The sequence below is a fragment of the Selenomonas sp. WCT3 genome (assembly GCA_900100835.1).
GTDB classification, from domain to species: domain Bacteria; phylum Bacillota; class Negativicutes; order Selenomonadales; family Selenomonadaceae; genus Selenomonas_A; species Selenomonas_A ruminantium_E.
Window position 1 is genome coordinate 115,343 of record FNCM01000003.1, and the last position, 57,671, is coordinate 173,013.

General features: G+C 50.4%; 46 protein-coding genes and 2 riboswitches (1 of these 48 cut by a window edge). Of the genes, 39 read left to right on the forward strand and 7 right to left on the reverse strand.

Translation table 11 applies throughout. From position 1 onward, the window contains the following. The 11 genes from pflA to BLQ36_RS03805 all read left to right on the forward strand — a co-directional run. On the forward strand, nt 1-461 hold the 3' portion of the coding sequence (gene pflA / locus BLQ36_RS03755) for a pyruvate formate-lyase-activating protein (protein ID WP_074514047.1). 295 nt of this gene lie to the left of the window's left edge; the window shows 461 of its 756 coding nt (coding positions 296-756); its start codon lies beyond the left edge, outside the window; the stop codon is at nt 459-461. 182 nt (nt 462-643) lie between these two features. Beyond that, complete coding sequence (locus BLQ36_RS03760; RefSeq protein ID WP_074514048.1) at nt 644-1,783, forward strand: cation diffusion facilitator family transporter; 1,140 nt, start codon at nt 644-646, stop codon at nt 1,781-1,783. Nucleotides 1,784-1,968: 185 nt separating this feature from the next. Then, nucleotides 1,969-2,511, forward strand: coding sequence for a rubrerythrin family protein (locus BLQ36_RS03765; protein ID WP_074514049.1), 543 nt, complete (start codon nt 1,969-1,971; stop codon nt 2,509-2,511). Nucleotides 2,512-2,553: 42 nt separating this feature from the next. Beyond that, nucleotides 2,554-3,501 carry an NAD(P)/FAD-dependent oxidoreductase gene (locus BLQ36_RS03770; protein WP_074514050.1) on the forward strand — a complete coding sequence of 316 codons (948 nt, stop codon included), beginning with the start codon at nt 2,554-2,556 and terminating at the stop codon, nt 3,499-3,501. Beyond that, the gene (locus tag BLQ36_RS03775) at nt 3,495-3,725 is read left to right on the forward strand and encodes a glutaredoxin family protein (protein WP_074514051.1); all 231 of its coding nucleotides are present in this window, start codon (nt 3,495-3,497) and stop codon (nt 3,723-3,725) included. The genes BLQ36_RS03770 and BLQ36_RS03775 overlap by 7 nt, the downstream gene beginning before the upstream one ends. A gap of 35 nt (nt 3,726-3,760) precedes the next feature. Continuing rightward, nucleotides 3,761-4,306 carry a glutathione peroxidase gene (locus BLQ36_RS03780; RefSeq protein WP_074514052.1) on the forward strand — a complete coding sequence of 182 codons (546 nt, stop codon included), beginning with the start codon at nt 3,761-3,763 and terminating at the stop codon, nt 4,304-4,306. A 210-nt stretch (nt 4,307-4,516) separates the two neighbouring features. After that, nucleotides 4,517-5,785 carry an SLC13 family permease gene (locus tag BLQ36_RS03785; RefSeq protein WP_074514053.1) on the forward strand — a complete coding sequence of 423 codons (1,269 nt, stop codon included), beginning with the start codon at nt 4,517-4,519 and terminating at the stop codon, nt 5,783-5,785. Between the two features lie 39 nt (nt 5,786-5,824). Next, entirely contained in the window at nt 5,825-7,156 is a 1,332-nt protein-coding gene (locus tag BLQ36_RS03790) for a hypothetical protein (RefSeq protein ID WP_074514054.1), read from the forward strand. Between the two features lie 63 nt (nt 7,157-7,219). Then, nucleotides 7,220-7,398, forward strand: a riboswitch (cobalamin riboswitch). Nucleotides 7,399-7,547: 149 nt separating this feature from the next. Beyond that, on the forward strand, nt 7,548-8,546 hold the full coding sequence (locus BLQ36_RS03795) for a sirohydrochlorin cobaltochelatase (RefSeq protein ID WP_074514055.1): 999 nt from the start codon (nt 7,548-7,550) through the stop codon (nt 8,544-8,546). Between the two features lie 143 nt (nt 8,547-8,689). Beyond that, nucleotides 8,690-8,772: riboswitch (ZMP/ZTP riboswitch) on the forward strand. Between the two features lie 49 nt (nt 8,773-8,821). After that, nucleotides 8,822-9,397, forward strand: a complete 576-nt coding sequence (locus tag BLQ36_RS03800) for a xanthine phosphoribosyltransferase (RefSeq protein ID WP_074514056.1) — start codon at nt 8,822-8,824, stop codon at nt 9,395-9,397. Between the two features lie 16 nt (nt 9,398-9,413). Then, nucleotides 9,414-10,769, forward strand: coding sequence for a nucleobase:cation symporter-2 family protein (locus tag BLQ36_RS03805; protein ID WP_412582322.1), 1,356 nt, complete (start codon nt 9,414-9,416; stop codon nt 10,767-10,769). A gap of 30 nt (nt 10,770-10,799) precedes the next feature. Here the strand turns inward: BLQ36_RS03805 and BLQ36_RS03810 are convergent, their stop codons facing one another. Further along, nucleotides 10,800-12,050: a histidine-type phosphatase gene (locus BLQ36_RS03810; RefSeq protein ID WP_074514058.1), complete on the reverse strand. Its 1,251-nt coding sequence runs from the start codon at nt 12,048-12,050 to the stop codon at nt 10,800-10,802. A gap of 227 nt (nt 12,051-12,277) precedes the next feature. Here BLQ36_RS03810 and BLQ36_RS03815 point away from each other — a divergent pair, with 227 nt between their 5' ends. Next, nucleotides 12,278-12,763, forward strand: coding sequence for a hypothetical protein (locus tag BLQ36_RS03815; RefSeq protein WP_074514059.1), 486 nt, complete (start codon nt 12,278-12,280; stop codon nt 12,761-12,763). Nucleotides 12,764-12,840: 77 nt separating this feature from the next. Here the strand turns inward: BLQ36_RS03815 and BLQ36_RS03820 are convergent, their stop codons facing one another. Both BLQ36_RS03820 and BLQ36_RS03825 read right to left on the reverse strand, forming a co-directional pair. Beyond that, on the reverse strand, nt 12,841-13,704 hold the full coding sequence (locus BLQ36_RS03820; RefSeq protein ID WP_081342220.1) for a metal ABC transporter substrate-binding protein: 864 nt from the start codon (nt 13,702-13,704) through the stop codon (nt 12,841-12,843). Between the two features lie 167 nt (nt 13,705-13,871). Next, a complete protein-coding gene (locus tag BLQ36_RS03825) occupies nt 13,872-14,309 on the reverse strand; it encodes a Fur family transcriptional regulator (protein WP_074514061.1) in 438 nt (145 codons plus the stop codon). 187 nt (nt 14,310-14,496) lie between these two features. On the opposite strand from BLQ36_RS03825, the gene BLQ36_RS03830 reads away from it, so the two are divergent. From BLQ36_RS03830 to BLQ36_RS03900, 15 genes are all read left to right on the forward strand, one after another. Beyond that, a complete protein-coding gene (locus tag BLQ36_RS03830) occupies nt 14,497-14,994 on the forward strand; it encodes a methylated-DNA--[protein]-cysteine S-methyltransferase (protein ID WP_074514062.1) in 498 nt (165 codons plus the stop codon). A gap of 69 nt (nt 14,995-15,063) precedes the next feature. Continuing rightward, on the forward strand, nt 15,064-15,486 hold the full coding sequence (locus BLQ36_RS03835; RefSeq protein ID WP_074514063.1) for a PPC domain-containing DNA-binding protein: 423 nt from the start codon (nt 15,064-15,066) through the stop codon (nt 15,484-15,486). A 95-nt stretch (nt 15,487-15,581) separates the two neighbouring features. Further along, nucleotides 15,582-16,313, forward strand: a complete 732-nt coding sequence (locus BLQ36_RS03840) for a L,D-transpeptidase family protein (RefSeq protein ID WP_074514064.1) — start codon at nt 15,582-15,584, stop codon at nt 16,311-16,313. Nucleotides 16,314-16,348: 35 nt separating this feature from the next. Further along, nucleotides 16,349-17,269, forward strand: a complete 921-nt coding sequence (locus tag BLQ36_RS03845) for an alpha/beta hydrolase (protein ID WP_180364826.1) — start codon at nt 16,349-16,351, stop codon at nt 17,267-17,269. 115 nt (nt 17,270-17,384) lie between these two features. Further along, the gene (locus tag BLQ36_RS03850; RefSeq protein ID WP_074514066.1) at nt 17,385-18,206 is read left to right on the forward strand and encodes a M15 family metallopeptidase; all 822 of its coding nucleotides are present in this window, start codon (nt 17,385-17,387) and stop codon (nt 18,204-18,206) included. A gap of 299 nt (nt 18,207-18,505) precedes the next feature. Continuing rightward, the gene (locus BLQ36_RS03855; RefSeq protein ID WP_074514067.1) at nt 18,506-19,168 is read left to right on the forward strand and encodes a YSC84-related protein; all 663 of its coding nucleotides are present in this window, start codon (nt 18,506-18,508) and stop codon (nt 19,166-19,168) included. A gap of 63 nt (nt 19,169-19,231) precedes the next feature. Next, a complete protein-coding gene (locus BLQ36_RS03860; RefSeq protein WP_074514068.1) occupies nt 19,232-20,890 on the forward strand; it encodes a ShlB/FhaC/HecB family hemolysin secretion/activation protein in 1,659 nt (552 codons plus the stop codon). 75 nt (nt 20,891-20,965) lie between these two features. Continuing rightward, nucleotides 20,966-39,946, forward strand: coding sequence for a leukotoxin LktA family filamentous adhesin (locus BLQ36_RS03865; RefSeq protein ID WP_074514069.1), 18,981 nt, complete (start codon nt 20,966-20,968; stop codon nt 39,944-39,946). Nucleotides 39,947-39,969: 23 nt separating this feature from the next. Beyond that, nucleotides 39,970-40,404, forward strand: coding sequence for a hypothetical protein (locus BLQ36_RS03870; protein WP_074514070.1), 435 nt, complete (start codon nt 39,970-39,972; stop codon nt 40,402-40,404). 196 nt (nt 40,405-40,600) lie between these two features. Beyond that, nucleotides 40,601-41,422, forward strand: coding sequence for an acetolactate decarboxylase (gene budA / locus BLQ36_RS03875; RefSeq protein WP_318260906.1), 822 nt, complete (start codon nt 40,601-40,603; stop codon nt 41,420-41,422). Between the two features lie 112 nt (nt 41,423-41,534). After that, nucleotides 41,535-42,776, forward strand: a complete 1,242-nt coding sequence (locus BLQ36_RS03880) for an STAS domain-containing protein (protein WP_074514072.1) — start codon at nt 41,535-41,537, stop codon at nt 42,774-42,776. Between the two features lie 23 nt (nt 42,777-42,799). Further along, the gene (locus tag BLQ36_RS03885) at nt 42,800-43,594 is read left to right on the forward strand and encodes a transporter substrate-binding domain-containing protein (RefSeq protein WP_074514073.1); all 795 of its coding nucleotides are present in this window, start codon (nt 42,800-42,802) and stop codon (nt 43,592-43,594) included. 160 nt (nt 43,595-43,754) lie between these two features. Further along, nucleotides 43,755-45,260 (forward strand): NAD-dependent dihydropyrimidine dehydrogenase subunit PreA, encoded by a 1,506-nt coding sequence (preA, locus tag BLQ36_RS03890; protein ID WP_074514074.1) that lies wholly within the window; start codon nt 43,755-43,757, stop codon nt 45,258-45,260. Nucleotides 45,261-45,341: 81 nt separating this feature from the next. Then, nucleotides 45,342-45,935, forward strand: a complete 594-nt coding sequence (locus BLQ36_RS03895; RefSeq protein WP_074514168.1) for a DUF5662 family protein — start codon at nt 45,342-45,344, stop codon at nt 45,933-45,935. Next, the gene (locus tag BLQ36_RS03900) at nt 45,901-46,248 is read left to right on the forward strand and encodes an arsenate reductase family protein (RefSeq protein WP_074514075.1); all 348 of its coding nucleotides are present in this window, start codon (nt 45,901-45,903) and stop codon (nt 46,246-46,248) included. The genes BLQ36_RS03895 and BLQ36_RS03900 overlap by 35 nt, the downstream gene beginning before the upstream one ends. Here BLQ36_RS03900 and BLQ36_RS13635 read toward each other — a convergent pair. The 3 genes from BLQ36_RS13635 to BLQ36_RS03915 form a co-directional block, all read right to left on the reverse strand. Continuing rightward, nucleotides 46,157-46,579: an EamA family transporter gene (locus BLQ36_RS13635; protein WP_412582399.1), complete on the reverse strand. Its 423-nt coding sequence runs from the start codon at nt 46,577-46,579 to the stop codon at nt 46,157-46,159. The two genes, BLQ36_RS03900 and BLQ36_RS13635, sit on opposite strands and share 92 nt — an antisense overlap. Before the next feature lie 189 nt (nt 46,580-46,768). Next, nucleotides 46,769-47,098 (reverse strand): branched-chain amino acid transporter permease, encoded by a 330-nt coding sequence (locus tag BLQ36_RS03910; protein WP_074514077.1) that lies wholly within the window; start codon nt 47,096-47,098, stop codon nt 46,769-46,771. After that, on the reverse strand, nt 47,085-47,837 hold the full coding sequence (locus tag BLQ36_RS03915; protein ID WP_081342207.1) for an AzlC family ABC transporter permease: 753 nt from the start codon (nt 47,835-47,837) through the stop codon (nt 47,085-47,087). Before BLQ36_RS03915 ends, BLQ36_RS03910 begins: the two co-directional genes overlap by 14 nt. 130 nt (nt 47,838-47,967) lie before the next feature. Between BLQ36_RS03915 and BLQ36_RS03920 the strand changes: the two genes are divergently transcribed. The 7 genes from BLQ36_RS03920 to BLQ36_RS03950 all read left to right on the forward strand — a co-directional run bounded on the left by BLQ36_RS03920 (nt 47,968) and on the right by BLQ36_RS03950 (nt 53,838). Further along, nucleotides 47,968-48,843 carry a LysR family transcriptional regulator gene (locus BLQ36_RS03920; protein ID WP_074514078.1) on the forward strand — a complete coding sequence of 292 codons (876 nt, stop codon included), beginning with the start codon at nt 47,968-47,970 and terminating at the stop codon, nt 48,841-48,843. Nucleotides 48,844-49,024: 181 nt separating this feature from the next. Then, nucleotides 49,025-49,408 (forward strand): DUF488 domain-containing protein, encoded by a 384-nt coding sequence (locus BLQ36_RS03925; RefSeq protein ID WP_318260907.1) that lies wholly within the window; start codon nt 49,025-49,027, stop codon nt 49,406-49,408. Nucleotides 49,409-49,565: 157 nt separating this feature from the next. Then, nucleotides 49,566-50,282, forward strand: a complete 717-nt coding sequence (locus BLQ36_RS03930) for a hypothetical protein (RefSeq protein WP_074514079.1) — start codon at nt 49,566-49,568, stop codon at nt 50,280-50,282. Nucleotides 50,283-50,517: 235 nt separating this feature from the next. Then, on the forward strand, nt 50,518-51,348 hold the full coding sequence (locus BLQ36_RS03935) for an MBL fold metallo-hydrolase (RefSeq protein ID WP_218970064.1): 831 nt from the start codon (nt 50,518-50,520) through the stop codon (nt 51,346-51,348). 22 nt (nt 51,349-51,370) lie between these two features. Further along, a complete protein-coding gene (locus tag BLQ36_RS03940) occupies nt 51,371-51,823 on the forward strand; it encodes a GNAT family N-acetyltransferase (protein WP_074514080.1) in 453 nt (150 codons plus the stop codon). Between the two features lie 52 nt (nt 51,824-51,875). Next, nucleotides 51,876-52,274 (forward strand): hypothetical protein, encoded by a 399-nt coding sequence (locus BLQ36_RS03945; protein WP_180364827.1) that lies wholly within the window; start codon nt 51,876-51,878, stop codon nt 52,272-52,274. Nucleotides 52,275-52,545: 271 nt separating this feature from the next. Continuing rightward, nucleotides 52,546-53,838, forward strand: coding sequence for a hypothetical protein (locus BLQ36_RS03950; protein WP_074514081.1), 1,293 nt, complete (start codon nt 52,546-52,548; stop codon nt 53,836-53,838). 77 nt (nt 53,839-53,915) lie between these two features. Here the strand turns inward: BLQ36_RS03950 and BLQ36_RS03955 are convergent, their stop codons facing one another. After that, a complete protein-coding gene (locus BLQ36_RS03955; RefSeq protein ID WP_074514082.1) occupies nt 53,916-54,374 on the reverse strand; it encodes a lecithin retinol acyltransferase family protein in 459 nt (152 codons plus the stop codon). A 124-nt stretch (nt 54,375-54,498) separates the two neighbouring features. On the opposite strand from BLQ36_RS03955, the gene BLQ36_RS03960 reads away from it, so the two are divergent. From BLQ36_RS03960 to BLQ36_RS03980, 5 genes are read left to right on the forward strand one after another with little or no spacing between them, the layout of a single operon-like run. Then, on the forward strand, nt 54,499-55,140 hold the full coding sequence (locus tag BLQ36_RS03960) for a DUF2284 domain-containing protein (protein WP_081342209.1): 642 nt from the start codon (nt 54,499-54,501) through the stop codon (nt 55,138-55,140). A 48-nt stretch (nt 55,141-55,188) separates the two neighbouring features. Further along, nucleotides 55,189-55,812 (forward strand): TetR/AcrR family transcriptional regulator, encoded by a 624-nt coding sequence (locus tag BLQ36_RS03965; protein ID WP_074514084.1) that lies wholly within the window; start codon nt 55,189-55,191, stop codon nt 55,810-55,812. Between the two features lie 20 nt (nt 55,813-55,832). Then, nucleotides 55,833-56,429: an alpha/beta hydrolase gene (locus BLQ36_RS03970; RefSeq protein ID WP_074514085.1), complete on the forward strand. Its 597-nt coding sequence runs from the start codon at nt 55,833-55,835 to the stop codon at nt 56,427-56,429. Between the two features lie 26 nt (nt 56,430-56,455). Beyond that, nucleotides 56,456-56,938: a GNAT family N-acetyltransferase gene (locus BLQ36_RS03975; RefSeq protein WP_081342210.1), complete on the forward strand. Its 483-nt coding sequence runs from the start codon at nt 56,456-56,458 to the stop codon at nt 56,936-56,938. Beyond that, the gene (locus BLQ36_RS03980) at nt 56,935-57,630 is read left to right on the forward strand and encodes a flavodoxin family protein (RefSeq protein WP_081342211.1); all 696 of its coding nucleotides are present in this window, start codon (nt 56,935-56,937) and stop codon (nt 57,628-57,630) included. The genes BLQ36_RS03975 and BLQ36_RS03980 overlap by 4 nt, the downstream gene beginning before the upstream one ends. The last annotated feature ends 41 nt before the right edge of the window (nt 57,631-57,671 follow it).

The window sequence follows — 57,671 nt, forward strand, 5'->3', positions numbered from 1 at the left end:
GCGTTTCGACCTGCATCGATACCTCAGGCGCTGTCTTTTCCCGGGAAGAGCCGGTGCTTTCAAAGCTTACCTCACTGCTGGCCGTAACGGATACGGTGCTCCTGGATATCAAGCATATTGACATGTCAAAACATCGGGACTTGACCGGTCAAGATAACACACAGATTCTTGATTTTGCCAAATACCTGGCTGAAATCGGGAAACCAGTCTGGATTCGCCATGTCCTTGTACCGGGCATTACCGATGATGCGGAAAGCCTTGCTCAATTGTCCAGCTTTGTGGCGGGACTTGGCAATGTCCAGCGCTTTGAAGTACTGCCTTATCATCGCCTGGCCATCCATAAATACGAAGAACTGGGGCTGGATTACCCTTTGTCCGATGTGCCAGAGCCAACAAAGAAAATGGTAGCAAGGGCAGAAGAAATCCTGCGCACAAGTGAATATCAGGGATATAAACGCTGAATAACAAAGTACGTTTGTCATATCCCATAAATCAGCGGTCCGAAAGGGCCGCTTTTTCTATGCGCAAAAAGCGTGAGAAGGTAGACTTACGCAATAATATTTGCTGAGAAAAAGGGAAATGATTGTTGGTTCGCGAATTTCAAGGCATCAGCAATTGTCAATCATAAAGGAGTAGTGGCTATATGGACAATCAAAATCCTGTTATGGCGGCCGACAAAGCCGACCGCAACGATATTATCATCAAGACTAGCGTCATAGGTATCCTGACCAATGTGCTACTAGCCGCCTTTAAGGCGGCTATCGGCCTGGCGGCCAATTCCATCGCCGTGACCTTGGATGCGGTGAATAATCTTTCCGATGCCCTTTCTTCTGTTATCACCATTGCCGGGACGAAACTGGCGGGGAAACTTCCGGATAAAGAGCATCCCTTCGGCTATGGCCGGATTGAGTACCTCAGCGCTTTGGTGGTGGCAGGCATCGTGCTTTATGCAGGTATCACCGCCGCCGTGGAATCCGTGAAGAAAATGATTTCGCCGGAGGTGCCGGATTACAGCGTGACGGCACTGATCATCATCGGTGCAGCAGTGGTCGTAAAGATAATATTGGGAAGATTCGTCAAGGCGCAGGGGGAAAGAGTAAACTCCGGTTCCTTGGTTGCCTCGGGGTCTGATGCTTTGTTTGATGCTGTGCTTTCGCTATCGGTGCTTATATCGGCTATCCTCTTTATTGCTACCGGCATATCGCTGGAGGCTTATGTCGGTGCCGTGATTTCTGGTTTCATCATCAAATCGGGTATCGACATGATACGGGACACTTTGGATGAAATACTGGGGAAACGTATGGATAAAGAAACATCCCGGCAATTGAAATCGTTGTTGTCCGATGAACCGGAAGTGCGGGGGGCCCATGACCTGGTTATTTATAATTACGGGCCGGACAAGGACTTGGCCTCGGTTCACTTGGAACTTCCGGATACCATGAGCGTAAAAGAAGTAGATAGTCTGACTAGGCGGTTGGAAATGAAGGTGTTCAAGGCGACGGGCATTATTCTTGCCGCGGTAGGGGTCTATTCTTACAACACGGAGGACAGTGTGGCGGCAAGGGTGCGGGTTGATGTGACGAAACTGGTGCTGGCCCATGAATGGGCTTTGCAGCTTCACGGTTTTTACTTGGATGAAACAGCTAAGATTATGCGGTTTGACGTAGTCATGAGTTTTGATATACCGCATAAAGAAGGTGTGCGGATCCTTCAAGAGGAGATGCGGGCCGCTTATCCGCAGTACGATATTCAGATTGTGCCAGATGTAGACTTATCCGACTGACCGGCAGCAGCTTTTTATGACACCAGCAGGTTGAAGGAGCAGGCATAGGTTAATGTGAGTTTTACTACGGAGAAATGAGATTTTTATAAATTCCATTTGACAAAATGGAATTTTACTGTATAATAAGGCGTGTAAGATGAAATGAAGGATTTAGAGACCAGCGTTGTATTTTAGGAGGAAAACTTATGAGCATTTACGGACTGACGAAGGGGACGGAGCTGGAGAACATGGTAAAGAGCATCATGCAGGCTGAGGCCAATGGCACCATGATGTATTATGCGCTGGCTCGTTTGGCCAAAGAGCAGGGCTACGAGGATGTTGCATCTGAGCTCATTGAATCTGCCAATCAAGAAGCGGTTCATGCCGGGTTCTACGCCGTACTCAACGGTAAGTATCCTCAGGATTTCTGGAATCTTCTGCGTACGGTGCAGAAGGCGGAAATCAATGGCGAGGTACAGGTTAAGGCCATGGCCGATAAAGTACGGGCCGCAGGCTTTGCTGAGGCTGCTGATGAGATGGAAATCTTTGCGAAGCAGGAAGGCCATCATGGTGTGGTTATCGGCAAGATCCTGGAGAAGTATCAGCCAGAGAAGAAGGCTCCGGCAGGGAAAGTCTATATCTGTCCGGTCTGTGGCTTTGAGCACGAAGGGGATATAAACGATGAGCCAGACGATTACGTCTGCCCTCTTTGTGGTCAGCCCAGGAGTGTTTTCCAGGAAGCTAATTAAATCATTTTGTTGTCCTTTTTTTAGAGATAAGGAGCTGATGGCATGGAGAAAAAACGTATCCACAAGGATATCATCATCATTGGTGCAGGCATGGCGGGGCTCACAGCGGCCCTTTATGCCGGCCGTATGAACCTTGATGTGCTGGTGCTGGAAAATGGTATCATCGGCGGACAGATTGCCAATGCAACCGGCATTGAGAACTATCCGGGCTTTGCCAAGGTTTCTGGCAAGGAACTTATGGGCACTCTGCAACAGCAGGCGGAAAGTTTTGGGGCGGTCATTGATGAGTTTGACTCCATTGTGAAGGTGAGCCTTAAAGGGCAGCCTAAACTGGTGGAGACGGAGGAGCATTTCTATGAGGCCGATGTCATCATCATTGCCTCGGGCATGAACCGTCGCAAGTTGCCTCTGCCGGAGGAGAAAAAATTCGCTGGCAAGGGCGTGCATTACTGTGAACTCTGTGACGGGCACATGTATCAGGATAAGGTGATTGCCGTCATGGGCGGTGGCAATGCTGCCGTGGATGCCGCTAATTTCCTCACTAAGTATGCCAGTAAGCTCTATCTGATACATCGCTCGGATTTCCGGGCCGATGAAGTCTCCCAAAAGCGATTAAAGGAAAATCCCAAGGCAGAAATCTTCTTGCAGACGGAAATCAAGAGCCTGCAGGGTGATGGGCGGTTAGAGAGCATAGAGGTGCTGGACAAAATCTCAGGCGAGACCCGCAGCCTGCCGGTAGATGGAATTTTCGTCAATATCGGTGTGGTGCCCAATACGGCGCTTTTCCAGGAGGAACTGCCGCTGACTGATAGCGGCCGCATTGAAGCCGGAGAAGACTGCCGTACCGCTATTCCTGGCGTATTTGCCGCCGGGGATGTGCGGGAAAAGGAAATCCGCCAGCTGACCACCGCTGCTGCTGATGGCACAGCGGCAGCTCTGCTGGCTGAGAAATATTTGGTAAAACTGAAGGAGGGTAATGAAGTATGGTAAAAGTATACTCAATCAATGATTGTCCTTGGTGCGAAAAGGTCAAGAAGTATCTGAAGAGCAAGAATGTGGAATTTGAAGAGCACAATATCGAGGAAAACGACGCGGACCGTGATGCTTGCTATGAGCTGACGGGAGACACCATGGTTCCCATTACCACGGCCAATGACAAGGATTATGTGCTGAGTTTTGACAAGGCTAAGTTGGACGAATTGTTGGGCCTTTGATTGATAATAATTAGCGGTAAGAGAGGAGAATGATTATGGGGATTTATGATTTTGTGGTAAAGACCAATAAGGGTGTGGAAAAATCCCTGGCTGATTATAAGGGCAAAGTGCTGATAATCGTCAATACGGCCTCTAAGTGTGGTTTCACGCCCCAGTTCAAAGAATTGCAGGATCTCTATATGAAGTACAAGAGCCAGGGACTGGAAATCCTGGGCTTCCCCTGCAATCAGTTCGCGGAGCAGGAGCCGGGCAGTAACAGTGAAGTACAGGAGTTTTGCCGCCTTAACTATGGTGTGACCTTCCAGATTTTTGAAAAGGGTGATGTGCGCGGTGAAACGGCTCAGCCACTCTTTCAATACTTAATCGAGCAGCAGGGCTTCCAGGGTTTTGATGAATCTCATCCTATTGCCGCCAAGCTGATGGAAGCCCTTCAGCAGAATTTCCCGGAATATCTGGAAGGCGATTCCATCAAATGGAATTTCACCAAGTTCCTGGTAGATAGAGAGGGAAACGTGGTGGCCCGTTTTGAGCCAACCTTCGCTCCTGCAGACATGGCTAAAGAAGTTGAAAAATTACTATAATCCTATACAAGGCAGCCTTCTTCACGATTTCGGTGAGGAAGGCTGCTTTTGTTTGTAATAAAATCGATTCCGTAAACACGTCTTTTTGATAACTAAAAAATAAGAGGAATGATAAGTTTTGGTATAGAATGGAAAAGATAACAGAAAAATGCTATGAGTACTGACTCCCAGACGACATAGTGACAATTGAATAAGTGAGGAGTGAAATGTATGGATTCTGCGGTAATTACCTTATGTGTGCTTTGCGTAGCGGGGTTCTTCTTTGCTACGGAACTTATTCCTTTGGCTGTTACGGCCATGGGATCGGCTATCTTGCTGGGCCTGTTTGGGGTGTTGACGCCCGCACAGGTTTATTCTGGCCTGTCCAATTCAACGGTGGTTTTATTTGCGGGCATGTTTGTCATCGGGGCGGCGATGTTTCAGACGGGATTGGCGCAAAAAATTGGCGTAACCGTCGTAAAGAAAGCTGGTACCGATGAAAAGAAACTGATGCTGGCCTTGATGGTCATCACCATTGTCCTGTCCGGTGTTTCGTCAAATACGGCGACGGTGGCCTGCCTGATGCCGGTGGTGGTGCAGATTTGTATTGCCGCCCACATTCCCGTGTCGTCACAGCTCATGGGAATGGCATTGGCGGCAAATGTCGGTGGTACCCTTACCCTTATCGGTACGCCGCCGAATATCCTCATGAGTGCAACCCTCGAAACCTCTGGGTACAGTCCCTTTGGTTTCTTTGAATTTGCCCTTATCGGTATCCCGCTGTCACTGGCTGGTGTCCTTTACATGATGACCGCTGGGCGGCGTCTGTGCCCGCATAATTATGCCGATAATAACTTGTTCGATCAGGAGTCAGCGGAACCGGAAAATCCGCGCAAGATGCTCATTTGTGCTATTATTTTGATTTGTGTAGTTGTGGCGATGGTCTTGGAGAAGGATATTGGTGTGCCCATGCAGACTTCGGCTATTATCGGTGCTTTGGCCTGCGTGCTCACGGGATGCGTGACAGAAAAGCAAGCCTATCAGGGGATTGACTGGGTTACGATTTTTCTGTTCGCCGGCATGCTGCCGCTGGCCAGTGCTATGGACAAGAGCGGTGCAGGCAAGATGATTGCCGATTTTGTCATTGGCCTTATCGGCTCAGAACCTTCGCCCATGGTCATCGTCGTGGCGATGTTCATCCTGTCCTGCGGCCTTACCCAGTTCATGAGCAATACAGCGTCGGCCGCCCTTTTGGCACCGATTGGCATTTCGATTGCCCAGTCCATCGGGGCGTCGCCTTATCCCGTGCTTATGACCATCGGCATTGCCGCTTCCTGCGCCTTTACGACACCGGTGGCAACGCCGCCGAATACGTTGGTGCTGGGGCCTGGTAAATTCCGGTTTATCGATTATGTCAAGGTCGGTATTCCGATGGTTATCGTGGCCCTGCTGGTATGCGTGGTGGTCATTCCGATATTCTGGCCCTTCTTCCCAGGATGAGGATAGCAAAATATTAGCCTGAATCGAGGAGGAATACCTATGGAACGCGAAAAAATCATTCGGGGGATTGAAGCCTTTGACCCCGAACTGTTTGACTTTATACAGATGGAATTGAAGACCCAGCGCTATACGTTGTCGCTTTTACCCAACGAGAATTATGCCTCGCCCTTTTGCTCTTATCTGAAGGGGAGCCTCTTAAGCAATACCTATATGGACTATCACGATGTATTGACCTGCAGCCGCCTGGAGACGCTGGCCATTGAGCGGGCCAAAAAGCTTTTCGGCAGTGAGGCCGCCATCGTGCGCATCAGCAACCTGGTGGCAGCATCCCAGATTGTCTTTCACAGCTTTGTGAAAACTGGGGATACCATTATGTCCTTTAACCTGCGCAAGCAGGAGTATTGCTATACCGATGACATGAAATATGATTTCGTGAAGTACAGCATCGAGCCGGAGACTCAGCATCTCGATTACCGCCATATCGAAGCGCTGGCGCAGGAATGCCGGCCGAAGATGATAATCTTCTCGCCCATAAACTATCCAAAAGATGTCAATTACCGGAAGCTGGCCCAGATTGCCCATGGGGTGGGAGCCGTGCTCTGGGTGGATATGAGTGCGGTGGTGGGCATGGTGGCGGCAAAACTCATGCATTCGCCGGTACCCCATGCAGATGTGGTTACCTTTTATACGCACGACACGCTGCGGGGGCCGCAAAGCGCGGTTATCTTGACCAACAGCGAAAATGTCGACCGGCTAAATGAAATCGCCATCAATACCGGGCATGTATACCTGCAGGAAAATATTTTGGCGGCCCTGTGCATTGCTTTCCGGGAGGCTGAAACCAAAGAATTTGGCAATTACTGTCAGCAGTGTCTAGACAATGCCAACGCCTTGATGAATTCCCTCAAGGAGAATGGGCTCAATATCGTTTATCATGGCACCAACAGCCAATATGTAGCCCCCGAAGTTCATTGTAAGGATCGCGGCGCTTTTTTAGCCCAGGTTAAGCAAGCGGGCTTTATCGTCAAATGTGACAACATCATGACCTTTGATGATAACAAGACGATTCCCGCCCTGCGGCTTTCTAGTCTGATTCCGACGACCCGTGGCATCAAGGAAGAGGAAATGGTGGAAGTGGGACGGTTGCTGACCAAGGCTATTGTTCCGGATATCGACTCCAAACAGATTGCCAAAATCCGTCAGTCCTTGGCGGAAATCGTCTTTACAAAACCCCTTTTCTCAGAGGAATGGTTACCGCGGAAGAATATTGTCAATCCGCTCTACAGTTCCCAGAATATCAACTATTCCCGAGAACTATATGCCGCTAACAAGAAGAGCTTTCTGCGGCATCTCTTTGGTTTTGATGATTAATATCATTGACAGTGTTTTAGGGAAGTAATATAATGTCTATTGTGATATAAATCACAGTAATAATTTCATATTCAGGGAACAGGTGCCATATGATGGCCGAAGAGAAAAGCCGGTAAAAGCCGGCGCGGTCCCGCCGCTGTGAGGGGAGCAAACTTGCAAATAGGTCACTGGATGAAAATCTGGGAAGGCGCAGGTTGGCGATGAACCGAGCCAGAAGAACTGCCTGTCCGAAAAGTCACCGTTTTGACTGGTCGGTTGACATTTGACCGGTCAAGTTACCTGCGAGCGATGGGGAGGGACTTCTGAGTATCTGATTTGGGAAAAAAGAGGTCTTTTGGCGTGTGCCAAAGACCTCTTTTCTAATATATCCAAACAATAGGGGGATTTCATTATGAAAAATTGGAAAAAAGCATTAGCAGTATCGCTGGCTTGCACGGCCGCTTGGGGAATGGCTGCTCCACAGACTGAGGCTGCCTATCAGCTGAATCCGGAGGTCAAGAAACCGACGATGGCGCTGAAGACTGCATCGGAAATCGGTGTGCTCAAAAATGAAAATCCAGAACTCAAAAATCTTGCGGATAAAGATGCGATTGTTGTCATGACCTTTGGTACGACGTTTAAAGATACGCGAGCTAAGACCATCGATGCTACGGTGGATGCCATCAAAGCCGCTCATCCGAACACGAAAGTGGTAACGGCTTACACCTCCCATATCATCATCAACCGTGTCCAGAAAAACGAGGGCATCAAGTTCCCAACGCCGGAAGAGGCTCTGGACCAGCTCAAGGCTGATGGTTACAGCCGTGTAGCGCTGGTTTCTCTCGATGTTATTCCGGGGATGGAATACAATTACGACATGGGCGTATACCAGAACTACAAGAAGGACTTTAAGAAGATGACGCTGGCTACGCCGCTGATGTACTGGCAGGGCCAGGAAGAGCAGGCCGATGATGTAACGGAGACCCTCAAGGCTATGTCTTCCCAGTTCCCGAAACAGGGCAAAAAAGATGCCATCCTGATTATGGCTCATGGTACGCCGAACATCTCCAATGCTTATTATTCCGTTATGCAGGCAAAGCTCGATGAGATGGGCTACAAAAATGTCTATGTTTACACGGTAGAGGGCTGGCCGTCTCTGGAAACGGTTATGCCGAAGCTCAAGAAAAATGGCATCAAACACGTTACGCTGATGCCGATGATGATGGTTGCTGGCGACCATGCCAACAACGATATGGCTGGCGCCGAAGAAGATTCCCATAAATCCATTCTGGAAAAAGCTGGCTACAAAGTCGATGCATATATCCATGGCCTCGGGGAAAACAAAAACATCCGTGACCTTTATGTCGCTCGGGCAAACGAAGCTTGGGATGTACTCGAAGCCAATAAATAATTATTTGGCCGAATATATGACGCGTGCGGTTCTCGCACGCGTTTTTCTTATGTGGAGGGTATCGGAGAAAATCCGCGATTTGCGGACATTTTTCTTGACGATGGGGCATTAAGTCCTTATAATGAATATATAATTTTAATAGCAACGAGCAGCATGGCTGACGGATTCGTGGAATTGACCACAGGCCGTGCTGTTCGGGAAAAAGCCGACCGTCTGGGCACCTTTTTATGGGCTCAGGCTGTCGGCTTTTTTGGTAGGCTGAAGGAGCGATTATTTTGGAGCTGTTGGAGAGAAAAATACAGGAAGAAGGCATTGCTTTGCCGGGCAATGTGCTCAAGGTGGATTCTTTTTTGAATCACCAGATTGACCCGGAACTGTCGCTGGCGATGGGCAGGGAATTTGCCCGTCTGTTCCGCGATGCGGGCATTGACCGGGTGCTTACCGTGGAGGCCTCGGGCATTGCCATCGGGGTCATGGCGGCCCTAGAGCTTGGTGTGCCGCTAGTCTTTGCCCGCAAGAAGAAATCAGTACTCATAAATGAGCCAGTTTATTCTCATGAGGTATTCTCTTTTACGAAAAAGGAAACCTCAGAAATCATCGTATTGCAGAAATATTTGCCTGCTGGTGAAAAAGTGCTCATCATTGATGATTTTCTTGCCAATGGTGAGGCGGCCTTGGGGCTGGCTCAGATTGTGGAGGAGGCTGGTTCGAAGGTTGCCGGCATCGGCATCGCCATTGAAAAGGCATTCCAGCCGGGCCATCAGCGTATACTCGACAAGGGCTATCATTTGGAGGCTCTGGCGAGCATTGCTTCTCTTGACGATGGCAAGATTACCTTTGTGGAAAAGTGAGAATGGAGGACTAATTGTGACGAAGGCGATTCATCCTGTTGACCAGAAACTTCCTTGGGAGCGCACCCTTATCTATGCCGCCCAGCACGTGCTGGCTATGTATGCCGGTGCGGTGGCCGTACCGCTCGTGCTCGCTGGTGCTATCGGGCTTTCGACGGAGCAGCTTATTTATTTAATCAACGCCGACCTCTTTACCTGTGGCATTGCCACGTTGGTGCAGGCCCTTAGCATCAAGGATTTTATCGGCTCCAAACTGCCCATTGTCCAGGGCTGTACCTTCACTGCTGTTACGCCGATGATTATCATCGCCAACACCCATGGGGGTGGCGCCGCTGGTTTGCAGGTGGTTTATGGTTCGGCTATCTTTGCCGGTATTGCCTGCTTTATCATCAGCAATTATTTCAGCAAGATGTTGCGGTTTTTTCCCCCGGTGGTCACGGGCTCGGTCATCACGATTATCGGCCTGTCCCTGCTGCCGGTAGCCGTTAACTGGATTACGGGGCCGAATCCGGCGGCTGCGGATTACTGCAGTCCTGCCAACATCGCCCTGTCGCTGGCGGTGCTCGCCATCATCCTGTTCATCTACCGTACCTGCAAAGGGTTCCTTGGTCATATTTCCGTTCTGCTTGGTCTTGTGATTGGCACGGGCATTGCGGCAGCTTTCGGCATGGTGGATTTTCATGCCGTCAGCGAGGCGGCTATGCTCGGTGTCACGACGCCCTTTGCCTTTGGACTGCCGGTGTTTGAGCCGGTATCCTGCCTCATTATGACGCTGGTCATGCTGGTGACCATGGCCGAGACTACGGGGGATGTCATGGCGGTAAGCTCCATCGTCAAAAAGCCCATGACGGAGAACATGCTCACGAAAGCCCTGCGGGCCGATGGTTTTTCCACGGCTCTGGGAGGGGTGTTTAATACTTTCCCGTATACGGCCTTTGCTCAGAATATCGGCCTTATCAGCATGACGGGCATCCGCAGCCGCTACATTGTGGCCACAAGCGGTGTATTGCTGATGATTCTAGGGCTCTTTCCGAAACTGGCCGCTGTCGTTGCTTGTATCCCGACCATGGTACTTGGTGGTGCTGGTCTTGCTATGTTTGGTATGGTGGCATCGAGTGGTATGCAGGCCCTTTCCCAGGCAGATCTGCAGAAGAAGGGCAACTCCATGGTGGTTGCTATCAGTGTAGCGGTGGCCCTTATCCCCATTGGTGTGCCGTCTTTTTACAGCCACTTTCCTCAGTGGGTACAGCTCATCGGTAACAGTGGCATCACCATTGGCAGCATTATGGCTATCGTGCTCAATGTACTGCTTTGCGAACATAAACCAAAGCAGCAGGAAGAACTGCAGCGGGCAAAACTCAGCCTGCAATAAATCCATGCTGCTTTAGGAGTAGATATTTTGTTACTTCCAATGCGTCCCGTCCGCAGTGGCGCTTTCGATGCGCTGCTTTAGGTCGGCGAAGCGGTAGAAACCGTCGCCATTAGCCTTTAATCCTTTTAATTGCAGGTAAACCCGCTCTGGTGGATGGTTGAGGCTAAGAGCCGTGCGATGGCGAAGCTGTTGGGCGTTGGCATAAACTAGGGACAGGGTGGCGTATTCTTCGCCGTCTTGTCCCTGTCTTTTTTCGATGACGAGTTTGGCACCGATGGGAGTTTTTTCTTCGATGCTGTTGGGCAGTGTATAATCTTCAACGCCCAGTGCTGGCAGGACTTCGGCTAGGTTGACGTCGTGACCGCCAAGGAAGGTGATTTTTCGCTGGTCCTTGGTGAGTTCCTGCTCTATAACCGTGAGCAGCGGAGCGGCCAGGGCTTTGGCGGCGGTTGGGGTCTGAAACAGCGAATTGATGCCAAGTTCCTTCAGGGCGGCGGCGTCTTTCCAATCCTGTTCCGTCAGCCGGTGGCCGAAAGCGGCACGCCAATCGTTTTCTTCTTCGTAGTATTGTAGTGTTATGGCGTCGCTGGCTGGTACAAGTGCGCTCCAAGGCGTGGTAAGGCCGATGCCGCCGTCTTTTAGCGGGGTAATAGTGCCCGTTAGCGGAAGTGGGCCGTGCTTAGCCGCATAGGCTGACCGATCAAAATCCAATAGTTTCATCAGTACTTTGCAGGAACGCTGGCCGCGCTCCTGCAATTTTTTTTCGAGCCCGGCATCCTGAAATTCTTGCCGCACTTGTTGGCGGAAGGCTTCGTTATCGGGCAGGTCTGGCAGAAATACTGGGTCGGCTTCATTTAGCTTTTGATGGTGTTCAACCGTTACGTTTGCCACGGGCAGCAGACCGGTGGCAAAATAATGGGCCGTGGCGATGGTGCGTTGGAAGGAGTTGGCATAGAAGCGTACTTCCTGGGGCTGTGGCTGGGCATTGGGGGGAAGCAGCTGCTCCTGCTCCAGCCATTGCCGGAAATACTGGCCCATCAGCACTTCCAGCTCGCCGCCCCGGGGAGAAAGCTCCCCCGGTTTACACTGCCAGGCAAACCAGTCATGAGGCGTGAGTTTTGCCAGGGCAGAATCGCGGCCGGCAAGTGGGGCCCGGATGTTGTGGCGGCTGAGAATCAGCACTTGTTTTAGCGGATAGTTTTTAACGGCAGCGGCCTGAACCGAAGCTGGCAGCAACAGCAGAAGAAAACCAAGCAGGAGAACGAGAATTTTTTTATGCATAAGTATCGGCGCCTTTCTGAATCGCAATGTCATTTCTGCTTAAATTGTAGCATGGATGGCGCGGTTCGTTCAATTTATCGATGGACAGGATTTTCTTGGATTATGGCGAAATAAAAAGTATATGAGAATATCGATACGACGGCTGGATTTTATCGAATTATAAGGAACGGCATTTATCATAGTCTGTGTTAAAGGTTAATGGATAGATGAGGAGTCTGAAATTGGCGATGAAATGGTTACAGCGTTTTTTACTGTTAGTCGGTGGGACCGCTGGTCTCATCCTGGTCGTATCGGTTATGTACTTTTTGTTGTTCATCTTTGGAAATGTGGATTTTTCCCAGTCCTATCGGAACATAAAGAATTACGAGGGAATTACCTTTACCAATACTTATAAGCATAAAGCCTATAAGCGAACTTTTTGGGGGCTGCAGGAGGTGGCCTATCAGGGAGTATCGGTTGACCGGAGCGAAATCGACCAATCCAGTAGTGCCTATGAATTAGTAAGGCAAAAGGCGGGAGAACACGCCCGGATTACCTGCTGCACCCCTTCGCCGGATGGCAATTATGTCTTGTATGCGGAGGCGATTTCCATAAGCAATGGAGCCTCGACGGATGATGACCATATTTATTACCGGGTGTTAAACCTTCAGGACGGTTCGGTTACGACGATTTACGATGGGGCCTACAAATGTTTCTGGGTGACTTGGCAGTGACAATACATTAAAAATGACCGGTCAACTTGACAGTTCGAATTGTCAAGCTGACCGGTCATTTTGTTAGGCCCGCGTGATTACTGCAGGGCTTCTTTTAAGGTGTTCATGTTTTTGCGCATGGTGGTAAGGTAAGCATCCATAGCGGATTCGTTAGCCTCGCCCGTTACCACTGGGTCAAGGGTGTAGATTTTGGCGCCGGTTTCCCGGGCTATGGTCTTGGCCGCTTCAGGGGAATACTGCGGTTCGGTGAACAGGACTTTTGCGGTAAGCGGTTTTACCTGTTCGATGACTGCCTGCAGTTCCGCCGGCGTCGGTTCCGTGCCCGGTTCCCGTTCGATGACCGTCAGGATGTTCAGGCCGAATTCCTTGGCAAAATAGGGGAAGGCTTCGTGGAAGGTCACGATGTCCTTATGGGGGACGTTGTCGAGGGTTTCATGCATTTCCTTTTTCAGGGCCTCGAGCTTTTGGATGTAGGCATCGGCATTAGCCTGATAAGCGTCAGCATGCTGGGGATCAGCAGCTTTCAGCTGTTCGGCGATGTTTTTGACCTGTTCAATGTTGGCTGTAATGCTAAGCCAGACATGTGGGTTTTCCTCATCACCGTCTTTAAGCAGTTCGATGCCTTTTGACGCGTCAATGACCTTGAGTTTTTTTTGTTCCTTGATGACTTTGTCCAGGAAGTTTTCCATGCCGGCCCCGTTGGCGATGAGGGCATCGGCTTTTTCGAGGGTCTTCATGTCTTCCGTGGTCAGCTGATAATCATGCAGGCAGCCAGTTTGGGGCTTGGTCATATTGGTGACGGTGATTCCGTCAATTCCCTTGGTGATGTTGATGGCGTCGATGTACATAGGATAGAACGTAGTGACAATATGGAAGGTGCCGTCTTTGCCCGTGGTATTTGACGACGATTGATTGCTCCCCGCGCCACAGCCGGTGAGCATCAGGCAGAAGGCGACGAGCAGGCAGAGAAATGAAGTTTTGCATTTCAAAATAAGGACCTCCTAAAGAAAAAAGTAAATAGGAATATTACTATTTACGATTATAACACGTAAATAAAAAATGACAAGAGCTTTTGATAATTTTTATCATTGCTCTTGTCGTTGACTTGTCAATTTTTCGGTTTTTTTTGTTGACACTTTTGACAGAGTCCGTAGAACTCAAAGATGTGTCCGGTAATCTGAAACCCCTTTTTCGCGGCTTCCTGCTCGTAGGCTTCCGTCATCGGGCAGACGTCAATGCATTCGGTATGGCCACACTCGGTGCAGACCAGGTGATGATGGTGATGGGCATCACTAGTCAGTTCATAGACGTTGCCGGAGCTGCGGAAAATCTCGTGGACGATGTCTAGTTCCGTCAGCAGGGAAAGATTGCGATAGATGGTGTCAAGGGATACATCTGGCTGATGTTTGTGAACCTCTTCGCAGATTTGCTGTGCCGTAGGGAAGGGCGGACAGTTGGCAAAGGCCTGCAGGACGGCCCGCCGCTGTGGCGTTATCTTATAGCCTTTGACGCGAAGCCGGTCAAGAGGCGTCTGTTTTTTCGTCATAGAATGTCACCTCGATTGTCATGCTGCTATTCGTTATTATAACGTCATTATTCCTGATTGGCCAGAAAAACTATTATTTTCAGGTTTATTGCCAGAAGCAAGTTTTTTATTGCTCCGGTGTGTAAAGCTTTAGGGGAAACATAGAAAGAAGATATATGGTAGACTAAAAAAGAAAGGTGGTGAGAGAATGCTTTATTGTGCGGAGTATCAATCGCCAGTAGGAGAAATGTATATGCTGGGGGATGGCCGCTCTTTGACAGAATTGGATTTTGTGGAGGTGGAAGGGAAACGCTTGACGGTAGGGCCGGAGGTAAAGTTTGATGCGGCGCTGCCAGTTTTCGATTCTGTGCGGCGATGGCTTGACGGCTATTTTCAAGGCAGCTGCCCGGATTTTATGCCGCCTCTGTTCCTGTCGGGAACACCATTCCAGCGTGTGGTATGGGATATTCTGAGCCGCATTCCGTATGGAACAACGGTGAGTTATGGGGATATTGCGGCAGAGGTCGCGAATAGGTTAGGAAAAAAACGAATGTCAGCACAGGCTGTAGGCGGTGCGGTAGGCCATAATCCCATTGCCATCATTGTGCCCTGTCATCGCGTGGTGGGAAGTGATGGCAGTCTTACGGGATATGCGGGCGGTTTGTGGCGGAAAAAGTATTTATTGGAATTAGAAGGAAAGCGGTAAGGAAGGAACTGCCTTGGCTGTTGGCGAATCTATAAGGCGACAGATAGATGGATTAGAAAGGAGCAGCGTATGGAGTGCAAGATTTTGGATGATACGAGTATACTGGTGCGCCTGGACCCTGATGATGAGATTTGTGCCGCTCTTAGGCAGGTGGCACAGCAGGAGCGGATCGAGCTGGCCAAGGTTCAGGGGCTTGGGGCTGTGAAGCGGGTGGTTATGGGCGTGTATAATGTCACGACCCAGCAGTACAAAGCCAATACCGTGGAAGGTGTCTTTGAAATGCTGTCACTTACCGGAACGCTTGATACGATGAACGATGAGCCATACAGCCATTTGCATATCGTCATTGGGGATGAGCAGGGACATGCCTATGGAGGTCATCTTAATGAGGCGGTGGTAAGTGCCACGGCCGAAATCGTACTGACGATGCTGCCGGGGAAGATAGACCGGAAGAAGAGTGCGCAGACTGGGCTGAATGTCTGGAAATTCTAAGACGCACTAAGGCGCTTGGCTGGAGAGAATAAGCGGAGATAATTAAAATAACGGGCCAGTGATAGCTTTTCGACAGAAAGGAAGAGTAAAAATTGATGACCAGAACGAAAAAAATCTTTTGGATGGCTGTAATTGGTTTGGCTATGTTGTTTTCCATGGAAAATATATTTGCCGGCCAGCTGGAGGCAAGGGAGGCGTCACCGGAATGGGTGCATACCCTTCCTGCGGCGAAGCAGGCTGCGCAGCTTTTGGTGGTGGCTGGTGTTGGGGAGACTACGGCTTGGGTCTCGTTGCATGAAAAGGATGACAGGGGAACGTGGCAGCAGGTTATGACTACCCCAGGCTATATTGGCAAAAGGGGGTTGGGCAAGGTGAAGGAAGGTGATGCTAAGACGCCGGTGGGAACCTTCCATTTTACGAAGGCATTTGGCATTGCCCCGGACCCGGGCAGTGTCATCCCCTATACCCAGGTGGATAAAAATATGTATTGGTCAGGGGATGTGCGGCCAGGGATGAAATACAACGAGATGGTAGACATCCGGAAATACCCGCGACTGAATAAAGCTGCCAGTGAACATATCATAGATTATACGGTTCACTATGTTTATTGCCTCAATATCAGCTACAATGAGGCCGGTATCCCTGGGAAGGGGTCGGCCATTTTCTTGCACTGTATGGGACCCAATAAGCCGTATACTGGTGGCTGTGTGGCCATTCCGCAGGATAAGATGCGCTTGGTAATGCAGACGGTGCGGCCGGATTGTGTGGTCGTTATCGATTCCTTGAAAAATCTTTCGCCGGCTGCGGCTGCAGATTGGGGGATATGATGAAAACAGGGAAAAGGTCCAGGGGGTGGAAAAACTTGCTGGCCGCAGGTTTTTTTCTGCTGATGGTATTGGGCGGGGCCGGGTACTTAGTCGGTAGTGGTTTTGTGGATTATGCCCTGTGCCGGAAAAATCCGGCGGATGCTACGTCGATACCGGAGGCGGCTGCCAAGATTGTGGAGCCGGGACTCGATGCGCCAGCCAAGCCTACGGTAGAAAATGAAATCTGGACAATCGTTTCTTCGGATGGACTTAAACTCACGGCTACGCACTTTTCGCCGGCAAAGCCTAGCAATCGTTGGGTGATTTTGGTACATGGTTATGGCCGCAACCAAAGTTTTGTGTGGGATTATGCTTCTGAATATTTAAAGCGCGGCTATCATGTCTTGACGCCGGATTTACGGGCGGCAGGGCTGAGCGAGGGGAAATACTTTACCATGGGTGTAAAGGAAAGCGATGATATTGTTCATTGGGCCAGGGAAATCGCGACGCGTGAGGATAAGGCCCAAATTGCGCTGCATGGGATTTCCATGGGGGCGGCCACGGTGATGATGGCAACGGCTAAACACCCGCCACAGGTGGTGGCTGCTATCGAGGATTGCGGGTATACGAGTGCCTATGCAATGTTTACGGGACAGCTAAAGAAATTGTTTGGCTTGCCGGAATTTCCGGTGATGAACTGTGTGGATGTTGTCAGCCGGATGAAAACAGGTGCGGCCGTTTCGGAGGCAGCACCGCTGCGCAGTGTTGCCCGCACCGAGGTGCCGATGTTGTTTATCCATGGGGAGGCGGATAAATTGGTCCCTGTCAGTATGATGGAAGAATTGTATGAATCCTCTGCGGCACCAGTCAAGGAAAAAGTGGTGATAGCAGGAGCAGGACATGCGGATGCGAAAAATACGGTTCCTAAGGAATATTATCGGAGGGTTTTTGACTTTTTAGCGTCCTATATGGATTAAAAGGATAGGCCAATTTATCAAAAATAGCAGGAAATGAAGAAAAAAGAAAGAAGTATATGGGCAGAGATGATACGTATCGAATAATGAATCAGCTTTAGAAAAGGGAGGAAATTGGATGAGATTAAGACTTAGCAAAGTAATCAGTGGTTTATTTATTGCTGCGAGTTTGACGGTTCCTTTGATGGCGGCCCCCATTGCCAGTGCTGGATCAGTGCCAGCGGCCACTGAAGCAATGGGGACAAAGGTGAATCCGGCGGATAGTTCGGGATTTGTGGAGTTATCTGAAGCGGTGCCGGATGTCATTTTGGAGCCGCGTTATTATTCCACTTATAATTTTGTGGGGGACCGTATTGCCGGGTATCAAGTGCCACGTATCTTCATGACGAAGGAGGCTGCCGATGCACTTAAAGAGGTTTCGGATGATGTGAAGAAACAGGGATACCGGCTGAAAATTTATGATGCCTACCGGCCACAGATGGCTGTAGACAATTTTGTGGCCTGGGCCGAGAATCTTGGGGACAAGCGCATGAAAGAGTATTTTTATCCGCAGGTGGATAAAACGAGACTTTTTGCCGATGGCTATATTGATGCTAAGTCGGGACATAGCCGTGGTTCTACAGTAGATTTGACCCTTTTCAATATGCAGACAGGTAAAGATGTGGATATGGGCGCAACCTTTGATCATTTCGGCATCGAGAGTCACCCGGATTGGTGTGGAAACCCTGAGACAGGTAAGTACACGGGAAAATATAAGGGGAATAAAAAGCCAAAAGATGGGAAAATCAATGAGGTGCAGTTCAAGAATCGCATGATTTTGCGCGAGGCAATGTTGCGGCATGGCTTTAAAGCATTGGATACGGAATGGTGGCATTTTACGCTGAAAAATGAGCCTTATCCAAATACATATTTTACGTTCCCCATTCAGAAAAATATGTAAGGAATCCCTGCAATAATTATGGCGGCAGCTGTTGCTGGGAAATTCAATAAGATTTCAGATATTAGGTGAAGAAAAAAGCAGGGCTGAAAATGCCCTGCTTTTCCTCAATCTGAATAGGGGGGAACATCATAGGCAGAGCGAGGATTGTCTGACGCTGAATATCTGCAGCCCCGCGGAGAGGATGGCGGAGAAAAAGCGTTCCGATGCGGGCTAATTGTGGATAAACTGACGGAGGTCAAATGCCTGCTGGAGCTTTTGGAAAAATGAAGGATGGATATCTATTAAGGAGGCGGATTGCTATGAAAAAATCGGCAATATGGTTGATGGTAATGATGTTGTTGTGTTTGATGACCGGCACGGTTTGGGCAGCTGATGCGGACAAAACAGCGAAGGAGCAGGTGAAAATCACGAAGGCACGGGCGGAAATCGATGAACTGTCCACGAAAGCTCTGGCGAATCTTTATGCTAAGATTCCCACCGCTGAAAAGGTTATCCATGATTGCTATGCCTACGCAACGTTGAGCAATACGGGCATGAAGCTTGGCTGGCTGGGGGATGCCCACGGCAGAGGCGTGGCGATAAACAAGGCCACCAAGGAAAAGGTCTATATGCGCATGAAGGAAATGGGGCTCGGCTTGGGATTAGGAATAAAAGAATACGACCTGATTTTCGTCATAGGTACGGAAGATGCTTGGAAATCCTTTATTTCTGGTAAGGTGAAATTTGCTACTTCGGCGGATGCTGCTGCCAAAGATGGGAAAAAAGGTGCTTCGGTGGATGGTGCTTCCATTGCTGGAGATGGTATTTGGGTTTATCAGATTACGAAAAAGGGCTTAGCCTTGGAAGCTTCCATCAAGGGAACAAAGATTTTCCCGGATAAAAAATTGAATGAACCAAAAAAGGAGGCGGAAGGCAGTGCTGATGCTGCTACAGAAAAAGAACTTAAGGAAAAAGGTAAATAACACGATATTATATAAAGAATAAACTAAAAATAAAGAAAACACTTTACTATATAGGTGGTTACGATGAAAAAAATCAATTCGCTTTGTTTGATGATTACTTTGGGGTTGTTAGCAGAAGGACAGGTCATGGCGGCCCCAGACTGGAATCGGGGGATGGATGCCGGGGCACAGATGGAACGGGACCGCCGGGACATGGAACGAGAACAGGTTCGGGAACAAATTGCCGAGGATGAGGCGGCCAAGAAAAATAAGGTGGAGACAGCGGAAGTTTCTCCTGCCGATGATACTGACGCAAAACTCCATTTTGAATTGAAGCAGGTTACTTGGAACCCGTCGGAAATCTTGACGGCAGAAGCGATTCATGCTGTGGTGGATGGTTATGTAGGGCGGCAGATTACCCTGAAGGATTTGCGGGAAATGGCCAACCGTATTACGGAGCTTTATAAGGAAAGGGGCTATATGACCTGTGGGGCGGTGCTGCCTCCCCAGCGAATTCATGATGGGGTGGTGGAGATTCGCCTTATCGAAGGGAAGACGGGAGAAATCACTATCCAAGGGAATCGTTATACCAAGGACAAATACATCACAGACCGGCTGGGGTTGAAGCCGGGAGAAATTGCCAATATTGATAAACTGAATCGCAGCCTGCGTTGGTTTCACGGCACCAATGATTTGCAGCTCCGGGTAATACTGAAGCCGGGCACCAATGAAAATACTACGGATTATGAAATCATAGCCTTTGAGCCTAAGAATGATTCGGTTACGCTCTACATCGATAATGATGGCTATAAAAGCAACGGCCGCTGGCGGGAAGGCTTATTTTACAACATGAGGAGCTTGTCAAAATATCGGGATGCCCTGCGAAGCAGTTTCCTTCGCAGCCAAGGTACGAAAGCTTGGTCTTTGGGGTACAGCGTGCCGGTTTCTTCTACAGGTATGCGGCTGGATGTTAATTATGCCGGCAATAGTACAAAAGTGACGAATGGAGAGCTGAAGAAGTTAGGCGTTGAAGGGAAGTCTAGTTCTTTTTCACTAACTTGGCGTGTGCCTTTCCGTATGACGGAGCATTCCCGTCATGAAACAGGCTTGCAGTATGTTTATCAAAAGGCCGAAACGGAATTGGGGCATGGCACAGGTTTGGTAGTGCCTTGGCTGGAGGACAGGATACAGCGGATAAGTCCATATGTTTCTTTCACGCATTATGGGAATTCCGCCGTGCTTTACCACAAGCACTCCTTCGTCCAGGCAAAGCGAAAGGATATCGATGGGGGCTCGGATACCGCCAGGCTTTACCGCCTGAGTTCCTTCTGGCAGAAACGCTGCAAGGATGGACAGTTCTGGCAGGGGCGGCTGGATGGTCAGTGGGCATCGAATAGCTACCTGGCTTCCTCAGACCGCATCTTCCTGGGCGGTGTTAACAGTGTCCGGGGGTATGAAGAAGGCTTTATCGGCGGGGAGCGAGGCCTATCGGCAGGAATTGAATACCACATTCCCTTAGACAAGGAAAGACGGTTTTTCGCCTTCCCGTTCTTTGATTGGGGAACCGTGGCCGGGGATACAGCACCAGAGCATCATACTTTGATGAGCATGGGATGGGGGCTGACAGCGAGGTACAAGAATATATACAGCAGCTTAACGATGGGTTTCCCGTTAAAAAAGGACTTTTATGATAACCATTTGAGCAGCACAAGAGTGGATTTCAGCTTGTCGGCTACCTTCTAAGTCATGTACGGAGCCTGGGTTGTTCAGATGGGTAAGGATACGAAAAGATGGACAGCTAGAAAGTGGGGGCTTACTATGGCATACGGATATAAAATCAAAAAAGAGGCTAAGGATTGGACGCTCGCTTCGGTGCCTTATATGGAGTGGACTCCAAGGGGGGGACGCAGAAAGACCCAGACTAGGATTCGTCAGCAGGAACGTCAGCGTTTGCTGCTTTCTCTGACTATGGCAACAGGATTCTTGGCGCATCCGTATGGCATTAGTGAAGCTGCCATTGTCACCAAAGATGGAAATACCATCGATGCAGTAAATAACGTCTATAATATCGACCCGCAGGGGACCAATGGTTCCCTTTCTTACAATCGTTTCCGCGAGTTCGATTTGTCGCAGGGGCATATCGCCAACCTAAAGTTTAACACGGATATTCTGGCCAATTTGGTGCAGAATAAGATAACCATCAATGGTATCGTCAATGCAGTTAAGAATAATAAACTTGACGGTCATCTTATGTTCCTGAGCCCCAACGGAATGGTGGTGGGGGCAACCGGTGTTATTAATGCGGGGCAGTTCACGGGGATTGTACCGGCAAAAACGGATTTTGACAAGTTGTATAATGCAACCAATACGGCTGACATTACGCTAGAGGCAGTAACGGGCCTTCAGCAGGGGAACTATGCGATGGGAGGAACCATCGATGTCAGCGGCCAGATCAATACCCACAGTGGCATTATGCTGGGGGCTGGGGTCATCAATATCAAGGATGGTGCCGAGCTCAAAAGCACGAAGAATATCGACTTCTCGTCGCTGGTGAATATCGGCAGTGTCAGTGCAGGACTAGGCAATCTGACAGCTGTTGCTGGTACTGGCGGCGATATTATCCTGACGGCTAGGCAGGAGTCTGCTGTCAAGGACACCAAGCCTGTCTTGAAGGAAGATGGCACGCCGGAGAAAGATGAAAACGGCAACGACAAGACCGAGGCTAATACCATCCATTGGCGCGACCGTTCCACGAATATTTCCGCTGCCGTCAATATCGGTACGGATGCTGCCGCCCAGGGTGTTTCCATCACCAGCAGTGATGGCGCCGTGAAACTTACGGCGGAGAGCAAGAGCACCTATGAAGACAGCACTCCCATGACCCTGACGGATACCTTAAAGGGAATTGTGCTGGGCGAAGACACCATTGCCGAAAGTCTTATCAACAAACTGGCCAAGGCAGAATCTTCGGCCAACAAGTACCTCTATGTCAATTATTCCAGCAAGACGAACAAGTCTGCCATCAACGTCGGCAAAAATAGCACCGTGAAGGGAAATAGCATCGACATTGGGGCCAAGTCCACCGTGGAACTCAAGCAGTCCATTGCGGCGCCCAAGACGGAGAAAAAGGACAGCGATGGCAAGGAGCAAAAATCAGATTCCGTGTTGCCCATCGCGACGGTGGCCGTTTCCCGCGTCTACAACAACGCCGACATTGTCCTTGATGGTAAATTGCAGGCCACGGGAAAAGATGGCGATGGCAATGCCATTACCATTGCTGCCGATGCCACTACTACGGCCAGCGTCAAATCCACCGCCAGCGGTGGGGCTAATACCTCGGCGGTAGTGGGGGTGGCTGTCCTTGCTGGCGACACCAAGGCCAATGTGGCTGTAAATGCGCCGCAGGGGACAGATGAATCATTTAAGGCAGAAGCTGGCAAGGCTGCTATCAAGGCTGTCACGAACAGCAATATTGCGGTAGAAGCAGGGGCTACAGGCGCAGGCAAGAGCTATGTGGTATCCACCGTGGGCGTAGCTAACTACGACAACACTGCAGCGGTGTCGGTTGACCGTTCTATCAAGGCTGGGGCAGTGGATATTGCGGCTGAAAATAAAGTCAGCGGCTTTAAGATGACCGTGGACAATACCCTGAAAGCTGCTGCGGCAAATGAGGGCGGCAAGGATACTGCCCAGACCAGTGATGAGGATAAGGCAAAGGATAATGCCGACGCGGCGGCAGAGCAAAATGCCTCCCAGTCTGGGGACGACAACAAGAAAAAGTCCGCCAATCCTGAGAAGACCATCCAGGATGCTTCGGCAGATACCACGAAGAAACAGGCTGGCGATGCCCAGGAAGGTGTTCAGAAGGTCAAGGACAAGGTGGAAGGCACCAATAAGAGCGGCAGCAATGAGGCAAAGACTTCGGCCTTTGGTCTTGGGGCCAGTGTCGGTGTTGTGGCCAATAAAAACGATGCCAATATCGCCCTGGGGAAGAATGCTGTCATTACGGCTACGGCAGTAGAAAATGGGGCAGACGGTGGGGTTAATGCGAGTGCCAAATCCCTGATGACTGCTTCTGCCGACAAGGAAGACAGTCTGCAATTTACGGTGAAGAATGCCCAGGCCAACTCGGCCAAAGTGGAGATTGGTGCTGCTGTACTGGTCAGCAACGTGAAGAATAATGCCAATATCCTGCTGGATAATGAGGGGGATAAGTCTGCCCAAATCAAGGGTGAGGCCATATCGCTGGGGGCTGTGGCAGGAATGGGCGAGTATGAAAAAGATTCCGAGAAGAAGACCAGCAGCCTGTCTTATGCGGTGAGTAACGAAGAGAAAGCGAATAAGGATAAACCGGCTACGGTGGTGTTGGACGGTTCGGTGGGGATTAACAACCTGCAGAATAACGCCGTGGTTCTTTTGGGACAGAAGAGCCAGCTGGAAGGTTCTGCCCTGACCCTGTCTACGGATGCCACCACCAAGGCGGCGGGAAAATACGGTGGCGAAGAAGATAACAGCAAAGTAGGTATCGGTGCCACGGTGGGCATCCAGAATATCAGCGGCAACAGCTTGATTATGGCGGGAAAGGAAACAGTACTTACCGGAGCCCTGGTGAGCGCTACGGCTAACAATTCCATCGACGCCAAGAACGAAGTCAAAAATGCTGGCAAAGGGGATTCCTTTGGCATTTCGGGCATGGTGGCGCTCTCCTATGGCGATAGCAATAGCATTGTGTCTTTGGATGATGAGGCCGCAGTCAATGCTCCGGTTATGGCTATGCTTATGGCCGTCAATTCCACCACGGTGGATAACTCTGCCCGCAGTGAGTTCACGGGAAAGGAAAGTTCCAAAGCTTTTGGTATCGGCGTGGGCATTGTCAATTATGATGTAAACAGCCTGGCTATGGTAAGCGATAATGGCAGTGGGATTAGTGCGCCCGCAGGAGATACAACGGATGCGGAAAAGGCCGCTCAGAAAATCTATCAGAATGCGACGCTGGCTCGCAGTGTTGCTGGCGATACCTTTTCGGGGAAAATGGGGGACGCTACTGCCAGCGGCAACAAGGGAACCATCACCACGGGGAATCTCTCTGCGTCGGCCATAACCCTGGGCATGATACAGAACGATGCCAAGGCCAAGACCGTCTCCACTAGCGCCGAAGACAAGGCAGAGAATGCCAACGAACGGAAGGATTCGGAAAAATGGACGAATTGGTCAAAAAAGGGGAAAGAAGGGGCGAATGACGCCAAGAAGAATACGGAAGATTTGGAACAGGACAAGGTAGAAGCTCAGAATGAGTCTGCTGCTCCCACCATTGGGGAAACGTCCCAGAAGAATAATGCTTCGGGAGCAGGGAAGGAAGCAAGTTCTGCTGCCAATCCCGATGAAACGCCGAAGGATGATGGGGCTGCTCCTGCTGCCAATAAGAGTGCCGGGGCGTCCATCGGCATCGAGGGCAGTGCGGCCTTGACCTTCCTGGATGGCCGGACGGATGCTGTCCTCGACAATGTGACGGTGAAAAATGTCGGCGATACGGCGGTGGAGTCTGTCTCCTTGTCGGCTACGGATTTCCTCGGTGCCATCACCACGGGGGGAACGGATATCAAGAACTCCCTAAAATCCGGCAGCTCTGCCACTAAGGTGGGTATTGGCGGCACCTTTGCCATGAACAGCTCCAACCGGGATGTGGATGCTTTCCTGCGCAATGTCAATTTGCCACAGGTGAAGTCTGTCCAAAATTCCGCCTCCAAGACGGGCCTTGAAGTAGTGGCAGGCATGGGAGTCAGCGCCTCTAAGGGCAATGGCACCAATGTGGCCGGTGCCGGAGCGGTGTATTACAACCGGGCCGAGCAGGATATCCATGCCCTGCTGCTGGATAATATCATCACCTCTGACGGTACGGGGAATATCACCAGTAAAGCTGTCAGCACCGATTATCAGATAGCAGGGGGCCTGACGGCCAATTCTGCCAGCGGCGAAAACACCAATGTGGGTGTAGGCGGCGTGGTGGCCATCAGCAATTTGGAAACCAACCTGTCCAGCGCCATCATCGGCGGCAGCTATCAGAATCTAAAGTCCGTGGATATTGAGGCCCAGAAGGGCACCACCCAGATCGATGGCGCCCTGGCCGCTACTTATGCCGGGGGCAATAGCGGATACGGGTTTGAGGGGGCCTTTGCTTACGGCAGCGTGAAGAATACTACCAGTGCCTATATTTCTGGTGCCACCATTGTGGGGGCTCAGGACAGCACGGTGAATGTCAAGGCCGGGGAAATCCCTGTCCAAAAGACGGAAGAACAGCGCAGCACGGAAAAAGGGCAGATTGAAAACAACACCAATCTCACGGACATTATCAAATCGTTGCTGAAAGCTTCGGTGGATGCGGATAAAACGAATAAGGAAAATCTGGAAGATAAAGGAATAGACACCACCGGGAAGAGCTATCTCGATACGAGCAGTGCATCATCTTCCCTGGATGATGACGCCAAGACTACCGACGAGGGCAAGATTGTTGACGATGCCGCTGGCGATGAAGATGCGGCCAAAGACGAATTGGGCAAGAATCACAGTCTGACCATTACGGCGGCAATGGCTGGAGGCTGGAACGGAAATGCCGGTGCCGGTGCGGGCATTGCCTATAACTATGTGAAGAATGACCTGGCAGCGGATATCAAAGGGTCCACCATTACGGCTGATACAGTAGCGGGGGAGGCCGCCAGCGATTCCAAGATTATTTCCGTGGGCGCAGGCGTTGCCATTGGCGGCAAATCCTTTAACGGAGCCGGTTCCGGCAGCTGGAACGACCTCAAGAATGATACGAAGGTAACCTTTGAAAACAACACCATCACCGGGAAAAACATCAGCGAGCAGGCACAAAATACCAGCTCCATCATCAATATCGCCGGGGAAGTAGCCGGCGGAAAGGGCATGGCTATAGGATTGTCCCTGGCCTATAATTCCCTGAACAATACCACGGGAACTTATCTGAAAGGCAATGTTATCACCCTGTCAGAGGATGCGGATAACTCGGTCAAACTGGCAGCTGCTAACCAGGGCAAGGCTTTGGCGGTGGCTGGCGGTGTCGATGTTAATATCAGCCAATCCACTTTTGGTGCCGTGGGAACCGTGGCTATCAACCGGGGTGTCAACAACACGGAAAGTATCGTTGACGGCAAGGAAAACGGCGAAAAGACGAAACTCGACAAGGTGAAGGAGCTTTCCGTCACTGCTGAAGAACTAACCAAGAAGACCACCGTTGCTGGCAGCGTGTCAGTAGGCGGTAAGAAAGTGGGTATCGGCGGTGCTGTGGCCTATACTTCGGTCGGGACTGATGGCACGAGGGAGAAACTGCGGGCCGAAATCAATAATGCGGATATCACCACCACGGATGCTGGTACGATTGAAGTTTCTACCAAGGACAGCAAGACGGAGGGGACGAATACGGACAAGTCCCGCATCATCACCGTGGGGGCTGGCTTTGGCGTATCCTGGGGCAGTAATCTCTTTAATCTCCAGGGAGGCGCTGCTGTTTCGGATATCTATAAGGACAGCCTAGCTGCGCTAAACAACACCAACATCAACGCAAACAATGCGGATAGTCATCCCATCATCAATATTACCGCCGATACCAAGAGCAAGATCAATACCGTCGGTGTCGGCGGCACGGTTGATATCAATACGGAGGTAAAGGGAACGGCGGGCGTTGCCATTAACCGCCTGTATCAGGATACCAAAGCGGAAATGGCTACGGACAGCGGTACCACCACGGTCAACGCAGGACTTACCCAGGTGCGCGCTGCTGGCGATGGTGATATCCATTCCGTAGGTGTCGGGGGAACTGTGGGCGTTGGCGGACAAGTTGCCTTTGCTGGTTCCGGCAGTTACAATTACCTTGCCAACAACGTAGATGCTGTCATAAAAAATCAGAATCTTACGGCGAATAACAGCATCGGCGTTGTGGCTCAAAGTGACGATCGTCTCTACAACTTCGCCGGCGGTTTTGCCATTGGTGCTAACACCAAGGCGGGGATTGGGGCGGCAGTTTCCATCAACAAAATTAGCGGGAATACCAATGCGCTGGTACAGGGAGGCTCTTTGCAAGCCGCCGATACTGGTTCTATTAAGGTTACCCGTCCCCAGGACGAAAATCTCTTTACCACGGAAAAATTGGATCTTACCACGGACAGACAGCGCCTTAGCGAAAATCGCAAGGAAGAAACGAAGTCTGGTATCGTGGTGGACAGTTCGGCTGCCCATACCATCATTTCCCAGCTGGCATCCGGCGGCGTAGCGGCCTCGGGCAGCGTGGGCGTCGATCTCGCGGGCACGGTGAACCTCAATACCGTCCAAGGGAATACTACGGCCAAAATCCAGGATGCGGTGCTTAATGCCGAAGACAAGCATTCGGATGTAAATGTTAACGCCGTAGATTATACCAATTTCGGCTCCTTTACTGGCACGCCAACCGTAGGCGTGGCGGCAACGGCAGGAGTCTCCGTTGGTGTGTCTGCTAACTGGGAGACCTTTGACCGGACGACGGCAGCAGAGATTTCCAGCAATTCGGCCAAGAAGAACCTCTATGCCAAGAATCTCACCGTGGATGCCACGGCCAAGCACGGTTCCTCAGCTCTGTCCTTTGCAGGGGCTGTGGGAGCCGCAGCAACGGCGGGAGTGGCTTCTGGTGACAGCATCATGCGTCATAGCAATACCAGCACCACCAGTGCTTTGTTGAAAAATATGAACGCGGTCTTTGATGGTACGGCAGAAATTAAAGCGGAACATCTTGGTAACAGCCGCGCTATGAATATCGGTGCAAGTTTAGCTGGCGGCTATGCGGCCGTTGCCGCGGGAGCCGGTGTGGCTGTTATGGACGATGCCTCCACCGTTAAGGCCGAGGTGGATAGCAGCGACTTGAAGGCCAAGAGCAGCACCAATGGCAAGAACATTTCGGTGCTGGCGAAGAATGAAAACAATTGGAAGAATACGCTGGTTACCGCCAGTGCAGCGGTTGGCCTTGGCGCCGGCCTGGCTGCTAACGTGGGCATTAACAACACCACTAGTGAGACTGCGGCGCTGGTGACCAACAGTCAGCTTGAAGCGGAAAATGTCACGGTGAAAGCTGCGGATAAGCTGGTGGCAGATGCTACGGGCGGTGTTGGCGCTGCCGGTGTGGGCGGCGTAGGTGTTTCAGTGGCACTGAACAATATCAACAGCAGTGTCAGTGCCCATGTGTCCGGTGGTTCCGTCAAAGCGGCGAAGGATATTGCGGTAAAAGCGGAAGAAGAGCGCCATTTTGAGAGTAGTGTGACCGGCGCAGCCGTTGGCGGTATTGGTGTAGGGGTCAACGTGGCGGTTACTTCTGTGGGCAAGGGCATCACCCAGGCCCAGCTTAGTAATGCAAAAGATGAAAATGGGAATACCACGAGCGTCAATAATACTACCCAGAATGAAATCAACATTCATCTGAATGGGTCCCAGGGCGTGAATAACGCGAAGGGGGCTCTAGGCGTCGATGGCGCGAAGTTCTTCGGCCTGAGCGACAAGGACAGCGACCTCAATGCGGCTAAGAATGCACAGGTAAGCCTTGACGTGCCCAAAGCCAAGTCCGATAAACAGGGTGTTCATACGGGAGTCAATCGTGCCCTTTTGACGGCGGCGGAAAATGTCAATGTTACGGCCCAGGAGACCAACGACATTACCGCGAAAAATGTAACGGTCAATGTGGGCGGAACGGCTGTAGGGGTTACGGATGCCATCATCCACACGAACTACGATACGGATGTAACCGTAAGCGGTGCCACCATCACGGGCAGGGAAATTAACATTAATGCGTTGCAGGGGCAGAAAAATAACGGTTCGGAAATCACGGTGACGGCGGTCAGCGTGGGGGCTGGTCTTGGTGTGGGCGTCGGTTATGCTGGTATTGCCAATAATGGCGCCACCGATGTCAATATTTCGGGCAGCACCCTCAAGGGCGTGGAAAATGTTACGGTTGGTGCGGCGGATGAAAGCAAGAGCAAAACCCAGATTACCAATGTGGGCGTTGCGGCGCTTAATGTCACCACCACCTTTGCCAGCGTAGAAAACAACAGCAATGTAGGGGTTACGCTGGGGAGTGATAATAATCTTGCGGCGGCTAAGACCATTGCCGTTGACGCCAAGAAAGCCAATGTACTGGAAGCCCATACCCAGGGTGTCGGTGTGGGAGGCGTCAATGTGGCGGTGAACCATGCCACCATCGAGGACAAGGGGACCGCTGCGGCCAAAATTACGGGCACCACCAACGTCACGGGAACGGACGCGAATACCCGCGCTGAGAAGTTCCATTTGGGCGCTGCCAACGATACCACGGGAAAACTCAGTGCAGGCAATACCGCTGTTTCGCTGCTGGGCGTTAGCCGGATGCGGGGCAAGGGTGTCATGAATATGGGGGCCGAGGTAAATGTGGCCGGTGGTTCCTATAAGGCTAAGACTGTAGAGTTTGCCGCTCAGCTGGGAACGGTCAACGGCCGCACGTTGGAAGGTAACGTGAAGGGACATAATGTCTCGGCAGTGGCGGTGGCCCCGGATGCGGTGGTACTGAATACGGAAGTCAATTCCAAGGTTATCGTAAACAACAGCACCTTTGCGGAGGATGCGGACCTTATTTTGGATAACGAATCTTATGTGGATCGCAAAGCCTATATCTATGGCGTTACGGCAGGGGCTGTGGCAGTGGGCAATACCAGCGCGGACATCAGCGGCAAGGCAACGCTGGAAAGCGGCCTTACCGGGAAAAACGAAATCACGAAGGTAAACAGCCTGCAAGTTTTGACCTATGGTGAGAACACGGGCAAGGCTTTGGCCGATGCGGGCGGCGGTGGCATCGTGGGCTATGTGGGGGCTCATGTGGACAACGAATCCACCAATAACGTCACCAGCAGCCTTGGAGGCAAATGGGAGGTAAAGGGTGAAACCAGGCTCCTGGCAGCGCAGAAGGATGAGGTGCGCCTGACGGCATCAGAAGGCCATGGTGGTGTAGCCGGTGTGGGCGGCACCAGCGTGGACAATAGGATTAATACCACCACGATTGCTATGGTCAAAGATAATACGGAAATCACGACAGACCGTATTCATGTGGGAACGGATAATTCCGTTATTACCGGTGCCTATGACGATACCGACGCCAAGGGCAACAAGGACGTGCAGACCTATACGTTAAAAGACTATTTCGGCGGTGTCATTTCGGGCAATCGTTTGCGCAGCCTGATAGATCTTACGGAAAACGGTACGGTGACCATTGGCAAAGATGCAAAAATAACCACCAACAAGTTGCAGGAATACGTGGCCTCCTCCCAGAACAATCTTACGAATCTAGTGCAGGCTAAGGGCGGTGGCGTTGTGGCGGTCACGGATGCGGTAAGCGACCTGGATATCGACGTCAGCAACAAAGTCAACGTGGAGCAGGGCGTGACCCTTAGCAACGAAAAGATGGCCTCCACCGAGGATATTATCCTGGCTGCCTATGATGACCAAACCATTAAATCCCAGGTAGATGGCACGGTATATGCTGGTGTTATCAGCCCCATTGTGGCCAAGAACAACATCGATATGAACCGCAAGAGCGAAGTGTCGGTAGCGGGCAATATTGCCAGCAGCGCCAATGTGGGACTTTTCGCGGGGGCCAATAAGTCCGGCGTTCTTTCGAATCTGGATGCAGACCTCAAGTCCGGTGCTTACAACTATTCCGTTATCGCCATCACGGTGCCTCGGGTGAATTATGACATCACCGCCGACAAGGGTATGGTGAACGTTAGTGGTACTGTGCGCTCAACCCGGGATATCAATGTGATTGCCAGTGGCGGCAAGGAAGAGATTGTCAAGGACGAAAGCCTTTGGAACTGGGCAAAAGGCGGCTCCAGCACCGATAAGAAATTCCTGACTTCCGATGCGGTTACGGCTGAAGAGTCTTCGGATGATATGAAAAAGAGCACCGTCAATGTTACGGGCTCCCTTATCGCCGGCACGGCAAATCCCATCAATCTGCTCATCAGTGGCTCTGTGGCTGGCGGTTTTCACTATACGGCGGATGATAACATCATCAATCAGCGGATTATGCAGGGCATTACCAAGGGAACCTTTGACTATGCCAACACCTTGGGTGACCGGCTAAGAGAACTGAAGCAGTTGATTGCTGCCTATGACGGGGATAGCACGAAAATGGCGGCGTATATCGCCGAGCGCGACCGAATTCAGGACGAAATGGAGCGCCTTGGTCTAGTAGAGAAGGATGCAGCTGGCAATGTCGTGCAATATCTAAACTCCGGCCGTTCGGTTTACTATGTGGAAATCCCGGATATTGCCACCAGCGGCGGCAATATCAATGTGCAGGCCAATGACCTGGTGGGGACGGGAAATCTCCATGCCAATTCGGCCCCCTCGGTCACCATCACCAACGAATCGGATGCTTATCTGAAGCTCAATAACATCCTCATGGGCGAGCAGGGTGGCAGCATTATCTATAATAAAGATACGGTCATTCCTCCAGGCAAGACGGAGGGCAATGTAAAAATTAACGCCATCAATGCCCATAGAACTGGGGCTGACTTCAATGAGATTTACGGCAGAACGGACAGCACGGCTGCGGGCCTCTTGGTGCAAAACACCAAGACCTTCAGTGGCGGTAAGACCAGCACCATTTCCTTGACGCCAGAGTTGGAGCAGGAGATTGACAATAGTACCGAGATGTCAGCAGAGGAAAAGGCAAATTACAAACAAGCGATAAATAATGGGGAGATGAAGTATACTGCCATCACCGATGTGGAAGTGAATGGCAAAATCAGCAATTACTATGGCAATGTAACCATCAGCAATGCCAGCGGAGATATCCGCATTAACGGTGGTACTAAGGACCGTCCAACCGGCGTAGATGGAAATACGGTGAAGCTTATCGCCATCAATGGTACTATTGCCCAGGATTATAAAGAGGGCATTGTCAATATCAACGGCGACCCGGAGAAGTATTTGGCAGATAAAGCTGCTAGCATGAAAAATAGTCTGGGGCTTAGTGATACGAATAATGATACCAAGGATAAAGTGGAAGCCTATACGCGTGCGGATAGTTCTCAGGAGGCTACGGGCTATATCGCCGGCCGGGATGTTTATGTATCCGCCGCCAATGTCAATGTAAATGGGCTTATTCAGAGCGGCTACAAGACTTATGCTGCTACGGTGACGGAGGAGCAGCTGGCTGCGGCTAAGACGCGACCGGCCAGCCAGGCAAGTGTTGTTCAGAATCGCACCATGTACAAGGTAAATGCTGGCGGGGCTAAGTGGAACGATACGGATAAAGTATTTGACTATGTGCCTCAGGTTTATTGGGACCCCTCCACGGACAAATTGGTGGTGGAGGATATCGACACCCAGGGCGGCAAAGTCTATCTGACGGGTAAGATTGCCAGCACTGGTGATGGCAGGATCCTGGCGGCGGATGGCGCAGCGGAAATCTCGGTAATCAATGAGACTAGTCTGGACATGAATGTGGGCAATGTTCTCAACAATCAAAGGGAAGGCGTTATCACCATTGCCGATACGGCCAAGGATACCTGGACCGAATACAAGAAGGGACAGACCCGCAGCATTACGGGCTATGCCAACTACTTAAAGACTCACGCAGGTGACAGTGATATTTATGCTGGGGCGGTGAAATCGGATAATACCCTGTCTGTTGGCAGCGCAATAGCCTATGGCGTAAAGGACAATCAGGCCTATACCTGGGTCAATGGCAATAGTGTTGAGACCACCAGAACCTATATGCATTATGAGCGCCGCGGTATGTGGGGCTTGGTTCAGACTGCGGATGAAGAATCGTTGAAAGGCTGGCAACAGAGTTCAACTCCCATTGACCAAAAAGAAGGGGCGAGATTAGGCCTGCCGGAAGGTGCTGTGATTACGCAGAGCGATAATGTGCCGGCAAGCGGCATCCTGCGCCTTGATGGCAATACCACTAAGCAGGAGGCCGATAGGATTTTTGACCGAGACCATTGGGTTACCCGTTCTGGGTTCCTGGGGTGGTTCAAGCACATTTATGACCGGTGGAAAGTTGGTACGTCCACCATTCAGCTCTATAATTACTCCTTGAATGCTTCCCAGCCCATTACCATTGGTTTGATTGGTGCGGAAGCGGGCAAAATCGATATTAAGAGCACCAATGACAGTGGCGGCAGCATTAACTTGACAGGCAATGTGGCGAATTCCCATAATGCCGCTTCGTTGCTGGTGAGCTCGCAGGCAGGCGGCATCTTCCAGAATGATGGTACCACCCTGAAGAGTGAGCTGGTGAACCTGACGGCTAAGGACGATATTAAGAATATCCATATCACCTCCGTTGGCGCAAAGGACGGAAACAATGTGGTGGATAATATTAAGCTTAGTGCCATTTCTACTGGCAAAGGGGATATCGACATCACTGCTGTAGGCGGCGTATTGGAGAATCAGTCTCTGCCGGGGAACGTGGAAATTGTGGCGTTAAAGAGCCAGAATGGAAACACTGCTTTCCGCAGCGATGCAGCACTAGGTGATGTGACGTTGCGCGCTACTGGGAATATTACCCAGTCGGGCAGTGGGATTACCGTAGAAGGACGGGGAATCAACCTGACCAGTAAGAACGGCGGCATCGGCACGGCCAATCAAGCCATTAACCTGGTGGCTTCCGATTTGACTTATGCCACGGACCGCAGCGGTGCCCAGGTCAATGCTGACGCCAAGGCCAGCATCTATCTAACTGAGGCGGCTGATGGCGGCGCTATGCGCGTGGGCAAGATTGAATCCCAGGAAGGGGATGTGACGCTGACTGTAGCCAATGGCGGTTTCATCGACGCCCTTTCTGGTGACGATAAATCTGGTTCCGTGGGCAGCGTGGACGAAATGGTGCATCGCTGGATTGACGCTGGACTCATTGACGGTGAAAAGGATGCACAGGGCAATTACATCTATAAGGGAGCGTATATTGAGGGGCTGGAAAAGAATCGGGATGATTATGAGGCAAGTGTAACGGCCGCCTATGACACGGAGCATGGCGGCAAGACGCAGGCCCAGTGGCTGGCGGAGTATACGGGGCAGAAGTCGGCAGTGGAGGATATCTATGCTTCGGCTGCCTATCGTAACTATCTTAGCAATAAGGAGAAGTATGACAAACTGTCCCAGGATGAACGCCAACAGCTGGCAGACAATAAGGACAGTGCTTTCCTGGCTTATGCAGAAAGTGCCGAGCAGTATGCCCCGTACAGCGGCTATGACACGGCAGAAGCATATCTGCAGGCTACCGCAGCTTATAAGTATTCCCAGTATGCTGATGCGGATACCTATCTGGCCAATGATGCCACCTATCAAGACCTTGTAAACAGGGCGGAACATCCCACCTTCGAATGGACGAAGGACATGATGCTCTATGCGGTCAGTGAAAAAATCGTAAATTCCGATAGTGGCAGCAGCAATCAGACAGACCGGGCAGCCAATGTCCTGGGCAGAAATGTTACCTTGTCGGCAGCAAAGGGAGCAGTCGGTACCTTTGCTGACCAGTCCACCACGGTTACCGTGGAGGAACTGACAGGCAACGATAGCATCGCCAAGATGAAAGAGCTCATGAATGTGAATGCTGCTGACGTTACCGTCCGGCGGGATGAAAGCGGCAATCTCCTGTCCTTTGAAATCAAGGGCAATATGCCTTTGGGCGTAAAGGCTGAGGGTATCTTGAACGTAGTGGCAGGGGGCAATATTTCGGTGGCTGGCCGCAAGGACGCAGCCGGGGAGCATTCCGCCATCAACGTGGGCACCATCGATGCTACCCAGAATAACACAACGGGTGACGTACGTCTGCATTCCGACAAGGGAATTTATAACGCCAATGATGCCGATATTACCAATATTACGGGCAAGAATCTCATTCTCACCGGCGGCACGGAAAGCATCGGCACGGCAGACAAGGCGCTGACCATTTCCCTGTCTGGGGATTTGACCGAAGCCAGAGCGAACAAAAATGTGTTTATTAAGAATGGGAATCATAATGATTTCCTTCGTTTGGGCGCTATGTTTGCCGGGGATACCATTTCCTTGAGCAGCGAAAAGGGCTTCAAGATGAGCACGGCCAGTGAAGATATTGCCGAATCCTATATCAATGCTGGCAAGAAGTTGGAATTTACGACGAATGCCACGGAAGGTATTGTGGGTGAAGCTGATAGTGCTATCCGGCTGCTCAACGACCGCGCAACGGTGAACCTTGCGGCACAGTCCGCCTATATAAAGGGTCTGGGAAGTTTGGCTTTGGGCATCCAGAATGGCACTTTGGTTCTGGGGAATATCGAAACGGCAGGCGAATTTACTGCTGTTAGCGAGGGCTCCTTGACGGAAATCGGCACGATCACTGCCGGTGGAAACGTAAATCTTGAGGCGGCAGACAGCTTGAACCTTGGTGGTCAGGTGAAAGCCGGTGATTTGGAAAATGCCAAGAAAGAATTGACTTTGAAAGCGGCTAAGGGCAATATTACCCAGACGGATAAAGGCGCCATTACCGCCGATACGGTCAAGACCTTTAACGGCAAGTCCCTGCTTTTGGAAAATGAAGATAATGCATTTAACAGCATCGAAGTGGACGGCATGGAAACCTCGGCGGCAGAAAAGCCAGCTATTGCTGGCGATGTGCGCATCGTGAATAACGCCGATGGGCTGACCGCGGCGGTCAAGCGGAATGTGGATGGAGATATCGCCATCCTTAACCTGCGTGACAGCGGCACGTTGACCAATGTGGGCAGCCTCACGGCAACGGGAGAGATTGACCTTCTTGCGAAGGGTGTTCTTTCCCAAGGGGCGGCTACCACTTTCACGGCAGGCAAGAATGTCGTGCTGACCTCGGCAGGGGATGCTGTCCAGCAGGCTGCTGATGCCGGCATTCAGGCCGATATGGTCACGGTCACCAGCGCCAAGAACATTGATTTGCAGGGAACGGGCAACCAGTTTGCGGCAATTACGGTACAAAGCTCCGCTGGGGATGCGGGTATCCAAGGCAGCGTTTTGGTGAAGGACAGTGCCGATAAGCTGGCGCTGTCTGTGCAGCCTGTGGTCAACGGGAATATCGAGGTAACAAATGCAAAAGCACAAGGCACGCTGCAAGTCCTTTCGGATATGCACGCTGCGGGTGATGGTGCGGATGTTGCGGGACATATTACGCTGATATCTGATGGCAATATGCAGCTGGATAAAAAGCTTACGGCAGCCGATAGTGTCACGCTTACCGCCACGGTAGGCGATGTCGCGATTGGCGGCGATATTTCGACGGGAATTTTGGAGCCAAGTGACATTGATTTTGATACCGGTGCGCTGCAAGGCACGTATAATTCCCTGGCAATCTGGGCAGGCGGTGCCGTTCAGGAAGCCGCCGGTGTGAGCATCACGTCACCTGTGGTAGAGACTTACAGCGGAAAGGGGGTATCCCTGGATAGTGAGAAGAATCGATTCGAGGTATTCTTGGCGGATACCATGACAGGACACACGGAGATTAATGGCAGTATTAAAGTTGTGACCAGCTGCGACGAGAGCTTCACGGTAGGTGTAGGCGCAAGCGTACGCGGCGATGCAGAATTTATCAATTTCCATAAAATGGGTGGGCTGGGAATTCTGATTAAGGTGGTGGAAGAGGAGGATAAAGAAATCAAAGTTCTCGGCGGTAACGGAGCTGACGGCAATCTTGTTTTAAAGGCCAGCCAGGATGTGGTGTTGCTGGGGAATGCTAATGCAAAACATGATATTGTAATTGACAGTACCCAAGGCGGTTCCTTCTATGGCCTGGGCAGAGGCATGGTGGCCGGAAATGATGTTAAGGTGTCCGTGGGCGACCAAATCACTTATATTGGAACCATTCAAGCAGGGCATGATATGGATATGCAGGTTCAACAGCCTAGTTCCGATAGTGCGGGCATCCATATCGGTGCTCTTATCCGTGACACTTTGCTCACCGCCGGCAACGAGGCTGACTTCCTGGTGAATGGTGATGGAACTATCGAGATGTTGGGCAATGTCGAAGCGAAGAAAGACATCACGATGGATGTTTCCGGTAAAGGTGATATTGGTATCAAAAATACCATCACATCCCAAGAGGAAAGCATTTTGGTGCAGGTTGACGAAGGCGACATCTATATCGGTGTCGACGAAACGCCCGAGGCGGAAACCGTAAAGGCGAAAAAGAATGTCACCATTGGAACCGACCTGGGAACGGTCTACATTTTGGGTAAGACCTTCACCGAAAATGGCGACATTGCCATGAAGGCAGGAAAAAAGACCTATCAAGAGGGTGCCGAGTATAGTAACTTTATCATCTCCGATGATGGTCAGGTGCTTTCCGGCGGAGGCATTGGCCTTTACGGACGCAATGGCGATATCGAAATCACGGAGGACATCCAGGCCAAGAAAAGCATTTTTGTCAGTATTGCCGAGCAAGGAAATATTACCTTTGGCCGGGATATATCGGTTACGGAAAATGTGGAGCTTTCCACGGAAAAAGGAGATATTACCGTAGGGCATATCGTCAATGCTGACAATGGCATGGTCCACTTAGACTCTGGGGATGGCAATGTCCTGGTAGGAAAGGATATTACGGCCGGGGAAGATATCACGATTTCTACCCAGCAGGGAAATATCATCGTTGGCGATACCGGCACCGGTAATGATGGCGATATCCTTGCCAAGGCAGGAAATGTGTTTATCCAGACGGATAAGGGAAATGTCGGTATAGTGAAGACTGTGACCGCGCAGGCGGGCAGCCTTAGCGTTGTCTCTGGGCAGGGCGATATCCTCATCGGCAATAACGGGCCGGATGTGAAGACCGTTACGGCTAGCGAGAATATTGACCTTACCGCTGAAGATGGCAGGATTGTAGTCTATGGTAAAACTTCTACGGAAAATGGCGATATTTCGCTAACAGCTCACCGTGCCGATTATATTGCTGGCGAGGAGAATAGTTCCTTTATTATCGACCAGAACGGAAAACTGGAAGCTGGCAGAGCCCTCAACTTGAATGTTGGTAACGGCGATTTGCATGTTTCCGACCGCATCCAATCGAAGAAAGATTTGGCAACCGAAATTGCGGAAAAAGGAAGTATCTACTTTGACACGGATGTGGACGTTGAAGGGAAGGTAAAAGTCAAAACGGATGAGGGCGATATCTATGTGGGTCATGATGTTCAGGCCGACGGGGATATTGCCATGACCGCCGAGACGGGAACAATCCATGTGGGCGCTGCGGTAAATTCCGCCGACGGTAATGTGAATCTTGCCACCGGACAGGGGGATATCGATATTGGCAAAGAAGTGCGAGCTGCAACCGGCAGCATCGGTATTCAGGTTGGAACCGGCAGCGTGACGATTGGCAACAACGGGCCCGATGTGGAAACCGTCACTGCCCAACAGTCGATTGATGTCGGCGTGGATATTGGTCAAATCAAGATTTACGGCAAAACCAGTACCAAGGCCGGGGATATCGCTATGCGGGCTGGGGCAGAACAATATACACCGGGCTACACGAATTTCATTATTGAGCAAAATGGTTTGTTAGAGTCCGGTCAGGATATTTATCTGACGGGCCGCAATGGCGACCTTCGTGTGACGGATGCCATTCAGGCTAAACGGGATTTGTATGCCAATGTCCTTGAGGGCGGCAGCGTATCCTTCGATAAAACGGTGACCTTGAAGGGACAGGTGGCGGTAAATACCGATGTTGGACAGATTACCATTGAAGGGAAGGTCGATGCTAGTTCTGTGAATTTGTCTACCCAGCAAGGGAATATCACAGTTGGTGGAGAAATGGCCTCGAAGTCGACGGTTAACCTTAGCGTTGGAACTGGCGACATAACGGTGCAAGGTATCACCGCTGACAGCGATGTAAGCATTGCGGTACAGAATGGCAACATAGAGATGCACGATGTGAATTCGGCTGGGGATGTCACGGTTCAAAATACGGAGATGGGTTCGATTAATGGCACGGACATTGTGGCAGCTGGAACCACCCATGTGGCTTTGACCCGTGGTGACCTTTTCTTGAATCTGGCCGAAGGCAAAGCCGTGTTGGTGAAGATGGAAGACAATACGGAAGCTTCTCAGGTGGATAAGATTTTGGCAGAAGCAAGCGGTGGAGATGGACCAGATGTTGTCCTGACAGGCAATTACATTCAAATCGGTTCGCTTACTGCTAAGGAAGGCGATGCGGTATTCCAACTGACGGCTATGGGCCCGAACAATCAGCGGCTAATCGGCGGCAATTTCGCCGTGGAAAGCCTAAGCGCTAAGAACGGCACGCAAATGCCGCAGCTCTGGGTGAATGGTGGCTATATGCATGTGGATGAAGGGAACCTGGCCGTGAATGATGTACTGGCTGTGGATAAATTCCATTTGGACAATGAACAGACAGACCTGGCCGTTTACGGGCGCACCCCCACCAGAGATGGAGAACAGCTGGTTTATTGGAACAATTTGGATTGGGCTTATCGCAAAGCCCGCAGCTTCCAGCTTTACACCAACGGAAAAATTCGGACCAGCCGGGCCGTTCTGATTGATGCCGGCAGGAACTACAAAAAACTCTACGGGGATAACCTCAGCGTAGTGGATATGATGCGTGAGCGGGTAACGAGTAGCCATGGTCAGTTTACCTTTGACAGCGCGTTGCTGACAGAACCGGGCCGATTCCTGCGGGAAAAAATGTTTTTGGATACGAAGCCCGCGGAAGCTGACATTCGGCGGCAAAATGCAGGAGATTCCGAAATTGTAGTGGAGCAATAAGGCGTTTAGGAGGTTATGAGACGATGAACCAGAAAGCAGAAGCATTCCAAGCATACCTAACGGAAAAAGACATTCATTCCTTTTCCGTTGATGAATTGAAGGGAGACGGACAGAAAACCGTGGTGTTTCGCTCCTTTCTCACGATAGAGGGGCAGCAGCTTCCCACTATTGTGATTTTGGATGAGACCATTTTCGCCTTAGTGCGGGTACAGATAGCACCGAAGGCTATGTCGGAAGAAAATCAGTTGGAACTCTTGGCCCGCGTCAACGAGGAATCTTCTGGCTACAAGCCCTTCAAGCTGTACTTGAACAAAGAAGGGGACTTGCTATTGGATGTGTGCCTGGTAATTGAGGAAGAACTGAAGGGAGATACAATCTACACGATGTTCTCACTCATCATCGACTATTTAAACGCCAATTACCGCCAACTTATGAAAGTGATTTGGCAAGGGGAATGAGAGCAGATGTGGTATTGGTAAGCTGCCTTTGTTAAACGAGCAAAGCTCCTGGAGCATGGACTTTAGGAGCTTTGCTTTTTCTATTGCCAGTTTCTTGGGGCGGAAAAGCAGGAAGGTTCTCTATCGCTGTAGAAATACAAAGCGAAGAAATATTCTGTTTTTTTATAATCGGGCAAGAGAAAAGGAGTGTATGAAAATGAATCGGACAAAGAAGGTTATGGCATCTCTTCTGGCAGGTTTGCTGATCGGCAGCACCAGTTATGCGGCAACCGCTGACCGGGAGAGCATTGCCCAAGTAGCTCTGCTGCAATCCTTGGCGCAAGGGTATTTTGGTGGTACGGTGACGGTGGGGCAGCTTCGCAGGCTCGGGGATACGGGTATCGGAACTTTTGAAGGCCTCAACGGTGAGATGATTGTGTTGGATGGCAAGGTCTATCAGGCCTTAGGGGATGGGCGCGTCGTCGTTGCTCCGGACAAGACGATTATCCCCTATGCCACGGTGACTTTCTTTGACAAGGATATTGCCGTTAATTTAACGGATATCAAGGATAAAGCAGCCTTTGAAACGATTTTGAATGAGGAAGTTCAAAAGCAAGGCGCAAACAGCTTCTACATGGTGAAACTCCATGCGCAGTTTGATTCGGTTTTATTCCGCAGTGAATACGGAAGCACGGAGCCGTATCCTACTCTAGTGGAAGCCTTGAAGGGGAAACAGACTGAGTTTACCGAGAAAAATATTAAGGGCACCTTGGTCGGCCTCTATTGCCCCAGCTACATGGGAGAACTGAATTCGGTGGGCTGGCATTTCCATTTCCTGTCGGATGACAAGAAGAAGGGCGGCCACATCTTAGAACTTTCCCTTGACAAGGGTACTATCTATCTGGATAAAACGGACAAGTTCACCATGATTTTGCATGATGATAAAAAATTCCACGATATCAATCTGGCCAAGGATATGAAGGAAGATATCCGCAGCGCCGAGCAGGATACCAAGAGCAGTTTACAGGGAGGAAAATAATCCCAGCACTCACCGTACAGGCATCGATTGCCATTCAAGCTACCAGAGTATCGCCAAGTTTGACGGATTTGCTGGAATGTATTTACGCAGAAATAAATCATGGAGGCTCAAAATGTCAGTAAGGAGTATGCAGATACGCGTTAATCCTGTTTATCTTACCGCTAAGACTGCGGTGTGCTTGATGGAAAAGGCGGGAATACCAGGGGCGGCTAAGATTGCTCGTGCTTTAGCTTTAGAAGACAAGGCATTGCTGCCCAAAATGACAGATGCGGAAACCATTCTGGGCAATGCGTTGGTGGTGGAGGCCAAGTATCGTACCATGTGCCGCTTGATTGAGGCTTCTGGGATTAAGACCGTGGTGGATTTGCCCTGCGGTTATACGCCAAAGGCCATGTATATGACGGAGCATGCACGGAATTTTGTTGGCCTGGACCTTCCTATCGTGGTACAGGAAGTTGAACCGATTATCCGTCCGTTGGTTAGTAAAGCAGCAGAGGCATCCTTTCGGGGAGTAGATGCTACCAACTACCCCTCATTAAAAGCAGCGCTGCATGATGTTAGCGGGCCTTTATGTATCGCAACGGAAGGCATGATGATGTATTTTAGTGAGGAGGAGGCTGATACCGTTATCGCCAATATTCAAACCTTGTTACGGGAATATGGCGGTTGCTGGATAACGCCAGACCCTGAATATGCACTGCAGTTTTGCGGCACCTTTCAGGCTGTTTTCGGCGAGGAATCGCTGGCAAAACTCATGGCGACTAAGGAAACGGCCCAAGACCAGTCTGCCGTGGCTTCCTTTGGAAATTCTTTCCTCGTCGAACCGGCAGCTATACCTGCTACTAAGGCAAGGGCTAATGCGCTTTTAGCAAAGCATGGCCTAAAAGCTGAAATGGTTAATTTAGGGGAACAGCTACCGGAATTAAGCCTTTATAAGCAGCTTGCGTCAGACCAGATTAGGCGCTTTAAGGAAGCCATGCGTAATTGTCATTATTGGCTCATTACCCTTGACGAGAAAAAGGGATTAGAAGATACGGCCAGACATAGGGAAGAATATCCCTTTGGGTTGCAATATACGTTAAATGAGAAAATCCTCCATCTATCCCTGTGTGGCAGGCTTGACACCATCTCGGCACCGGAACTGCTTATCATGTGGGAGAAAGTCAATATTGGCGGAAGTATTGAAGGGGTAAGGATTGATTGTACCCGACTGGAGTATATATCATCGGCAGGGATTCGCCTATTGCTGAAAATACAGGAAAGCTGCAGCAGCCCTATCGTATTTTTCCGAGCTAATGAAAAAGTAAAGGAAATTTTGCAGCAGAAAGGTTTGGGGAAGATGGATGAGAACTAAATGGTGGAAAGGTGGAAAGAGTTATGCTGAGAAAAACTGCGCTGGTTAAGGGGATAGGTCTGCTATTGATGGCCGTATTGATGTTAGTGGGAACAAATGGGGAGGCTGGCCATCTTGAGGATATTTCTGCCCGCGGAACGATTCGGATTGGCACCACGGGAGATTATATCCCTATGTCATATTTAAATCCGCAAACGGGAAAATATGAAGGAATTGATGCCGAGTTATCGAAGCTTATTGCCGATTCCTTGGGGGTAAAAATCCAGTATGTGCCGACAACCTGGCCTACCCTTACCACCGATATGCAGGCAGGCAAATTCGACATTGCTCTTTGCGGCATTTCGCGCAATTACAACCGGGCAAAAAACATGGCCATGTCCGATGCCTATGGGGAAGGGCTTTTTGGCAAGACCATCCTCTGTCGTGCCAAGGATGCCAAACGATTCCAAAGCATCGCCGCTATGGATAAGCCAGAAGTTCGGGTGATGATTAACCCGGGCGGGACAAACGAGAAGTTTGCCCATGCAAATTTTCAGCAGGCCCAGCTTATCGTCTATAAGGACAATGCCGATATTCCCCGTCAAATTGCCGAGGGCAAGGCGGATATTATGATTACAGAAACTGTGGAGGCTGCCCATTATGTCCGCATGGATAAGCGGCTGGCCGCTCCCCTCAAGGATAAGCCCTTCACGCGACACTCCTGTGGCATCCTGATGCAAAAAGGCGACCAGGAATGGCTGAACTACATTAACTTTGTACTAGCGGAGTTGAAGATGGATGGTACCATGGATAGACTGGAGAAAAAGTATCTGAAATGAATATGGGAATAAATACAAGGCAAGACTGTCTTAGTGGCGGCCTTTCAAGTTTCGAGGACAATCGGGACGTGGTGGTTTGAAAACAACCGATTTGGGACGCTGCTATAGGATTTTTGCCTGAAGGTAAATTCGAAGTTGTGTTTGATGGGAGGGTGGCATTATGATTCCCGGAGGAAAAGGAAATCGCAGGTATGTGCAAAATTGTGCCCTTTGTGGCAACGCTCCATGTGATAAAGTATGTCCTAAGGCACTGGAGCCATCCCGGCAGATTCGCAGTATATGGTTTGAAAATGAGAAATGTGCGGCGGCCCGCCTGCCGAAAGAAAATGTATGTGCCGCCTGCGCTGCCCCCTGTGAAACGGCTTGCTTGAAGTGTGGAGAAGTGCCTATCCAAAAGATTATGCAGTTTTTGTTTGATGAGAGAAAGCCGGACTCTGTGCCGGTCATGCCGGAAAATGGAACGGTGTTGCAGACGGAGATCTGTGGAATTCCGTTGGAAAATCCCTTTTTGCTCGCCTCGTCGGTTGTGGGCAGTAATTATGATATGTGTGCCCGTGCCTTTGAGACTGGCTGGGCGGGGGTATCGTTCAAAACCATCTGTGCGTTCCCCATACGAGAAGCCTCGCCACGGTTTTCGGCGATTTACAGCGCGGATGGCAGCATGATGGGCTTTAAAAACATCGAGCAGTTGTCCGACCATAGTGTGGCGGAAAACATGGCGATCTTTCGGCAGCTCAAAAAGAATTATCCGCAGAAATTTATTCTGGCCTCCATCATGGGGCAAAATGATGCGGAGTGGACAGAACTTGCCCGGCTGTGTCAGGAAAATGGTGCCGATGCTCTGGAACTGAATTTTTCCTGCCCCAACATGATGGAAGAGGGGCTGGGGTCCGATATCGGTCAGGTACCGGCGCTGGTGGAGCGCTTCACCGCCGCCGCTAGGCGCGGAACCAGCATTCCCATCCTGGCAAAACTCACGCCCAATGTGGCCCGCATGAGTCCGGCGGCTGAGGCAGCACTTAATGGTGGGGCGGATGGTCTTTCAGCCATTAACACCATCAAGAGCCTGATGGCGGTAAATCCCGATACCTATGTCAGCAGTCCCGACGTCAATGGCAGGTCAGCGGTGGGGGGCTATAGCGGTAACGCCGTAAAGCCGATTGCTTTGCGCTTTATCGCTGAGCTTGCGCAGAATCCAAAGCTTCGTGGGCTGCATTTAAGCGGCATGGGGGGCGTGGAAACCTGGCAGGATGCGCTGGAATTTATGCTGCTTGGCGCCGGTTCCATTCAGGTGGCGACGGCAGTCATGCAGTACGGTTATCGCATCATTGAGGATTTGAAGTCCGGCCTGGCCTATTATTTGCAGGCCAAGGGATTTAATCAGGTAAGAGAGGTAGTAGGACTAGGCCTCGCATCCGTAAGCGCTACGACGGATGACTTGGAGCGGGAAAGCATCGTCTATCCGAAATTTAACCGCAAGACCTGCATTGGCTGTGGCCGTTGCCAGATTTCCTGCATGGATGGCGGTCACCAGGCCATTTGCTTCGATGAAGGGCGGCGGCCAATTCTCGATGCCAAGAAATGCGTGGGCTGTCATCTTTGTGTATTGGTATGTCCCACGGAATCCATCGGTTCTTCGGGAAAGCGAATAAGCAAAAATGGTTGACGGCGAAATGGGGGATGTACAGGAGCGGCCAAAGGCATTATACTTGATACAGGATAATTGTCGATAATGGAGGCTGGGCTTGTGAATCTGGTGGAACGTGTCTGTGGTCACACTTGGATGATCCTGCGTCATAAATATTGGGTGTTTCGGTTTTGCTGCATTGCGGGGATTCCGTGGCAGGGCTTTATGCATGATTGGTCCAAGTTCTCCCCGACGGAGTTTATCGAAAGTGTAAAATACTACAATGGCAAAGTTTCGCCCATAAAAATCTGCAAGCGGGAAAACAATGGGCTTTCGATGGCCTGGATTCATCATCATGGACGGAATCTCCATCATTATGAGGCTTGGTGGGATAATTTTGACCATGGCGCCCATCCCCAGGATATGCCCTATAAATACGCGGTGGAAATGATTTGTGACTGCTTGGGGGCAGCTAAGGCCTACGGCCGGGATGAGTTTACCTTTCAGGCCGAATACGAATGGTGGCAGAATAAATGTGCCACCGGTGTTGGCATGAGCCCGAACATGCAGGCTTTTGTGGAAACGATACTGAGCCAGCTGGCGGCGACGGAAGATTTGAACTTGCTGCGGCCCAAGTCCCTGCGAAAAATTTATGCATCAGTTGTGAAAGAAGGAAAATATGAATATACAGATTTTCGGCACCAAGAAGTGTAACGATACGAAGAAAGCCCAGCGGTTCTTTAAAGAGCGCGGAATAAAGTTCCAATTCATCGACATGCTGGACAAGGGCATGAGCAAAGGCGAATTCCAGTCCGTGGCCAGGGCCCATGGGGGCATCGATGGGATGATCAATCCGGATTGCAAGGATAAAGACGCCTTAGCGCGCATAAACTATATGGCCGATAAGCTTACGACGCTTCTGGAGAATCAGCAGGTCATAAAGACACCAATCGTAAGGAACGGCAAAGAGTCAACGGTGGGGTATGAGCCGGAGCTTTGGAAAAGCTGGCAGGCAGCAAAGGGATAACCTGCGCAAACAGGCGGTCTGACATGTCAAATCTTGACATGTCAGACCGCCTGTTTACGTGGAAGCTAGCCCTCGTCACCATTGGGAGGCATCGGATCTGTGGGGAGATAGATTGCCAGAGTTGGGGTAGCAGGCTGACAATCAGTCCCAGCATGATAATGCCGCAGCCTGCCAGCTGCAGGCCGGTAATGGATTCGTGCAGGATGATTTGAGCAATGGCCGGGTCAATTACGGGAATCAGCAGGGAAAGCGGTGCTACTTTTGCGGCAGTATATTTTCCCAGCAGTACACTCCACATGCCATAGCCAAACAGAGTAGCACCATAGGACAGGTATCCATTTTTCCCCGAAGATTTCCAGCCCGTATTCTAACGGACAGTGGATATTGTACGCGCTTTTGGCTGCGTATCCCAGCCGTAAATGGTTGTAAATGCTGTTCCTTTGCTGTGTCATAAGATAACCGCCCCACAGGCTATAATCCTGCGGAGCGGTTGGCTGGTTATGGGAAAAAGAGGAATAGCTCAGCGGAAGACAAGCTGCACAAGCAGCATATAGAGAGCGGTACCGCCGCCGATGGCTAGCAGCATTTGATGGGTGCGGGCCTGGATGAAGGCGGTGACGGCAACGGCGGCAGCTTCGGGAAGACCATGGCTGCCGCCGGTCAGCTCTACGCCCCGCAGGCAGTAAACGACTAGAAAGCCAAAGACCGCTGCTGGCAGGACTTTGCCCAGATAGCGGACAAAGTTAGGGGTGCGCTCCGGGGCAGGGAAGAGGGCAAAGGATAAAAAGCGGGTGAGGGATGTGGCTGCCACCACCATCAATACGGTGATGATCTGTTCAGTCAGTGACATGTTCCGGCTCCTTTCTGGCGGGGGCGAAGTAATGGCGGCCCAGGGCAAAGACAGCGAAAATTGCCAGCAGGGTGGGGATAAGGTAATGTTCCGGTCCCCATAGCATGAGGCACAGGAGGGAAATTGCGATGCCGGCAAGGGAACTTTGGTGGCGTTCCTCCAGCAGCCATTGCTCCGTAAAGATGCTGACAAACATAGCTGTCAGCACGAAATCGAGCCCCCGAGTATCAAAGGTCAGCAAGGAGCCGCATAGCCCGCCGACAGTGGCTCCGCCAACCCAGTAAAGATGATTGAGCAGCGTTACCCAGAAGAAAAACCAGCCTTTGTCGATATCCGCAGGGATTTTTGCGGTGAAGTTGATGGAAAAGCTTTCATCACACATGCCGTAAATGAGATAAGGCGTTTTCAGGCCATGGCCCCGGTATTTTTCCAGCATGGATATGCCATAAAAAATATGCCGGGCATTGACAATCAGCGCCACCAGGAAGGCATGCAGGGGATTGAAGGGGGCCAGCAGCATGGGGACTGTCAGGAATTCCACCGAACCAGCAAAAATAAGCAGGCTCATCAGGGCAGGATAGATGAAACTAAAGCCGGAAGCATTCATGAAGACACCATAGGCAATGCCGATAAGGAGAAAACCGGCAAAGATGGGCATGGTATAGGGGAATGCCGTCTGCAATGCCCGCCAAGCAGGATGCATGCTGGGGGATGTGCTGTTTGTAGTTTCTGTAGACATGTTTGTACTCCTCCTAGGTATGCGCTTGCTGAAATGTTACAGATAGATTACAATAAAAATAAACATGATACAACATGCAAAAAATCATAGTTCACATGATTTTTTGTCATGGAGAAAGGAGTTACGCAGGATGGACGCCATCAAATGCCAGGCTTTCCTAGTGGCTGCCCAGAGGGGGAGCTTTACAGCGGCAGCACAGGAACTGGGGTACACTCAGTCAGGCATCACCCGCATGATAAATGCGCTGGAGGAAGAACTGGGATTCCGGGTTTTTGCCCGTGTCAGAGGCGGTGTACAACTCACCGATAACGGTCATAGGATACTGCCCTTGCTGGAAAATATTGTTCGTGCCTACCAGCAGGTGGAGGAATACAGCGGGGATATTTGCGGCCTGGTACGGGGCACGGTTTCCGTGGGCTGTTACTATAGTGTATCGTTTATGTGGATGCCGCAGATCATTCGCAAATTCCAGAAACGGTATCCGCATATCCGTGTGAATATGCTGGAACGCAGCAACCGTGATCTGGCCACCCTGCTGGCTAGCCGCCGTCTGGACATCTGCGTGGGGGCCAGGCTGTCCGAGGTAGACTACGAATGGATTCCCCTTTACCGTGACGAGATGGTGGCCTGGCTGCCCCAGGGACACCCGCTGACCAGAGCCAAACAGCTCACGCCGAAGATGCTGGAGGGAGAGACTTTTATCCAGCCGCTGCCCCAACAGGATACGGAATTGGATAGGTTGCTGCAGGGCGAAAATCTGTCGATGAATCTGCGCTATTCCACCCAGGAGGCGTTTACCACTTACAACATGGTAGAAGCCGGGCTGGGGGTAAGCCTCAATCAAAGGTTGATTTCACAAAAATGGCACGGTCAGGTAGAACTGGCATCCTTTTCTCCGCCCCAATACTTCGAGATGGGCATAGCTGTGCCGTGTCTCAAAGAAGCATCGCCTGCCACCAGAAAGTTAATCGAATGTATCCGTGAAACTGTGGCAGAACTTATATAATATGCACAGCCTTTATCTAGGTAAAATACGGATGGCATCAGGGAAAAGGACACGCCGGCAGCAAGAAAATGAGCCGTAGAGTTGGAACCTGTGTATTCGCGTGGGGCTGTGATAAAGCTGACAGCAAATGGGGACGGGATGTGCTAAGGTATTCCTGGATAGGGGTAGATGGAGGTAAGGCTTGCAGAAAGGATTGCTTATGGAGAACAGGATTTTACTCAAGCGCATCTATGAACCGCCAGAGGAAAGTGATGGATATCGGATACTGGTGGATAGATTGTGGCCGCGAGGCATCAAGAAGGAAGCGGCTCATCTCGATGAATGGGCCAAGGTCATTACGCCTAGTACCGAAATCCGGCGCTTGTATCATCAAGGCGAGATGCCCTTTGATGGCTTTGCGGAGGCCTACCAGGAAGAACTGGCAGCTAGTGAAGGGGCGGCGGCCTTTGTTGCCCATTGTCGAGAGCTGTTAGCGGCGCAGAATGTGACCTTGGTGTATGCGGCGAAAAACGAGCAGGAAAATCATGTGCTGGTGCTGCGGGAGTGGCTGCGGCGGAATATGTAAGAATGGGCGGTTTGACAAGTCAGATTTTGACTTGTCAGGCCGCTCGTTGTATTTTTACGGAAGGTTGACCGGTCAATGGGAAATGTTAAGTAAACTATAAGAATTAAAGGGTATAATACGGATTGTTTCACGTTGCAAAAATCAAAGGAGGCTTATTGTGAGTACTTTTTGTGAACGCACCAATTCAGCTGATGTGAGCTGGTGCAAAAAATGGATTTTGGCATTGGCAATTGTCCAGATTCTGGTTATAGGTAAATCGTTCCTCGCCATGACCGGAGCATTGGCAAGTGATGCTGCTATGCTGTTTAATATGGTGGCAGGAATCGGTGTCATTTTGTTCTTGATTTTGACGATATATGTCAATTATAAGAATAAGGTCTGGCACTTTTTATTCCGGTTGCTGTTAAGTGTCATGGTCAATGTGATTTTATTGGTGATGGCCGCTTATTCTATTGGTGTTGCCGCGGCAATCGTTTGGGTGGTGGCCGCTGTCTTTGTCAATCGCCGGCGGTTTGCGGTATTTCTGCGGTATAAAAACTATATCCGCTATATCGTGGCAACGTATATCCTGACGGCTGGCCTCAGATTGGCCGTGATGCGGCTCTTTTTCCATAAGCCGGAGATGTGGCCGCTGATTCAGCTTGGTTCGTTTGCCATTAGCATGGCGCTGCTCGGCTGGTTCTATCATTTGCTCATGCAGGAGATACAGAAAGGGAGAACGTTCTTCGAGGCGACGCGCATTGTGGCGCTGATTCCCGTGGTTTTTATCTATTTCCTCATCGGCTTGCTTACCATTGTGCCCGTGAAATTCTTCTCGGGCGAAAGCCTTTTCGGTGAAGAGGGAAATGATTATCTCGTAATGCCAAAGAAATAATTCGTTTGCGTATCTGAATGATAGCGCAACAAGGTAAAACAGACGGCCTGATAAGTCATTGTATTGACAAGTCAGGCCGTCTGTTTTATGTTTGAGGACTTTGACCAGTTAAAGTGCTTGGTCAAATGGCCTTGTCATGATGTTTACAAAAATATAACGATATTGACGCTTATGGTATACTGATGTAAATATATTTTTTATTAGCAAAGCAGAGATATTAGCGGGAGGTTGGCTGATGATGGGAATGACGACACGTCTGACGGTAGTGGTGGATAATGTGGCAACGGGAAAGTTTACGGGCGAGTGGGGGCTCTCGCTGTTGGTGGAATATGGTGCGCAGAAGATTTTGGTCGACTGTGGCGCGTCCGAATTGTTTGCAGCCAATATGGAAAAGTTGGGCCTATCTATTGAGGAGGTCGATTACGGTGTACTCAGTCATGCGCACTTTGACCATGCCAATGGCGTGCCGTATTTTTTCGCGCACAATGATAAGGCGAAGTTTTACCTGCGTGATGCGGCAGGAGAAAATTGTTACAGCCAGAAATGGTTCTTCTTTAAAGAGTATATCGGTATTCCGAAAAAGATGCTCGAAACGTATCGAAACCGGCTGGTCTTGGTGTCTGGTGATTACAAGCTCTGCGACGGTGTGTATCTGGTTCCGCATAAGACAGCACGGCTTGAGGAAATCGGCCGGCGGGAGAAGATGTATGTGAAAACTGCGGCAGGCTTTGTGTACGATGATTTTTCGCATGAGCAAAGCGTGGTCATCGAAACGGCCAAAGGGTTGGTCATCATCAATTCGTGCTGTCATGGCGGGGCGGCAAATATCATTCGCGAAGTCCAGACGGCATTTCCGGGGCAGTATATTTATGGGCTTATTGGCGGCTTTCATCTTTATAAGAAGAGCAAAGCTGAAGTGCAAAAGGTGGCACAGGAAATCAAAGCGACGGGGATAGAGTATGTTTGCACGGGCCATTGTACGGAAGAACGAGCTTATAAGTGGTTAAAAGAAGAGCTCGGAAGCCGATTGCAAAAGATGCAGGTCGGCCTGGTGCTGGATTGGTAATTACGTAAAAGGGACAATTGCTATGGAAATATATGCGACAGAAGAAAAGCAGGAATATATGCCGTTGCTCCTGCTAGCTGATGAGCAGCAGAGTATGGTTGAAAAGTATTTGGCAGCAGGTACGATGTATGTCCTTGCGGATGAAGGCGAAGTGCGAGCTGAGTGTGTGGTAACGGATGCAGGAACTGGCATACTGGAAATCATGAATATCGCCGTTGCCCCAGCGTGGCAGGGGCGAGGGTATGGGAAAGAACTCATTGAATACGTGGAAAATCGGTATCGAGCGTCCTATGACTGGCTTCAGGTGGGAACCGGCGACAGTCCGTTGACTATTCCCTTTTATGAGCACTGCGGGTTTGTCCGGCACCATGTGCGGAAGAATTTCTTTGTCGAGAACTATGATCATCCCATCGTTGAGTGCGGGCATAGGCTGATTGATATGATTGTTTTGCGGAAGAAATTGCGCCCTTATTAAAATCTCTTTTTTTACGATATATAGAAGAGAGGTGTTAGTAAAGGAGGATTGTATGGAGATTCAAGCAACAAAAGCGGTGCTGTGGAATTCAGGTGCCGCAGAAACAGAGTCGTCGAAGCGGGATAAGACCCCGGTGGCCAAAACGGTGTTTTCCCATATGCTCCGCCAGCTTGAGACTGGCGGCGGTATCCGTGATACCGGCGAGGGCGATAATGGCGAGGAAACCACTACGGTCACGCAGGTTATGTCGGATGGTTCGGTGCTCGTAACCATTTATGCAGGTGACCGCATCGTGTCACAGAGCAAGACCCATGCGGCGCACCCCGAGGAGAATCCGACGATACTGAGCACGCAGGTGGAAAAATCAGGGCAGGCTATCCCCGCTGAGGCGGAGAAGATGGCCAGCGCCGAAACGGCTGCTTTAATGATGAATGCGTTGGGCAAAGTTTGAAACATAGTAGTATAGGATAGAGCAGGCTGACCGGTCAATTTACTGGTCAGCTTTTTATATGGTATAACGCTACGAATACGATGCATAAGCTTGTGTCTGTTATCGAAACGAAATTTTCGATGACCCAGGATTAAAATAAAAGCCGTGTAAAAATAGACGGATTGCCAGTCGGTTTTGGTGGTAATTCGTCTGTTTTTTGCGTTACTATAACATTTATGTTAAAATGTATGTATGAAATGTTTATTAAATACATAAAAGAAAGGGTGACCGGATGAGTTTTAGTAAGGAATCTGTATCTGTTGCTATGGCCTATGTTGGCGTTTTGGTGGGGGCAGGTCTATCTTCGGGGCAGGACTTGCTGCAGTATTTTTTGAGCTTTGGTGAAATAGGCTTGGTGGGCGTTCTTGTACTGGGCCTGTTGAATATAGTTTTTGGGCGCATCATTGTGACCCTGGGGTCACATTATCAGTCGAATAATCATCAGGAAGTCTTGGAGCAGATTGCCCATCCTGTCATCCGGCGTATCATTGACATTACGTTGGTGGTTTCCTGTTTTGCCGTTGGTTTTGTCATGGTCGCTGGGGCTGGGGCCAATTTACAGCAGCAATTCGGCCTGCCAAGTTGGCTGGGGGCACTACTGTGTTCGGTGCTGATTGCTGTGATTGCGTTTATGGACTTTGATAAGATTACCCGGGTGCTTGGCGTTTTTACGCCCATCATCGTGGTTATGATTTTAGTGGCAACGGGCTATACCTTTTGGGGTAAGTCTTATGATTTCACGCTCCTCGATGAGGTGTCGAGGACAATGCGGCCGGCAATGCCGAATGTTTATTTGGCCGTTATCAATTACTTTGCCCTTTGCGTGATGAATGGTGTTTCCATGGCCTTTGTGCTTGGCGGTTCGGTGGTACGCATTGGCGATGCGGAAAAAGGCGGCGCCTTAGGCGGTGCCCTTATCGGTTTGATTGTGGGCAGTGCTTCGATGGCGCTGTTTGCTAATCTCGACAAGGTTAAGGATGTAGAGATTCCGATGCTGACGCTGGTGAATGAGATTCATCCGCTCTTTGCCGGCATTTATGCAGTGGTCATATTCGCGTTGATTTTCAATACGGCTTTTAGTCTTTACTATGCCACGGCCCGGCGGTTTGCCGGCAGTGATACCAGCAAGATGCGCAAAATCCTTCTGGCTATTGTGGCGCTGGGTTATGTTTGCAGCTTTGGCGGTTTTTCCCAGCTGGTTGCCTGGATGTATCCGCTGCTTGGGTATATGGGCATCCTGTTGCTGGCGGTGCTGGCGGTGGCTTGGGTGCAGGAACGGGAGAATATCATTCGGGAGAAATTTTTGCGGCGCAAGATGATACGGCTGCTTTTCCGTAAGTACGATGAGGATATGGAATTTCGTCCTGAGCATAAAAAGTTGTTCCGAAAGCTCGGGGAAATGTCGGTGGCCAACACGAAGCAATTGACCCAGGATATCAAGGCCTATGCAAAAGAAGTGGCAGAGACGACGGAGGATTTGCAGGAATATGCCCGGGAAAATCTATCCTTGAAAAAGACGATGTGATACTGACAAATGGAAGATAAATCTGTTAGTGAAAATCGAAGGGCTATCAATAAAAACGGACTGACCGGTTAATTCGGTCAGTCCGTTTCTTGGTGTGGGGATGGGAGGGGATTTAACAGCTGCAGGCAGGAGAGAAGGTAGTCACTTTGGGCGGATTGGGCGATGCCGGTTTTGCACCAAAGGGCAAAGTGTTCACAGTTGTTTAGTAGCAGGTTGTAGCCCCGTTCGCCTAGTTTGCTGCGGGCCCTGGCGACGGTTTCTTCGGGAGAGAATAATTCGATATCGTCCCCCAGCAGGCGGTGGACGATCCAGTCAAAAAGTGGCGGACCGGATGGTGTGGTGGAGTTTAACACGTAAATCGTGTCACTGACGCCCTGAAAATCTGCCAGCGTGGTTTCGCTGATGATGCCATCGCTAACCAAGGGATTTTTTTCTTTGTAGTAGTGGATGACCTGCTGGTTGCCGGCATAGATGCCAAAATGGCGGTAGCCGGTGCGTTTGACGTAAAGGATGTCGCCAGGTTTTATGGCTGTCATGATATCACCTCTTGTGGTACGATGAAAATGGATAATATTGCTTTATTCGCCAGAAAAGGGAAATATCCTTTGCTGGCGAAACTATTGATGGAAAAGACTATGATAACCAAAGGTGTGATTTGCTATGGATTATTCGGTGGAATATAGAAAGAGCGGAATGCCCCTGTCGGTGTTTCAGCAAAATTATCAAGATATTGGCAACTATCTTGCCTATTGCAAGGCCTGCCCCAACTATAATACGGTTTGGAGTTGTCCGCCCTTGCCCTTTGATGCGGCGGCCTATTTGGAAAAGTTTCCGTGGATGTATGTGGTGGGGGCTAAGATAAATTTGAGTCCCGAGACGATTAAGCAAGCCGATACGGCGGAGAAGGTCAAAGACATGGGCTGGAATATTGTGGTGGAAGTAAAGCTGGCGATGGAAGAAAAGATGCGGAAGCTAGAGGCGAAGCTTCCGGGAAGTATGGCGTTATCCTCGGGGGGCTGCAATCTTTGCTCTGTTTGCAGCCGAGGCGAGGGCACACCTTGCCGCTGGCCGGATAAGATGCGGTATTCCTTAGATGCCTTTGGCTTTAATCTGACCGCAATCGCCCGGGAAATGCTGGGAATTGAAATTCAGTGGTGCCAAGACAGGCTGCCTAATTATTTCACCTTGGTTCATGGTATCGCAACGACAGCAGAAATAACGGAGAATATGTGGGCGGTCATGGATATGACTTTTGACGAGAAACGCGAGGAAGGACTTGACAAGTCAACTAAGAATCGATAAGATAACATGTGTTACGTAACGATTGTTTTACATGAAAGGATTAGGTTTATGCCCCCAAAGGTTAAGTTTCAAAAAGAGGAGATTGTCGCAGCTGCACTGGAAGTGGTGCGCAAGAAGGGAATCGATGCGGTGACGGCGCGAGAGGTGGCAGCGGAGCTTGGCGTATCACCACGGCCAATCTTTACGTGGTTCACGACGATGGAACAGCTGAAGGTTGAGGTCTATGCCATGGCTAAGCGGCGCTATCGGCAATATATCGAGACGGGGCTCAAAGGCCCGGTGCCGTTTTTGGGCGTTGGCCAGCAGTATATCCAATTTGCCAAGGAGGAGCCTGAGCTTTACAAGCTGCTTTTTTTGACCAAACCGGATGAGGCGGTGGGCGGTGCTATGGATGCCCTGCATTTTTCCCAGGAGCTTGTGCGGGAGTCGGTTATGCGCATCTATCACATGGATGGGGCAACGGCGGACAAATATTTTCGCAATCTGTGGCTGGTGGCCTTCAGCTTTGCAACACTCATAGTCACCGACGACTGCCCTTATACCGATGAAGAGATGAGCGCGACCTTTACCGAGATGAGTCTTGCCTACTGCAAGGCCTTCAAGGAAGTGCCAGGCTTTGCTACAGGAGATTTTGACAAGGACGCAATCTTTGGGGCATTGGTCAAGAAGTAAAGAGAAAGTACGAGGGTATTATGGATATTGTCGTTTACGTCCATGGGAAGGGCGGAAGTGCAGAGGAGGCTCAGCATTATCGGAAGATTTTTCCCAATGCGAAGGTGCAGGGGCTTGATTATCAGACGTTCACCCCATGGGAAACAGGAAAGGAAATTCGAGAGACTGTTAGGGAATTCTATAAGAAGTATGATAATGTGCTGCTGATTGCCAACAGCATTGGTGCGTTTTTCAGCATGTGCGGTGGGATTGATTCATATATTAAGCAGGCCTATTTCATTTCGCCAGTGGTGGATATGGAAAAGCTCATCATGAATATGATGAAGTGGGCGCAGGTCACGGAGGAAGAATTAAAGGATAAGGGCATTATCCATACGGAATTTGGCGAGGATTTGTCCTGGGAGTATCTATCCTATGTGCGCGAGCATCCGCTGAACTGGACGGTGCCAACGCAAATCCTGTATGGAGGCAGAGACGAACTGACAGATTACGCGACGATGCGGATTTTTGCCGAGGAACATGGTGCTGGCCTTACCGTAATGGAAGATGGTGAGCATTGGTTCCATACGGATGAGCAGATGAAATTTCTGGACGACTGGCTTTTGCGTGTGAAATGAGGTTTTGAGGAAAGCAAGGAGGACTTATGGTAACGACAGAACGGCTGATACTATATCCGGCAGATGGGATACAGATGGAGCAGGCCATTGCCAAGGTGCAGGATGCAGAACTGAAGAAGGCCTATGAAGAAATGCTAGTGGGCTGTATAGCCCATCCCCACCAATGGGACTGGTACGCCATGTGGATGATTGAGCGCCACGATGGCGAGCATGTGGGGGATTTATGTTTTAAGGGATTAAGCAAAAATGGTGTGGCGGAAATCGGCTACGGAATCGAGGAAGAGTACCGTGGGCAGGGATACGCGACGGAGGCTGTACGGGCGGCAATTTCCTGGGCTTTTGAGCATCCGGGAGTAGAAAAGATTGAGGCGGAGGCCGAGGCGGACAATGCCGCCTCCCAGCGGGTTTTGGATAAATGTTGTTTCCAAGCCAGCGGGGAAATGGGCGAAGAGGGCCCACGCTATTATCGGAAACGCTTGGGGATTGAGTCGATGATTGAGGTGATATGATGAAGGTCCTGGTCTTAAATGGCAGCCCGAAAAAAGAGAAAAGCGACACGATGCATATTACCCGGGCCTTTGTGCAGGGCATGGAAGATGCCGCGCCGCAGGAGGTTAGTGTCATTGACATCGCTGATAAACATATCGAATTCTGTGTGGGGTGTTTTACCTGCAAACGCAATGGTGGTACTTGTGTACACAAGGATGATATGAAATCGCTGATAGCGGAGATGTTAAAAAGCGAGTTGTTATTGTTTAATTTCCCGCTCTATGGTTATGGTATGCCAGCACAGTTAAAGGCCTTCATTGAGAGGACGATGCCGCTTTCCTGCATGAAGATGAAGAAGGTTGGTGAGCGTTATGAGCATATCGGGCAGGCGGATTTTGCCCATCTTCGTTATCTGATGATTTGCGGCTGTGGGTTTCCGAACAGCAAGGGGAATTTTGAGCCAGCGGTGGCGCAGTTCAAGTTGCTCTTCCCGCGTCAGCATACGATTATTACGGTACCGGAAAGCCCGATGTTCAACGTGCCGGAAGCGGATATCGTCACCAAGCCGCGGCTTGAGCTGGTGCGGGAAGCCGGGCGGCAGTATGCCACAACTGGTGAGATACCAGCGGATTTGCTGGCGCAGATTGGTTCGCCAATGATTCCCGAGGAAACCTATGCGGCGATTGCCAATGGAGAACAGGTGGTGAACTGAAACAATTCTTTAGGTGTTTCTAAGCCTTTGGGGTGCTATTT

Bases quoted from the DNA above. Each gene is read 5' to 3' on its own strand.
- BLQ36_RS03955 (WP_074514082.1), bottom strand. From the start codon at position 54,374: ATGACAGCCATAAAACCTGGCGACATCCTTTACGTCAAACGCACCGGC.
- BLQ36_RS03865 (WP_074514069.1), top strand. From the start codon at position 20,966: ATGGCATACGGATATAAAATCAAAAAAGAGGCTAAGGATTGGACGCTC.
- BLQ36_RS03765 (WP_074514049.1), top strand. From the start codon at position 1,969: ATGAGCATTTACGGACTGACGAAGGGGACGGAGCTGGAGAACATGGTA.
- BLQ36_RS03810 (WP_074514058.1), bottom strand. From the start codon at position 12,050: ATGCATAAAAAAATTCTCGTTCTCCTGCTTGGTTTTCTTCTGCTGTTG.
- BLQ36_RS03915 (WP_081342207.1), bottom strand. From the start codon at position 47,837: ATGTCTACAGAAACTACAAACAGCACATCCCCCAGCATGCATCCTGCT.
- BLQ36_RS03790 (WP_074514054.1), top strand. From the start codon at position 5,825: ATGGAACGCGAAAAAATCATTCGGGGGATTGAAGCCTTTGACCCCGAA.
- BLQ36_RS03975 (WP_081342210.1), top strand. From the start codon at position 56,456: ATGGTAACGACAGAACGGCTGATACTATATCCGGCAGATGGGATACAG.
- BLQ36_RS03965 (WP_074514084.1), top strand. From the start codon at position 55,189: ATGCCCCCAAAGGTTAAGTTTCAAAAAGAGGAGATTGTCGCAGCTGCA.
- preA (WP_074514074.1), top strand. From the start codon at position 43,755: ATGATTCCCGGAGGAAAAGGAAATCGCAGGTATGTGCAAAATTGTGCC.
- BLQ36_RS03855 (WP_074514067.1), top strand. From the start codon at position 18,506: ATGAAAAAATCGGCAATATGGTTGATGGTAATGATGTTGTTGTGTTTG.
- BLQ36_RS03980 (WP_081342211.1), top strand. From the start codon at position 56,935: ATGATGAAGGTCCTGGTCTTAAATGGCAGCCCGAAAAAAGAGAAAAGC.
- BLQ36_RS03940 (WP_074514080.1), top strand. From the start codon at position 51,371: ATGGAAATATATGCGACAGAAGAAAAGCAGGAATATATGCCGTTGCTC.
- BLQ36_RS03780 (WP_074514052.1), top strand. From the start codon at position 3,761: ATGGGGATTTATGATTTTGTGGTAAAGACCAATAAGGGTGTGGAAAAA.
- BLQ36_RS03880 (WP_074514072.1), top strand. From the start codon at position 41,535: ATGTCAGTAAGGAGTATGCAGATACGCGTTAATCCTGTTTATCTTACC.
- BLQ36_RS03910 (WP_074514077.1), bottom strand. From the start codon at position 47,098: ATGTCACTGACTGAACAGATCATCACCGTATTGATGGTGGTGGCAGCC.
- BLQ36_RS03820 (WP_081342220.1), bottom strand. From the start codon at position 13,704: ATGCTCACCGGCTGTGGCGCGGGGAGCAATCAATCGTCGTCAAATACC.
- BLQ36_RS03870 (WP_074514070.1), top strand. From the start codon at position 39,970: ATGAACCAGAAAGCAGAAGCATTCCAAGCATACCTAACGGAAAAAGAC.
- BLQ36_RS03775 (WP_074514051.1), top strand. From the start codon at position 3,495: ATGGTAAAAGTATACTCAATCAATGATTGTCCTTGGTGCGAAAAGGTC.
- BLQ36_RS03950 (WP_074514081.1), top strand. From the start codon at position 52,546: ATGAGTTTTAGTAAGGAATCTGTATCTGTTGCTATGGCCTATGTTGGC.
- BLQ36_RS03900 (WP_074514075.1), top strand. From the start codon at position 45,901: ATGAATATACAGATTTTCGGCACCAAGAAGTGTAACGATACGAAGAAA.
- BLQ36_RS03795 (WP_074514055.1), top strand. From the start codon at position 7,548: ATGAAAAATTGGAAAAAAGCATTAGCAGTATCGCTGGCTTGCACGGCC.
- BLQ36_RS03785 (WP_074514053.1), top strand. From the start codon at position 4,517: ATGGATTCTGCGGTAATTACCTTATGTGTGCTTTGCGTAGCGGGGTTC.
- budA (WP_318260906.1), top strand. From the start codon at position 40,601: ATGAATCGGACAAAGAAGGTTATGGCATCTCTTCTGGCAGGTTTGCTG.
- BLQ36_RS03840 (WP_074514064.1), top strand. From the start codon at position 15,582: ATGACCAGAACGAAAAAAATCTTTTGGATGGCTGTAATTGGTTTGGCT.
- BLQ36_RS03885 (WP_074514073.1), top strand. From the start codon at position 42,800: ATGCTGAGAAAAACTGCGCTGGTTAAGGGGATAGGTCTGCTATTGATG.
- BLQ36_RS03970 (WP_074514085.1), top strand. From the start codon at position 55,833: ATGGATATTGTCGTTTACGTCCATGGGAAGGGCGGAAGTGCAGAGGAG.
- BLQ36_RS03835 (WP_074514063.1), top strand. From the start codon at position 15,064: ATGGAGTGCAAGATTTTGGATGATACGAGTATACTGGTGCGCCTGGAC.
- BLQ36_RS03815 (WP_074514059.1), top strand. From the start codon at position 12,278: ATGAAATGGTTACAGCGTTTTTTACTGTTAGTCGGTGGGACCGCTGGT.
- BLQ36_RS03935 (WP_218970064.1), top strand. From the start codon at position 50,518: ATGATGGGAATGACGACACGTCTGACGGTAGTGGTGGATAATGTGGCA.
- BLQ36_RS03770 (WP_074514050.1), top strand. From the start codon at position 2,554: ATGGAGAAAAAACGTATCCACAAGGATATCATCATCATTGGTGCAGGC.
- BLQ36_RS03830 (WP_074514062.1), top strand. From the start codon at position 14,497: ATGCTTTATTGTGCGGAGTATCAATCGCCAGTAGGAGAAATGTATATG.
- BLQ36_RS03850 (WP_074514066.1), top strand. From the start codon at position 17,385: ATGAGATTAAGACTTAGCAAAGTAATCAGTGGTTTATTTATTGCTGCG.
- BLQ36_RS03920 (WP_074514078.1), top strand. From the start codon at position 47,968: ATGGACGCCATCAAATGCCAGGCTTTCCTAGTGGCTGCCCAGAGGGGG.
- BLQ36_RS03760 (WP_074514048.1), top strand. From the start codon at position 644: ATGGACAATCAAAATCCTGTTATGGCGGCCGACAAAGCCGACCGCAAC.
- BLQ36_RS03860 (WP_074514068.1), top strand. From the start codon at position 19,232: ATGAAAAAAATCAATTCGCTTTGTTTGATGATTACTTTGGGGTTGTTA.
- BLQ36_RS03825 (WP_074514061.1), bottom strand. From the start codon at position 14,309: ATGACGAAAAAACAGACGCCTCTTGACCGGCTTCGCGTCAAAGGCTAT.
- BLQ36_RS03945 (WP_180364827.1), top strand. From the start codon at position 51,876: ATGGAGATTCAAGCAACAAAAGCGGTGCTGTGGAATTCAGGTGCCGCA.
- BLQ36_RS03960 (WP_081342209.1), top strand. From the start codon at position 54,499: ATGGATTATTCGGTGGAATATAGAAAGAGCGGAATGCCCCTGTCGGTG.